Annotated in this window: 54 protein-coding genes, 4 pseudogenes and 2 riboswitches (1 of these 60 cut by a window edge); of the genes and pseudogenes, 32 read left to right on the plus strand and 26 right to left on the minus strand. The window is 70.5% G+C overall.

Translation table 11 applies throughout. The features are described from left to right. Together A5691_RS22060 and A5691_RS27595 are read left to right on the plus strand one after the other, a co-directional pair. The coding region (locus A5691_RS22060) for a transporter substrate-binding domain-containing protein (protein ID WP_156669951.1) at positions 1-200 on the plus strand (200 nt) is incomplete at its 5' end. Further along, positions 200-520: pseudogene (locus A5691_RS27595) on the plus strand (serine/threonine protein kinase); the annotation flags it as partial. The gene A5691_RS22060 and the pseudogene A5691_RS27595, both read left to right, overlap by 1 nt. Here the strand turns inward: A5691_RS27595 and A5691_RS22065 are convergent. After that, a pseudogene (locus A5691_RS22065) lies at positions 457-1,362 on the minus strand (glutamate ABC transporter substrate-binding protein); the annotation flags it as partial. The pseudogenes A5691_RS27595 and A5691_RS22065 sit on opposite strands and share 64 nt — an antisense overlap. Continuing rightward, positions 1,359-2,678 carry a protein kinase G-activating protein GlnX gene (gene glnX, locus A5691_RS22070; protein ID WP_067747854.1) on the minus strand — a complete coding sequence of 440 codons (1,320 nt, stop codon included), beginning with the start codon at positions 2,676-2,678 and terminating at the stop codon, positions 1,359-1,361. The gene glnX and the pseudogene A5691_RS22065, both read right to left, overlap by 4 nt. Positions 2,679-2,812: 134 nt before the next feature. Between glnX and A5691_RS22075 the strand changes: the two genes are divergently transcribed. Then, entirely contained in the window at positions 2,813-3,448 is a 636-nt protein-coding gene (locus tag A5691_RS22075; RefSeq protein WP_067747857.1) for an NUDIX hydrolase, read from the plus strand. Here A5691_RS22075 and thiE read toward each other — a convergent pair. Beyond that, a complete protein-coding gene (thiE, locus tag A5691_RS22080) occupies positions 3,420-4,091 on the minus strand; it encodes a thiamine phosphate synthase (RefSeq protein ID WP_068018919.1) in 672 nt (223 codons plus the stop codon). The genes A5691_RS22075 and thiE overlap by 29 nt on opposite strands. A gap of 36 nt (positions 4,092-4,127) precedes the next feature. After that, positions 4,128-4,237: riboswitch (TPP riboswitch) on the plus strand. A gap of 2 nt (positions 4,238-4,239) precedes the next feature. Here thiE and thiO point away from each other — a divergent pair. Genes thiO through A5691_RS22100 form a run of 4 tightly spaced genes read left to right on the plus strand, consistent with a single transcriptional unit; the run spans position 4,240 to position 6,953 of the window. Then, positions 4,240-5,253, plus strand: coding sequence for a glycine oxidase ThiO (gene thiO, locus A5691_RS22085; RefSeq protein WP_068018950.1), 1,014 nt, complete (start codon positions 4,240-4,242; stop codon positions 5,251-5,253). Continuing rightward, positions 5,250-5,447 (plus strand): sulfur carrier protein ThiS, encoded by a 198-nt coding sequence (gene thiS, locus A5691_RS22090; protein ID WP_067747861.1) that lies wholly within the window; start codon positions 5,250-5,252, stop codon positions 5,445-5,447. Before thiO ends, thiS begins: the two co-directional genes overlap by 4 nt. Further along, positions 5,440-6,198: a thiazole synthase gene (locus tag A5691_RS22095; protein WP_068018923.1), complete on the plus strand. Its 759-nt coding sequence runs from the start codon at positions 5,440-5,442 to the stop codon at positions 6,196-6,198. The genes thiS and A5691_RS22095 overlap by 8 nt, the downstream gene beginning before the upstream one ends. Next, positions 6,195-6,953 (plus strand): SGNH/GDSL hydrolase family protein, encoded by a 759-nt coding sequence (locus tag A5691_RS22100; RefSeq protein ID WP_068018926.1) that lies wholly within the window; start codon positions 6,195-6,197, stop codon positions 6,951-6,953. Before A5691_RS22095 ends, A5691_RS22100 begins: the two co-directional genes overlap by 4 nt. A 4-nt stretch (positions 6,954-6,957) precedes the next feature. On the opposite strand, the gene A5691_RS22105 is transcribed toward A5691_RS22100, so the two are convergent. Together A5691_RS22105 and A5691_RS22110 are read right to left on the minus strand one after the other, a co-directional pair. Next, entirely contained in the window at positions 6,958-7,479 is a 522-nt protein-coding gene (locus A5691_RS22105) for a serine/threonine protein kinase (protein ID WP_067747867.1), read from the minus strand. Between the two features lie 65 nt (positions 7,480-7,544). Continuing rightward, complete coding sequence (locus A5691_RS22110) at positions 7,545-8,069, minus strand: serine/threonine protein kinase (protein ID WP_067747869.1); 525 nt, start codon at positions 8,067-8,069, stop codon at positions 7,545-7,547. Positions 8,070-8,462: 393 nt separating this feature from the next. Here A5691_RS22110 and A5691_RS22115 point away from each other — a divergent pair, with 393 nt between their 5' ends. The 5 genes and pseudogenes from A5691_RS22115 to A5691_RS29210 all read left to right on the plus strand — a co-directional run bounded on the left by A5691_RS22115 (position 8,463) and on the right by A5691_RS29210 (position 13,772). Further along, complete coding sequence (locus tag A5691_RS22115) at positions 8,463-8,798, plus strand: CD225/dispanin family protein (RefSeq protein ID WP_046183018.1); 336 nt, start codon at positions 8,463-8,465, stop codon at positions 8,796-8,798. A gap of 15 nt (positions 8,799-8,813) precedes the next feature. Next, positions 8,814-9,239 carry a DUF2752 domain-containing protein gene (locus tag A5691_RS22120; protein WP_067891401.1) on the plus strand — a complete coding sequence of 142 codons (426 nt, stop codon included), beginning with the start codon at positions 8,814-8,816 and terminating at the stop codon, positions 9,237-9,239. A gap of 53 nt (positions 9,240-9,292) precedes the next feature. Further along, positions 9,293-10,795 (plus strand): M28 family metallopeptidase, encoded by a 1,503-nt coding sequence (locus A5691_RS22125; RefSeq protein ID WP_067747873.1) that lies wholly within the window; start codon positions 9,293-9,295, stop codon positions 10,793-10,795. Next, positions 10,792-12,264: a M28 family peptidase gene (locus A5691_RS22130; protein ID WP_068018929.1), complete on the plus strand. Its 1,473-nt coding sequence runs from the start codon at positions 10,792-10,794 to the stop codon at positions 12,262-12,264. The genes A5691_RS22125 and A5691_RS22130 overlap by 4 nt, the downstream gene beginning before the upstream one ends. Positions 12,265-12,309: 45 nt before the next feature. Then, positions 12,310-13,772: pseudogene (locus A5691_RS29210) on the plus strand (HNH endonuclease signature motif containing protein). 11 nt (positions 13,773-13,783) lie between these two features. Here A5691_RS29210 and A5691_RS22140 read toward each other — a convergent pair. Next, positions 13,784-14,356, minus strand: coding sequence for a hypothetical protein (locus A5691_RS22140; protein ID WP_068018953.1), 573 nt, complete (start codon positions 14,354-14,356; stop codon positions 13,784-13,786). A 123-nt stretch (positions 14,357-14,479) separates the two neighbouring features. Here A5691_RS22140 and A5691_RS22145 point away from each other — a divergent pair, with 123 nt between their 5' ends. Together A5691_RS22145 and A5691_RS22150 are read left to right on the plus strand one after the other, a co-directional pair. After that, positions 14,480-14,854, plus strand: a complete 375-nt coding sequence (locus tag A5691_RS22145; protein WP_156669865.1) for a hypothetical protein — start codon at positions 14,480-14,482, stop codon at positions 14,852-14,854. A 219-nt stretch (positions 14,855-15,073) separates the two neighbouring features. Beyond that, positions 15,074-16,573: a peptidase gene (locus tag A5691_RS22150; RefSeq protein WP_156675730.1), complete on the plus strand. Its 1,500-nt coding sequence runs from the start codon at positions 15,074-15,076 to the stop codon at positions 16,571-16,573. Between the two features lie 17 nt (positions 16,574-16,590). Here A5691_RS22150 and A5691_RS22155 read toward each other — a convergent pair whose 3' ends face one another. The 5 genes from A5691_RS22155 to thiC form a co-directional block, all read right to left on the minus strand. Next, positions 16,591-17,460 carry an LLM class F420-dependent oxidoreductase gene (locus tag A5691_RS22155; protein WP_068018932.1) on the minus strand — a complete coding sequence of 290 codons (870 nt, stop codon included), beginning with the start codon at positions 17,458-17,460 and terminating at the stop codon, positions 16,591-16,593. 19 nt (positions 17,461-17,479) lie between these two features. After that, positions 17,480-17,914, minus strand: coding sequence for a MarR family winged helix-turn-helix transcriptional regulator (locus tag A5691_RS22160; RefSeq protein WP_067747883.1), 435 nt, complete (start codon positions 17,912-17,914; stop codon positions 17,480-17,482). Between the two features lie 32 nt (positions 17,915-17,946). Further along, positions 17,947-18,570 (minus strand): alpha/beta family hydrolase, encoded by a 624-nt coding sequence (locus tag A5691_RS22165; RefSeq protein ID WP_067747886.1) that lies wholly within the window; start codon positions 18,568-18,570, stop codon positions 17,947-17,949. Further along, positions 18,567-19,403: a bifunctional hydroxymethylpyrimidine kinase/phosphomethylpyrimidine kinase gene (thiD, locus tag A5691_RS22170; protein ID WP_067891342.1), complete on the minus strand. Its 837-nt coding sequence runs from the start codon at positions 19,401-19,403 to the stop codon at positions 18,567-18,569. Before thiD ends, A5691_RS22165 begins: the two co-directional genes overlap by 4 nt. Then, complete coding sequence (thiC, locus tag A5691_RS22175; protein ID WP_068018935.1) at positions 19,403-21,046, minus strand: phosphomethylpyrimidine synthase ThiC; 1,644 nt, start codon at positions 21,044-21,046, stop codon at positions 19,403-19,405. Before thiC ends, thiD begins: the two co-directional genes overlap by 1 nt. Further along, positions 21,039-21,149, minus strand: a riboswitch (TPP riboswitch). (Overlaps the previous gene by 8 nt.) A 160-nt stretch (positions 21,150-21,309) precedes the next feature. On the opposite strand from thiC, the gene A5691_RS22180 reads away from it, so the two are divergent. The 3 genes from A5691_RS22180 (at position 21,310) to A5691_RS22190 (ending at position 26,262) form a co-directional block, all read left to right on the plus strand. Beyond that, on the plus strand, positions 21,310-21,960 hold the full coding sequence (locus A5691_RS22180; protein WP_067755429.1) for a PAS and ANTAR domain-containing protein: 651 nt from the start codon (positions 21,310-21,312) through the stop codon (positions 21,958-21,960). A 100-nt stretch (positions 21,961-22,060) separates the two neighbouring features. Continuing rightward, on the plus strand, positions 22,061-22,417 hold the full coding sequence (locus tag A5691_RS22185; protein ID WP_067755417.1) for an STAS domain-containing protein: 357 nt from the start codon (positions 22,061-22,063) through the stop codon (positions 22,415-22,417). Next, complete coding sequence (locus tag A5691_RS22190; protein ID WP_068018938.1) at positions 22,414-26,262, plus strand: SpoIIE family protein phosphatase; 3,849 nt, start codon at positions 22,414-22,416, stop codon at positions 26,260-26,262. The genes A5691_RS22185 and A5691_RS22190 overlap by 4 nt, the downstream gene beginning before the upstream one ends. 6 nt (positions 26,263-26,268) lie before the next feature. Here the strand turns inward: A5691_RS22190 and A5691_RS22195 are convergent, their stop codons facing one another. Continuing rightward, the gene (locus tag A5691_RS22195; RefSeq protein ID WP_139273001.1) at positions 26,269-26,544 is read right to left on the minus strand and encodes a hypothetical protein; all 276 of its coding nucleotides are present in this window, start codon (positions 26,542-26,544) and stop codon (positions 26,269-26,271) included. Between the two features lie 63 nt (positions 26,545-26,607). Between A5691_RS22195 and A5691_RS28960 the strand changes: the two are divergent. Continuing rightward, a pseudogene (locus tag A5691_RS28960) lies at positions 26,608-26,685 on the plus strand (hypothetical protein); the annotation flags it as partial. Here A5691_RS28960 and A5691_RS22200 read toward each other — a convergent pair. The 5 genes from A5691_RS22200 to A5691_RS22220 form a co-directional block, all read right to left on the minus strand. Next, positions 26,651-31,036, minus strand: coding sequence for a cation-translocating P-type ATPase (locus A5691_RS22200; protein WP_156675731.1), 4,386 nt, complete (start codon positions 31,034-31,036; stop codon positions 26,651-26,653). The pseudogene A5691_RS28960 and the gene A5691_RS22200 overlap by 35 nt on opposite strands. Before the next feature lie 50 nt (positions 31,037-31,086). Next, positions 31,087-31,548 carry a hypothetical protein gene (locus tag A5691_RS22205; RefSeq protein ID WP_067755425.1) on the minus strand — a complete coding sequence of 154 codons (462 nt, stop codon included), beginning with the start codon at positions 31,546-31,548 and terminating at the stop codon, positions 31,087-31,089. 214 nt (positions 31,549-31,762) lie between these two features. Beyond that, the gene (locus tag A5691_RS22210) at positions 31,763-32,569 is read right to left on the minus strand and encodes an exodeoxyribonuclease III (protein WP_067783627.1); all 807 of its coding nucleotides are present in this window, start codon (positions 32,567-32,569) and stop codon (positions 31,763-31,765) included. 164 nt (positions 32,570-32,733) lie between these two features. Then, entirely contained in the window at positions 32,734-33,444 is a 711-nt protein-coding gene (locus tag A5691_RS22215) for a GCN5 family acetyltransferase (RefSeq protein ID WP_067891320.1), read from the minus strand. Further along, on the minus strand, positions 33,444-34,037 hold the full coding sequence (locus A5691_RS22220; RefSeq protein WP_067755406.1) for a peptide deformylase: 594 nt from the start codon (positions 34,035-34,037) through the stop codon (positions 33,444-33,446). The genes A5691_RS22215 and A5691_RS22220 overlap by 1 nt, the downstream gene beginning before the upstream one ends. 201 nt (positions 34,038-34,238) lie before the next feature. On the opposite strand from A5691_RS22220, the gene A5691_RS22225 reads away from it, so the two are divergent. From A5691_RS22225 to A5691_RS22255, 7 genes are read left to right on the plus strand one after another with little or no spacing between them, the layout of a single operon-like run. Further along, positions 34,239-34,547, plus strand: a complete 309-nt coding sequence (locus A5691_RS22225; protein WP_007167558.1) for a DUF3263 domain-containing protein — start codon at positions 34,239-34,241, stop codon at positions 34,545-34,547. 18 nt (positions 34,548-34,565) lie between these two features. Continuing rightward, positions 34,566-35,042 carry a LytR C-terminal domain-containing protein gene (locus tag A5691_RS22230; protein ID WP_067755403.1) on the plus strand — a complete coding sequence of 159 codons (477 nt, stop codon included), beginning with the start codon at positions 34,566-34,568 and terminating at the stop codon, positions 35,040-35,042. Between the two features lie 24 nt (positions 35,043-35,066). Further along, entirely contained in the window at positions 35,067-35,786 is a 720-nt protein-coding gene (locus tag A5691_RS22235; protein WP_068018940.1) for a superoxide dismutase family protein, read from the plus strand. Continuing rightward, the gene (locus A5691_RS22240; RefSeq protein WP_067755396.1) at positions 35,776-36,906 is read left to right on the plus strand and encodes a glutamate--cysteine ligase; all 1,131 of its coding nucleotides are present in this window, start codon (positions 35,776-35,778) and stop codon (positions 36,904-36,906) included. Before A5691_RS22235 ends, A5691_RS22240 begins: the two co-directional genes overlap by 11 nt. Then, entirely contained in the window at positions 36,906-37,532 is a 627-nt protein-coding gene (locus tag A5691_RS22245) for an LON peptidase substrate-binding domain-containing protein (RefSeq protein ID WP_067783615.1), read from the plus strand. Before A5691_RS22240 ends, A5691_RS22245 begins: the two co-directional genes overlap by 1 nt. 16 nt (positions 37,533-37,548) lie before the next feature. Continuing rightward, positions 37,549-38,571: a TIGR03617 family F420-dependent LLM class oxidoreductase gene (locus A5691_RS22250; protein WP_067783612.1), complete on the plus strand. Its 1,023-nt coding sequence runs from the start codon at positions 37,549-37,551 to the stop codon at positions 38,569-38,571. Continuing rightward, positions 38,568-39,383, plus strand: a complete 816-nt coding sequence (locus A5691_RS22255) for an enoyl-CoA hydratase/isomerase family protein (protein ID WP_067783609.1) — start codon at positions 38,568-38,570, stop codon at positions 39,381-39,383. Before A5691_RS22250 ends, A5691_RS22255 begins: the two co-directional genes overlap by 4 nt. Positions 39,384-39,406: 23 nt before the next feature. Here A5691_RS22255 and A5691_RS22260 read toward each other — a convergent pair whose 3' ends face one another. The 3 genes from A5691_RS22260 to A5691_RS22270 all read right to left on the minus strand — a co-directional run bounded on the left by A5691_RS22260 (position 39,407) and on the right by A5691_RS22270 (position 42,765). After that, positions 39,407-40,336, minus strand: coding sequence for an SDR family NAD(P)-dependent oxidoreductase (locus tag A5691_RS22260; RefSeq protein ID WP_067755384.1), 930 nt, complete (start codon positions 40,334-40,336; stop codon positions 39,407-39,409). A 19-nt stretch (positions 40,337-40,355) separates the two neighbouring features. Next, positions 40,356-41,717 carry an MFS transporter gene (locus tag A5691_RS22265; RefSeq protein ID WP_067755381.1) on the minus strand — a complete coding sequence of 454 codons (1,362 nt, stop codon included), beginning with the start codon at positions 41,715-41,717 and terminating at the stop codon, positions 40,356-40,358. Positions 41,718-41,940: 223 nt separating this feature from the next. Continuing rightward, on the minus strand, positions 41,941-42,765 hold the full coding sequence (locus A5691_RS22270; protein ID WP_067891317.1) for a hypothetical protein: 825 nt from the start codon (positions 42,763-42,765) through the stop codon (positions 41,941-41,943). A 21-nt stretch (positions 42,766-42,786) separates the two neighbouring features. On the opposite strand from A5691_RS22270, the gene A5691_RS22275 reads away from it, so the two are divergent. Continuing rightward, on the plus strand, positions 42,787-43,383 hold the full coding sequence (locus A5691_RS22275) for a TetR/AcrR family transcriptional regulator (RefSeq protein WP_067891314.1): 597 nt from the start codon (positions 42,787-42,789) through the stop codon (positions 43,381-43,383). Here the strand turns inward: A5691_RS22275 and A5691_RS22280 are convergent. The 3 genes from A5691_RS22280 to A5691_RS22290 are packed head-to-tail and all read right to left on the minus strand — an operon-like array spanning position 43,357 to position 47,116. Then, entirely contained in the window at positions 43,357-45,537 is a 2,181-nt protein-coding gene (locus tag A5691_RS22280; protein ID WP_067891311.1) for an AAA family ATPase, read from the minus strand. The two genes, A5691_RS22275 and A5691_RS22280, sit on opposite strands and share 27 nt — an antisense overlap. Further along, positions 45,534-46,397: a CDP-diacylglycerol--serine O-phosphatidyltransferase gene (pssA, locus tag A5691_RS22285; RefSeq protein WP_067754961.1), complete on the minus strand. Its 864-nt coding sequence runs from the start codon at positions 46,395-46,397 to the stop codon at positions 45,534-45,536. The genes A5691_RS22280 and pssA overlap by 4 nt, the downstream gene beginning before the upstream one ends. After that, on the minus strand, positions 46,394-47,116 hold the full coding sequence (locus A5691_RS22290) for a phosphatidylserine decarboxylase (RefSeq protein ID WP_067754958.1): 723 nt from the start codon (positions 47,114-47,116) through the stop codon (positions 46,394-46,396). The genes pssA and A5691_RS22290 overlap by 4 nt, the downstream gene beginning before the upstream one ends. Before the next feature lie 65 nt (positions 47,117-47,181). Between A5691_RS22290 and A5691_RS22295 the strand changes: the two genes are divergently transcribed. Continuing rightward, complete coding sequence (locus A5691_RS22295) at positions 47,182-48,369, plus strand: MFS transporter (protein WP_067784177.1); 1,188 nt, start codon at positions 47,182-47,184, stop codon at positions 48,367-48,369. On the opposite strand, the gene glp is transcribed toward A5691_RS22295, so the two are convergent. Further along, positions 48,366-49,571, minus strand: coding sequence for a gephyrin-like molybdotransferase Glp (gene glp / locus A5691_RS22300; RefSeq protein ID WP_067784175.1), 1,206 nt, complete (start codon positions 49,569-49,571; stop codon positions 48,366-48,368). The genes A5691_RS22295 and glp overlap by 4 nt on opposite strands. A gap of 73 nt (positions 49,572-49,644) precedes the next feature. Here glp and A5691_RS22305 point away from each other — a divergent pair, with 73 nt between their 5' ends. Both A5691_RS22305 and A5691_RS22310 read left to right on the plus strand, forming a co-directional pair. Continuing rightward, positions 49,645-50,124, plus strand: coding sequence for a VOC family protein (locus A5691_RS22305; protein ID WP_067784173.1), 480 nt, complete (start codon positions 49,645-49,647; stop codon positions 50,122-50,124). Then, positions 50,115-51,557 carry an NAD(P)/FAD-dependent oxidoreductase gene (locus A5691_RS22310; protein ID WP_067756443.1) on the plus strand — a complete coding sequence of 481 codons (1,443 nt, stop codon included), beginning with the start codon at positions 50,115-50,117 and terminating at the stop codon, positions 51,555-51,557. The genes A5691_RS22305 and A5691_RS22310 overlap by 10 nt, the downstream gene beginning before the upstream one ends. A gap of 244 nt (positions 51,558-51,801) precedes the next feature. On the opposite strand, the gene A5691_RS22315 is transcribed toward A5691_RS22310, so the two are convergent. Next, positions 51,802-52,296, minus strand: a complete 495-nt coding sequence (locus tag A5691_RS22315; RefSeq protein ID WP_067756440.1) for a cupin domain-containing protein — start codon at positions 52,294-52,296, stop codon at positions 51,802-51,804. Positions 52,297-52,327: 31 nt separating this feature from the next. On the opposite strand from A5691_RS22315, the gene A5691_RS22320 reads away from it, so the two are divergent. Further along, complete coding sequence (locus A5691_RS22320; protein ID WP_068018944.1) at positions 52,328-53,017, plus strand: M24 family metallopeptidase; 690 nt, start codon at positions 52,328-52,330, stop codon at positions 53,015-53,017. A 112-nt stretch (positions 53,018-53,129) separates the two neighbouring features. Here A5691_RS22320 and A5691_RS22325 read toward each other — a convergent pair whose 3' ends face one another. Further along, entirely contained in the window at positions 53,130-54,044 is a 915-nt protein-coding gene (locus tag A5691_RS22325; RefSeq protein WP_067756433.1) for an SDR family NAD(P)-dependent oxidoreductase, read from the minus strand. Positions 54,045-54,131: 87 nt separating this feature from the next. Between A5691_RS22325 and A5691_RS22330 the strand changes: the two genes are divergently transcribed. Both A5691_RS22330 and groL read left to right on the plus strand, forming a co-directional pair. After that, positions 54,132-54,713 carry a TetR/AcrR family transcriptional regulator gene (locus A5691_RS22330; protein ID WP_067756430.1) on the plus strand — a complete coding sequence of 194 codons (582 nt, stop codon included), beginning with the start codon at positions 54,132-54,134 and terminating at the stop codon, positions 54,711-54,713. Between the two features lie 204 nt (positions 54,714-54,917). After that, positions 54,918-56,005 carry the 5' portion of a chaperonin GroEL gene (groL, locus tag A5691_RS22335; protein WP_055400660.1) on the plus strand. 538 nt of this gene lie beyond the right edge of the window, so only the first 1,088 of its 1,626 coding nucleotides appear in the window; it begins with the start codon at positions 54,918-54,920; its stop codon lies beyond the right edge, outside the window.

Genomic DNA, 56,005 nt, shown 5'->3' on the forward strand with positions numbered 1-56,005 from the left:
ACCTGCACATCGTCGGACCCAACATGGCCACCCAGCCCTACGGCATCGGGGTCAACCTGACCAACACCGGGCTGGTCCGGTTCGTCAACGGCACCCTGGAGCGGATCCGCCGCGACGGCACGTGGAACACGTTGTACCGCAAGTGGTTGACGGTGCTGGGGCCCGCGCCCGCGCCACCGACGCCGAGGTATCTGGACTGATGGCCGAGTCGGAGAAGATCGAGCAGCCGGAAACCGGCGCCGACGAAAGCCCGGGCACCCAACCGCCGGACACGCAGGGCGGCGGCCCGACCACGGGGCGCATCCAGGCCACCCAGGCGCTGTTCCGACCCGACTTCGACGATGACGACGACGACTTTCCGCACATCTCGCTGGGCACCCTGGACAGCGATCCGCAAGACCGGGTGACGGTGGGGACGCGGGTGCTGCCACCGGTCCGCCACCTCGGCGGCGGCCTGGTCGAGATTCCGCGGGTGCGCGACATCGACCCGCTCGAGGCCCTGATGACCAGCCCGGTGTTGGTCAGGTTGACCCCGATGCCGTAGGGCTGGGTGGCCATGTTGGGTCCGACGATGTGCAGGTAGGGGTCCTCCTCGACCAGCCCGGCCAGGATCGAGTCGTCGGTGCTGACGGCGTCGATCTCGCGCTGCTGCATCGCCACCAGGCAGTCGGCCCAGTTGACCACCGACACCACGATCGGCGGCGGGTCGATCTGGCGGATCCGGTGCAGCGACGTGGTGCCCTTGGCCACGCACACCCGCTTGCCCGACAGGTCGCTCACCTTGGCGATCGGGGAATCCCGCGGCGTCAGGATGCGCTGGTTGGCGTCGAGGTAGACGGTCGAGAAGTTGACCTGCTTGCGCCGGTCGCAGGTGATGGTCATGGTCTTGACCACCACGTCGACTTCGGAGTGCTGCAGGGCGGTGACGCGCTCGTCGGACGACAAGATGCGGTATTCGACGTGCGACGGGGCGCCGAAGATGTCGCGGGCGATCTCCCCGGCGATGTCGACGTCGAAACCGGTGATCTCGCCGGTGATCGGGTCGCGGAAGCTGAACAGGTTGCTGCCGATGTCGAGCCCGACGATCAGCCGGCCGCGGGCGCGGATGTCGGCGACCGCTGCGTCCGCCTCGGCCTTGGTGGGGAAGGGCCGCAGGCTCGCGGTCAGGTCGCAGCTCTGGCTGGCGTCGTCGGCCGGCAGTGGCGGCTCCGGCGGCAGCTGCTGCATGCCGACCGGGGTGGGCGGCGGCAACGTCGGCACGTTGGGAACCGACAGCGATTCCGTGTGCGAGCAGCCCGCGACCGCGGCCACCGCGGCGAGCGCGGCGCCCGCCCGCCGCAACCGGCCCGGCCGCGTCGTCATCGATACTCTCTCAGCCGGGGCCACAGGCCCAGGGCCACCGCGATGGCGGCGCCGAGGCTGAGCACCACGCCGCCCACCTGGGCGCCGGACAGCCCGCTGCGCGCGCTCAGGACGTCGTTGCGCAGGTGGTTGCGGCTCTGGTCGATGGCCTTCACCAACTGGTCCTCGAGCTTGTCGAATGCCGGGGTGGAGTCGTCCTCGCTGCTGCCGAGCGCCACCTGCGTGGCCGCGCGGTAGTTGCCCACCGAGATGTAGGAGTTGATTCTGTCGTTGGCCTGCCGCCAGCGCAGCAGCAGCTGGTCGGCGCCCTCCAGGTCGGGCTTGTCGACGGCGTCGCTGCGGACCATGTACTGGTCGAGCTGGGAGTGCATGGAGTCGATGCGCTGATAGAACGACTGCTTGCGCTTCTCCTCGTCTCCGCGGCGGATCAGCGACAGCGTCTCGTCGGCGCGGGCCTGCTGGGCGGTGATCGCGACGTTGGTCACGATCCGCAGCGAGTCCGCGGCGGTGTTCTTGGCGCTACGGCTGGCGGCCGTGGAGATCGTTAGCGCAGTTCCGACCCATACCACCATGACGAGAATAGCGAGGCCGCCCACGACCAGTCCCGGGTTGATCCGGCGCCTGGTGCGCCGGGCCAGCCACCGATGGGAGAAGGCGCCGAAGACCGCGGTCGCGGTGACCACCAGGATGACCGGCGCGGGAATCTGCGTGGACGCGGTGGTTTCGGCGTCCACCCGCTCCGACGTCGCCTGATACAGCTGCGCCGCGTCGGGCAGGATCGTCGACTGCATGAGCCCCGAGGCTTCCGACAGGTACGACGAACCGACCGGGTTGCCCTCCCGGTTGTTGGTGCGGGCGATTTCGATCAGGCCGGTGTAGACGGCCAGCTCGGCGTTGATCCGGCCCAGCAGCTGCACCAGCGGTTCGTCGGTCAGCCCGCTGGACGCCCGGGTCACCGCCACCGTCGCGTCGGTGATGGCCTGCTCGTAGCGCTGGCGGACGGGCGGCGGCTCGGCCTCGGCGATGAACGCCGTGGCCGCCGCGGCGTCGGCCACCGAGAGGGTCGTGTAGAGCCGTCCGGCGGCGAACGACAGCGGTTCGGTGTGGTTGAGCACCGTGGTCAGCACCTGCTGGCGGTGGTTGATGGTGGTCGACGTGGCGAAGGCGCAGATGCCGCCGAGCACGGCCAGCACGATTCCGATGCTGAGGATGCGGCCGGGTGTGGTGGAGATGAACCACCAACGCGGGTGGGCTGGTTCGGCCGGCGACCGCGACCCCTGCGGTTCCGTCGACGGGTGCGCCAGCTCAACCGTCACGTCGAATCAGCCCTCATCTTTCGCGGCCACTGGAACGCTGCACGAAACTCTATAAGCGAATTCTAAGAGAATGTCGCGGCAGATGGGTGGAGGCAGACCAATTGACCAGCCGATCACGTGCATATCCTGAACGCGTGCAGGGCGACGGTGACGGCTGGGTGGTTTCCGACAGCGGCGCCCACTATTGGGGCCGTTTCGGCGCGGCGGGTCTGCTGCTGCGCGCCCCGCGGCCGGACGGCACCCCCGCGGTGCTGTTGCAGCATCGCGCGGTGTGGAGCCACCAGGGCGGGACCTGGGGACTTCCGGGCGGGGCGCGGGACAGCCACGAGACCCCGGAGGAGACGGCCGTCCGCGAGGCGCACGAGGAGGCCGGCCTGCAGGGCGAGCTGCTGACCGTGCGGTCCGCGGTGGTCACCGCCGAGGTCGCCGGGCTCGGCGGCACGCGCTGGACCTACACCACGGTCGTCGCCGACGCGGCCGAGCCGCTGCCCACCGTGCCCAACCGGGAGAGCGCCGAGATGCGCTGGGTCGCCGAGGACGAGGTGGCCGAGTTGCCGCTGCACCCCGGCTTCGCGGCGAGCTGGCAACGGCTGCGCACCGCCACGGCGCTGGTGCCGCTGGGCCAGGGCGACGAACGACGGCGTCACCTGCCGCGCACGATCGAGATCGAGGCCGGCGTCTTCGTCTGGTGCATGCCGGGCCCCCCGCTGCAGGCCGACACGGCGCCGCTGCATCCCCGCATCAGCTCCGTGCTGCAAGCGCTGAGCTGAGCCGCTGCGCCGCCGCGCGCGGGTCGGAGGCCGCGGTGATCGCCCGCACCACCACGATGCGCCGGGCGCCGGCGGCGAGCACTTCCGGCAGCCGCTGCTCGTCGATGCCGCCGATGGCGAACCACGGCTTGTCGCCGCCGAAACCGGCCGCCGCCCGCACCAGCCCCAGGCCCGGGGCGTCCCTGCCCGGCTTGGTCGGGGTGGGCCAGCACGGGCCGACGCAGAAGTAGTCGGCCTCGCCCTCGGCGGCAGCGGCGGCCTGGTCGACGTCGTGGCTGGACAGGCCGAGCAGCACGTCCGGGCCGAGGAATTCGCGGGCCACGTCCAGCGGCAGGTCGCCCTGCCCCAGGTGCAGCACGTCGGCGCCGGCGGCGCGGGCGATGTCGGCCCGATCGTTCACCGCGAACAGCGCGTGGTGACGCCTGGCCGCGTCGGCCAGGACCTCGCACGCGGCCAGCTCGTCGCGCGCCTCCAGGGGCCCGAACCGCTGCTCACCGGGTGATCCCTTGTCGCGCAGCTGGATGATGTCGACCCCGCCGGCCAGGGCGGCGTCGGCGAACTGGGCCAAATCGCCGCGCTCGCGGCGCGCGTCGGTGCAGAGGTATAGCCGCGCGGCCGCCAGCCGGGTAACTCGCTGATGCACACCGCGACGCTAGCGCGCTAGCGTGGAGGCCGAAGAACGTGCAGACACGGGAGTCCCGGGAACGGGGTCTGAGAGTGGGCGCGCCTGCCCTTACCGTCACACCTGATCCGGGTCATGCCGGCGAAGGGAGGCCCCCGGAATGGACGGGATGCCATCGGAGCTCGGGTCGCTGGCCGTCATCGGTGGCGGCGTCATCGGCCTGGCGGTGGCGCGCCGGGCGGCGCAGGCCGGGTGGTCGGTGCGGGTGCACCGCACCGCCGAGAACGGCTCGTCGTGGGTCGCCGGCGGCATGCTGGCCCCGCACAGCGAAGGCTGGCCCGGCGAGGAGCGGTTGCTGCGGCTGGGCCTCGAGTCGCTGCGGCTGTGGCGCGAGGGCGGCTTCCTCGACGGGCTGCCGCCGCAAGTGGTCACCGCCCGCGAGTCCATGGTGGTGGCGGTCGACCGGGCCGACGTCGCGGACCTGCGCACCGTCGCCGACTGGCTCTCCGCGCAGGGGCACCCGGTGGTCTGGGAGTCGGCCGCCCGCGATCTGGAACCGCTGCTGGCGCAAGGCATCCGGCATGGCTTTCGGGCGCCCACCGAGCTGGCCGTGGACAACCGCGCGGTGCTGGACGGCCTGTCCGCGGCGTGCGAGCGCCTCGGCGTGCGCTGGGCGCCGCCGGCGCGCGACCTGTCGGTCGACGGCGACGCCGTGGTGATCGCCAACGGGATCGACGCCCCCGCGCTGTGGCCGGGCCTGCCGGTGCGGCCGGTGAAGGGCGAGGTGCTGCGGTTGCGGTGGCGGCGTGGGTGTATGCCGGTGCCGCAGCGCGTCATTCGCGCCCGCGTCCACGGGCGCCAGGTGTACCTGGTTCCCCGCGCCGACGGGGTGGTCGTCGGCGCCACCCAATACGAACACGGGCGCGACACCGCCCCGGTGGTGTCGGGGGTGCGGGACCTGCTCGACGACGCCTGCGCGGTGTTGCCGGCGCTCGGCGAATACGAGTTAGCCGAGTGCGCCGCCGGGCTGCGGCCGATGACGCCCGACAACCTTCCCCTGGTGCAACGCCTCGACGAACGGACGCTGGTGGCCGGCGGCCACGGCCGGTCCGGCTTCCTGCTGGCGCCGTGGACCGCCGAACAGATCGTGTCCGAACTGGCCCCGGTCGGAGCCCGGTCATGATCGTCGTGGTCAACGAGCGGAAGGTCGAGGTCGACGAGCGAACCACGGTGGCCGCGCTGCTGGAGTCGCTCGGCTACCCGGACCGCGGCGTCGCGGTGGCGATGGACGACGCCGTTCTGCCCCGATCCCGTTGGAGCGCAACGCTTTCCGACGGTTCTCGGCTCGAGGTGCTGACGGCGGTGCAGGGTGGCTGAAACCAAACTCACCATCGGGGATCGCAGCTTCGCTTCGCGGCTGATCATGGGCACCGGGGGAGCGACCAGCCTGGCCGCCCTGGAGGAGGCGCTGGTCGCATCGGGTACCGAGCTGACCACCGTCGCGATGCGGCGGGTCGACGCCGAGGGCGGTACCGGCCTGCTCGACCTGCTCAACCGGCTCGGCATCACACCGCTGCCCAACACCGCGGGCTGCCGCAGCGCGGCGGAGGCGGTGCTCACTGCGCAGCTGGCCCGCGAGGCGTTGAACACCAATTGGGTCAAGCTGGAGGTGATCGCCGACGAGCGCACGCTGTTGCCCGACGCGGTCGAATTGGTCCGGGCGGCGGAGCAATTGGTCGACGACGGGTTCGTCGTGCTGCCCTACACGAACGACGACCCGGTGCTTGCCCGTCGGCTCGAGGACGCCGGCTGCGCGGCGGTCATGCCGCTGGGGTCGCCCATCGGCACCGGCCTGGGCATCACCAACCCGCACAACATCGAGATGATAGTCGCGCGCGCCGGCGTCCCGGTGGTGCTCGACGCCGGCATCGGCACCGCGAGCGACGCCGCGCTTGCGATGGAGTTGGGTTGCGACGCCGTACTTTTGGCTACCGCGGTGACCCGGGCCGCCGATCCGGCGACGATGGCGGCCGCGATGGCCGCCGCCGTCACCGCGGGCTATCTGGCCCGCCGTGCGGGGCGTATTCCCAAGCGCTTCTGGGCGCAGGCGTCCAGCCCTCAGCGATGAAACGCTATGTGGCGCTGGGCAGTTCGATGGCAGCCGGTCCCGGCATCAGGCCCCGCGCTGCAGGCGCTCCCTGGGGCTCGGGCCGGTCGGCGCGCAACTACCCGCACCTGGTCGCGCGGCGCTGCGGCCTGGACCTGGTAGACGTCACGTTTTCCGGCGCGACCACCGCGCACGTGCTCGCCGATCACCAGCGCGGCGCGCCACCCCAGATCACCGCGCTGAACGGGTCGGAAAGCCTGGTGACCATCACGATCGGCGGCAACGACGTCGGCTACATTCCGCTGCTGATGGCCGCGTCGTTGCCGCGCCCCGTCCGCCGGCTGCCACTGCTCGGTGCGCGCATTGTCGAAATGCTGGACCGCGACGCGCGGATCGAGGCGCTCGACGCGGTGTTCGAATCGTTGTGCGGGGTCGGACACGCGGTGCGCGAGCGCGCACCGCGGGCCCGGGTCCTATTCGTCGACTACCTGACCGTCCTGCCGCCCGCGGGTGCGCCGGCCGCGCCGCTTTCGCAAGCGGATGCCGATCTGGGCCGCCACGTGGCCGCGACGCTGGAGCGGCTCACCGCCGACGCGGCGATCGCGACCGGCTGCGAGATCGTCGGGGCCGCCGCGGCCAGCCGCGAACATCACGCGTGGTCGGGTGACCCTTGGACCACGAGACCCGGTGTGCCGCTGCCGGGCCGAGCGGCGCCGTTGCACCCGAACGCGGCCGGGATGCGCGCCGTCGCCGAGCTGGTGTCGGCGCTGTTGTGACGGGTCAGCCGTTCGTGCGCCACCACTGGTAGAGGGCGTTGACGTCGGAGTTGGCCGCGGTGAGGTGGCCCAACACGTTCTTGGCGTCGGTGGTCCAGGTGAGCGTCGCGTAGTTCTTGTAGGTGCCGCAGGCGATCTGGCCGCCCGTCTGGCCGTTCTGCTTCCAGGTGCCCGGTGACTGCCCGGCGTCCCCGCACGCGGCCAGGGACACGTCCTTGATGGTGGAACTGAACGCGGCGCCCAGGTTGGTGCCGTTGGAGAACAGGGCGTAGACGCCGGAGCCGGGTCCGCTGGGGTCGGGGCTCTGCCCGCACAGGAGTTCGGCCAGTTCGCCGGATTCGGTCAGCTCCTGCGGCTTGCAGTTGTTGAGGCCGTAGCCCTTCGAGAGGTTGGCGGCCAGCGTGTTCATGTCGGCGGCGCTGCCCGTGTTGGGTTCCGCCACCGCGATGGCGCTACCGGCGAAAGCCAGACATCCGGTGAAAGCTGCGGCCGACGCGGCTCGCAGCGCGGTGGTGAGATGTGACATTTTCGTTGCCTCCCTGCGGTTGTTGGATGGGTGATGCAGAAAACTGTTGCCCCCCAACAGAAGTTTCAGCCGTTGGCCCGCCACCACTGGTACAGCGCCGCGGCGTCGGTGTTCGGCCCGCGGATATAGCTCAATGTGTTCTTGGCATCGGTGGTCCAGATGATCTCGGCGGCGTTCTGGTATGTCCCGCAGGCCACCTGACCGGCATTGCCGTTGCTCCCCTGGTGCCAGCTGGTGGGCGACTGGCCGCTGTCGCCGCACGTGCTCAGCGCGTCGTCCTTGATGCTGGCCTTGAACGAGCCGACCAGGTTTTCGCCGTTGTTGAACAGGATGTACTTGGCCTGGACCGGGCCGCTCGGGTCGGGGTTCTGCCCGCACGCCAACGACGCCAGTTCGCCGGTGGTGATGCTCTGGGCCGTGCAGTTGTTCAGGCCGTAGCCCTTTGACAGCGATGCCGCAAGCGTGTTGACGTCCGACGCGTTACCGGTGTTCGCGGGATCCGCGGTGGCGGTTGCCGTGCCGGCGAAGGCGGCGCCGCCAGCGAGCGCCGCGGCCGCGACGGCCCGCAACGCGTTGCTGAGATAGGACATCCCACGACTCCTCGGCGGTTGTCGAGCCGGCGTCGCTCACCGGAGAAACATGCTTCCGCTAAGTAGGGATCGTAGGGCTATGTCGTGACAAAGCAACACATTCCGCTGGCAATTGTCTGTCTGGGCATCCTTTTCGGTGACGCGGCACGGCGGGGCCGCATGCCGGCTAGTCCGAAAGCCGATGCCGCTCAGTCCCTTTCGTATGGTGCCTTGCCATCGGCGCTGGGCGGCGGAAGGGGCGGGCAGGAGAACGGCGGTTGAACGCCGCGCGACCGCAGCGACGTTCTGCGGCGGGTCGAAAGGGGATTTTCAAATTGCTGGTGCCGCCGCGACTGTGCTCGGGTATGGTTAGCACCGTTTCACGCCAGCTAACTTCTCGGGACTGGAGAATCCATGACACAGCCACCGGCACCGCCCCCTCCGCCGCCTGGTTACCCGCCGCAGCAGCCCGCCGGGCAAGCGCCGAATAACTATTTGGTGTGGTCCATCCTGGTGACGCTGTTCTGCTGTCTTCCGTTCGGGATCGTGGCCATCGTCAAATCCAGCCAGGTCAACGGGCTCTGGGCGCAGGGCCGTTACGCCGAGGCGCAGGCGTCCGCCGACAGCGCCAAGAAGTGGGTGATCTGGTCGGCGGTCATCGGCGTCGTCGTGGGCATCATCTACGGCATCCTGATGGCGGTCGGCGCGCTGAACACGAACACCAATGCGGCACTTGCCGCGATGTTCTAAGCCCGGTTCGCGACCATGGTGACCCGCCAAGGGTCGGCGCCGTCGAGCGTGGGCGCGCCACTGCTGGTGGCCGCGTCCGCGACGCTGATGTGCGCCGCCATCTGGGCGGGTGACCCGACCACTCCCAACGGTCCGCTGCCGGTGTGTCCCACCAAGGCGCTGTTGGGTATCGACTGTCCGGGATGCGGCAGCTTGCGCATGCTGTACTCCCTGATGCACGGCAACATCACGGCGGCCGCCAGGTTCAACGCCTTGGGCCTGGCGGCTGTCGTGCTCTTGGTGTGGGCGTACCTCGCCTGGACCTACGGGCGGCTCGCGGGCAGGCGGATACGCAGCTGGCAACACACTCGCTGGTCCGCCGTGGTGGCCATGGTGTTGGTCGGGGCGTGGTTTGTGGTGCGCAACATCCCCTTTGCACCGTTCAGCGCCCTGTACGTCTGATACCGCCGTGTCCTGATCCCGGCCGGTGGCACCGCGGTCTAACCTGGGGCGCGATGGTGAACAAATTCGCGACGGTACCTGCGGCGCTCGTCGTGGTCGCCCTGACCGCATTCTCGACCGGCTGCTTCCACAAGTCGGCAAACTCGCAACAGGCAACGGGCGACCCCGCCGCGGCGGCCCGGTTCGCCAGCGCCCTGCACGACAAAGTCACGAGCGACGCGATGATGGCGCACCTGGCAAAGCTCCAGGACATTGCCAACGCCAACAACGGTACCCGGGCGGTGGGTACCCCGGGTTACGAGGCCAGCGTCGACTACGTGGTGAACACGTTGCGCGGCAGCGGTTTCGACGTGCAGACCCCCGAGTTCTCGGCGCGGGTGTTCCACGGCGACAAGCCGGAGGTGACCGTCGGCGGTAAGCCGGTGGAGGCGCACGCGCTGGACTTCAGCCTCGGCACCCCGCCGGGAGGAGTGAGCGGTCCGCTGGTGGCCGTGCCCGCCAGCAACGGCCCCGGCTGCGCACCTCCGGATTACGGCAGTCTGCCGGTTCAGGGAGCCGTCGTCCTGGTGGACCGGGGCGGTTGCCCCTTCGCTCAGAAGGAAGACGCCGCGGCGCAGCGCGGAGCGGTCGCGATGATCGTCGCCGACAACGTCGACGAGCAACAGATGGGTGGCACGCTGGGCCCGGACACCAACGTCAAGATCCCGGTGGTAAGCGTCACCAAGTCGGTTGGCGTGCAATTGCGCACCCAGCCGGGGGGCGTCACCATCAAGCTGAACGCGAGCGTCCAGAGTTTCAAGGCGCGCAACGTGATCGCCCAGACCAAGACCGGCTCGACCACCAATGTCGTGATGGCCGGCGCCCATTTGGACAGCGTGCCGGAAGGCCCGGGCATCAACGACAACGGTTCAGGCGTGGCCGCGATATTGGAAACCGCTCTGCGGCTGGGCAATTCGCCACCGGTACGTAACGCGGTGCGGTTCGGCTTCTGGGGCGCGGAGGAACTCGGGCTGATCGGTTCGCGCAACTACGTCGAGTCGCTTGACTTGACCGGGCTCAAAAGCATTGCGCTGTATCTGAACTTCGACATGCTCGCGTCGCCGAACCCCGGCTACTTCACCTATGACGGTGACCAGTCGCTGCCCGCGGACGCTCGCGGCCAGCCGGTGGTGCCGGAGGGGTCGGCCGGCATCGAACGCACCCTGGTCGCCTACCTGAAGTCCGCCGGGAAGACCGCGCAGGACACCTCGTTCGACGGCCGTTCCGATTACGACGGATTCACCCTGGCGGGCATCCCCGCCGGCGGCCTGTTCTCCGGCGCCGAGGTGAAGATGTCCGCGGATCAGGCAAAGCTGTGGGGCGGGACCGCGGACCAGCCCTTCGACCCCAACTATCACCAGAAGACGGATACCCTCGAGCACATCGACCGGACCGCTCTGGGCATCAACGGCGGTGGCGTCGCCTACGCGGTGGGCCTGTACGCGCAGGACCTCGGCGGCCACAACGGGGTGCCCACGATGGAGGACCGCACGCGTCACGTGCTAACCAAGCCATGACCCGTCGGCTGCGCGCGGCAATGCTGCTGGTGACCTTGTTGCTGGCGTCGTGCACATCGGCGCGGCCGGGATCCCCGACTGCCGCACCGGATCTGGCGCACGGCCTGGCCGGCAAGGTGACCACCGAGGCGATGTTCACCCACCTGCGCGCGCTGCAGAACATCGCCAATGCGAACAAGGGCAACCGGGCCGACGGCACGCCGGGTTACGACGCCAGCGTCGACTACATCGCTAAAGCGTTGCGTGACAAAGGTTTCGAGGTACTGACGCCGCAGTTCGACCGGCTCTACACCGTCTCCCCGGGCAGGCCGTCGATGACGGTGGCCGGCCGCAGCTACACCGTTGACCAGGCCTCGCTGCTGGTCCAGACGCCGCCCGGCGGACTCACCGGGCAGCCGGTCCGGCCCACCCAGCCGTCGGGCTGCGCGGCGGGCGATTATCCGGCCGTGCTGCCCAAGGGGTCGATCGCCGTCGTAGACGACACACGTTGCTCGGTGGTCGACAAGCAGAACAGCGCGGTGTCCAAGGGTGCGGCGGCGCTCGTCGTGCTCAGTGCGCCCGCCGGCCAGGGCGCCCCGCCCACCCTGTTCGCTCCCGGCTACTTCAAGCAGCTGACCGTCCCCGTCGCGGTCGCCAACCCGGCCACCGCCACCGCGCTCTCCGGCGCGACCGCGCCAGTCCGCCTGGTGCTGGACGCCCAAAACGTCAAGATCACGTCACGGAACGTGCTGGCGCAGACCAAGACCGGCTCGCCGCACGACGTGATCGTGGTGGGCGCGCACCTCGACAGCCCCCGCGGCGGCCCTGGCATCAACGACGACGGAACCGGGGTGGCCGCGGTGCTGGAGACGGCGCTGCAGCTGGGCCCCCTGGCGCCCGTGAACAACGCGGTGCGGTTCGCGTTCTGGGGCGCCGACGAGGACGGGCTCAACGGCGTCATGGACTACGTGTTCGGCATGAACAGCGATCAGCTCAACGACATCGCGATGTACCTCAACTTCACCACGCTGGGTTCTCCCAACGCCGGCTTCTTCACCGAAGACGGCGATCAGTCCGGTCCGCCGTCGCCCGGGGTGACTTACGCGGACGTCCCCGACGGGTCGGCCGGCATCGAGCGCACCCTGGCCGGTTACCTGAACCTGGCCGGGAAGCGGCCCGCGGACATGCCGCTGAACACGCTCGCCGACTACCACCCCTTCATGGTCGCGGGCGTGCCGATCGGCGGCATGACGGCCGGGGCGTCGCAACCGAAGACCACCGTGCAGGCCCGGCTGTGGGGTGGGCAGGCCGGGGCCCCGTTCGACCCCAACTACCAAGGCCCCCGCGAAACCGTCGACACCGTCAACCGGGACGCCCTGGCCATCATGGGGTCTGGCGTCGGATACGCCGTAGGCAGCTATGCGGAATCCATCGGCGGCGTCAACGGCGTGCCACCGCACGACAAGCGGCATCGGACCCGGGTGCCATAACCGCTGCTCGGCGCCTTGTCGGGGGGCCGCGCTACACTCGAACACATGTTCGATAGACGCCTACACGAGTACTGGGAGCCTCCCCGGTGTGAGCGATCCCGCGCGCTGGTGGAACGGATGTGCTCCTCGTGGCGGCTGGAGGCGCGGATGGTCGCGGACCGGCTGGACGCCATCGGGGAGTTGTTCGAGCTGCGCCGCGCCCAGCGCGGTGAGGAGTCGGATTGGGCGGTGGACACCTGGGCGGCGGTGGGGGCCGAGGTGGCCGCGGCGTTTCGGGTGAGCCTGGCGATGGCCGGCAGCTTCATGCGGTATGCGCTCGCGATGCGTGAGCGGCTGCCGCAGGTGGCCGAGGTGTTCCGCGCGGGCGACATCAGCTATCGGTTGTTCCAGACGATCGTGTACCGCACCGATCTGATCACAGACGCCGCCGTGTTGGCCGCCGTGGATGCCGAGCTGGCGATGCGTGCGGCGAGGTGGCCCTCCATGACCCGGGGCCGGTTGGCCGGCCAGGTGGACAAGATCGTGGGGAAGGCCGACGTCGATGCGGTGCGCCGCCGCGACCAGTCGAGGCCGAGCGCTGGGTCGGGGTCGAGGATCTCGAGGGCGGCATGTCCGAAATCCACGGCAGCTTGTTCAGTCCCGACGCCCACGCGCTGGATCGGCGGCTGGATGCGTTGGCGGCCACGGTGTGTGAGCACGACCCGCGCAGCGCGGATCAGCGGCGCGCCGACGCGCTTGGGGTGCTTGCCGCCGGCGCGGATCGGCTGGGCTGCCGCTGCGGGCGCCCCGACTGCACGGCCGGAAAGCGACCTGGCGCAACGCCGGTCGTCATTCACGTGATCGCCGAGCAGGCCAGCGTCGAGGGCGCCGGGTCGGCTCCGGCGTCGGAGGTGGGCGCGGACGCGCTGATCACCGCCGAGGTCGTGGCCGAGCTGGCCGGCTCGGCCAAGCTGGTGCCCCTGGGCGCCCCGGCCGAGGCGGAGCCGCGCTACACCCCGTCGAGGAGGCTGGCCGATTTCGTGCGGTGCCGGGACCTGACGTGTCGGGCCCCGGGGTGTGACCGCCCGGCCGTCGACTGCGACATCGACCACACGATCCCGTACTCCGAGGGCGGTGCGACGCACCCGTCGAACCTCAAATGCCTTTGCCGCCAACATCATTTGCTGAAAACTTTTTGGGGCTGGCGCGACGAGCAACTGGAGGACGGCACCCTGATCTGGCGGCTGCCCGACGGACACACCTACGTCACCACCCCGGGCAGCGCGCTGCTGTTCCCCAGCCTGTGCGTGCCCACCGGTGACGCCCCGGCCCCCACACCCGTCGAGCGGTGTGGTGAGCGCACCGCGATGATGCCGCTGCGCACCCGCACCCGTGCCCAAAACCGGGCCCAGCGCATCGCCACCGAACGGCACCGCAACCGCCAAGCCCGGCTGGCCGCCCACCCCGTGGCGCCGGCCAGTTCGATACCCGCCGGCCCCGCGCCCCCAGAGGATCCACCGCCCTTCTAGGGCCTGCGCCGTCAAGGCATGTGCGGGTTCATCATTCGTCCGCAGCCCATCCCGCCCCGACCCATCATCTGCTGCATCATGGCCGGCATGCCCTGCTCCACGAAGCCGGTGACTTCGCGCGCGTGCGCTCGGATGACGTCGGTGAGGGCAGGGTCGTCGGCGGTCTCCTCGGCGATCACGCCCCCTGGGGTGAACGTCAGCTGCCGCCGGTAGCCGCCGGCGCGACGGAACAGCGTCGGCAGGGTTTGGCTCATGCAGCCGACTTCGGTTCCCTGATCCAGGTGGGCGTACATGCTCGAGACGTGCGCCTGGAGTTGGGCGGTCAGATCCGGGGACGTCGATTCGGTGGTGGTGCGCACGCCGCCGGGAATGTCCTCGACCACCCGGCTGATTTCGCTGTGCCGCATGAACATGTCCATGTAGCGGTTCATGTCCATGTGACCGGCGCCCATGAAGCCGCCGCAGTTGGTGAGGCGGACTCCTGCGGGCCAGATGCCGCGACGCGCGTAGCGCAGACCCAGCACGCCGCCCGCACCCAGCGCACCGAACGCGGCAAGCGCCGCGCGCCGTGTCAAATTGGCCATCGTCACGTTCCTTCGGGACAGACTCCTGCACGCAATTGAGGCAATCTGACCAGACCCGCGAATCCCGTACTAGGGCCAATGGTCCCTACCCCCGGTGGGTATATGTGTGACATCGTCCTGGGCATGACTGAAACTCCTGAATCCAGCGTTGGGCCCGTGACCGGCAACCACGGGGACGGGCCGTACGCGCGCAGTCGGCTGGGCCACGTGGCCGCATGGGTGGTCATCGTCGCCGGTGTGGTGTTCGTCGTCGCGGTCATCTTCTTCACGGGGCTGTTCTTGGGCTGGTCCTCGGGTGACCACTACGGCTGGCGCCACGGATATGGCGGCGGCCGTGCCGGCACCTGCCCGATGATGCAGCCCGGCGGCATGATGGGGCCCGGCATGATCGGACCCGGCGGCATGATGGGGCCCGGCGGGATGGGACCCGGCGGGATGGGGCCCGGGGGCCCGGTGGGGCCTCAGCAGACGCCGGCACCGACGGCGCCGCGCCCCTAGCGGGCAACGCCCCTCAAACGGCGCCGCCGAGTTCGCTATTGCCATCGGACAACCCACCCGGCGCTTCTCGTTCGACCACCGGTAAGCCGCCCGCAATCGCGCGCCCACGCGGCCGGCGCGGGCGTTCGACGGTGTTTTCATTCGGGCTGTCACGGTTAGCCAACCGCTCTAGAATGAGACGCTTTGGTCTGCCCTGTAGCCGGTCGGGATGAGGTTGGTATGAAGAGCCGTGCGCGCAATCGACGTCAGCAGGCCGGTGGCCGTCCGCGCAGGGCGGCCGCCTTGCTGAGGGCGGCGTTGAGCTGCGCGGCGGCGGCAATCGTGGTGGCGGGGTGTGCATCCTTCGTCGACGGGCGGGCGCTCTCGATGCTCAACGATCCGTTCCGGGTGGGCGGCTTGCCCGCGACCAACGGCCCCAGCGGCATCCGCTCGAACGCACCCGCCGCAACCGGCACCGTGGTCAACACGGACGACGGCGCGATCGATAAGTTGTCGTTGCTGTCGGTCAACGACATCGAGGACTACTGGAAGTCGGTGTACGGGCAGTCCCTGAAGGGAAGCTTCGTTCCCGTCGGAAAGATGGTGTCCTACAACTCGAAGGATCCGTCCAGCCCGATCGTTTGCCACAACGACACCTACAAGCTCGTCAACGCCTTCTACACGTCGCGCTGCAACCTGATCGCCTGGGACCGCGGGGTGTTCATGCCGGTCGCGCAACGGTACTTCGGCGACATGTCGGTCAACGGCGTACTGGCCCACGAATTCGGCCATGCCCTGCAGAACATGGCGCATCTGGTGACCAAACGCGACCCCACGATCGTGCACGAGCAGCAGGCCGACTGCTTCGCTGGCGTCTACCTGTTCTGGGTCGCCGACGGCAAGTCGCCGCGGTTCACGCTCAGCACCGCCGACGGGCTCGACCATGTGCTGGCCGGGATCATCACGACCCGCGACCCCGTGATCGACAGCGAGAGCGAGAACGACGACGAACACGGGTCCGCCCTGGACCGAATCAGCGCCTTCCAAATGGGTTTCATCAACGGGGCATCGGCCTGCGCGGGGATAGACAAGAAGGAGATCGAGCAGCGCCGCGGCGATCTGCCCAACGCTCTGCGCGTCGACAGCAGCACCGGAAACCCCGAGACCGGTGAGGTCCCGATCGACCAGGACACCCTGTCGACGTTGATGGAACTGCTGGGAAAGATCTTCTCCCCGAAGAGCCCGCCGGCGCTGTCCTACCAGGCTGCCGATTGCCCCGACGCCAAATCCAGCCCGCCGGCTTCCTATTGCCCGTCCACCAACACGATCGTGGTCGACCTGCCAAAGCTCGCGGCGATGGGCAAGGTCGCCGACGAGAACGAGCAGACCCTGCCGCAGGGCGACGACACCGCCCTATCGGTCGTGATGTCGCGGTACGCGCTCGCCGTGCAGCACGAACGCGGGCTGGCCATGCAGAGCCCGTGGACCGCGCTGCGCACGGCGTGCCTGACCGGCGTGGTGCACCGCAAGATGGCCGAACCCATCGAGCTGTCGTCGCAGAAGCAGTTGTTGCTGACGGCCGGTGATCTCGACGAGGCGGTGGCCGGGTTGCTCACCAACCATCTCGTCGCCAGCGACGCCGACGGCACCAGCGTGCCCGCCGGTTTCACCCGGATAGCGGCGTTCCGCGGCGGCGTGACCGGCAACATGGACGCCTGCTACTCCCGCTATCCGGGGTGACCGGAAGGCCGTCGGAGTCAACCGATCTCGTCGAGCCTGGGAATGACGTCGTCGCCGAGTCGCCGGATGAAGCCGACGGGATCGGGGTTGCCGGGGAATGGGCCGGCGTTGACCATCTCGACGCCCAGTTCGGCGAAGCGCTCGACGGTCCTGAAGTACCCGTCGAGGTCGTCGAACGGATTCACGAAGAGGCCCACCGTCTTTCGGATCTCGCCCGGGTCCCGTCCGACGGTTTCGCAGTGGCGGTTCAGCACCTCGATCTTGTGCTTGAGCTCGTCGGGATCGGTCACGGTGCTGTTCCAGATGTCGGCGTACTGCGCGACCAGCCGTAGCGTCTTCTTTTCGCCGTCGCCGCCAATCAGGATCGGCGGTCGCCGAATCGGTTGCGGCTCACAGATTGTCTCGGCCAACTGGTAGTGCTTGCCCCGGTAGGGCCCGTTGTCCTCGCTCCACATCTGACGGCAGATCTGCAGCGTCTCTTCGAGCATCTCGAAACGCCGGGTCACCGGCGGATAGGGGAAGCCGAGGGCGAGGTGCTCGCGGTCGTACCAGGCCGCGCCGAGCCCCAGCGCCGAGCGGCCCTGCGACAGCACGTCAAGCGTGGTGACCGCCTTGGCCAGCATTCCCGGGTATCGATACGTGACGCCGGTGACAAGCAGGCTCAGGTCGATCTTGGTCGTCTGTCCGGCCAGGAAGCCCAGTGACGTGTAGCCCTCGAGGAACGGGTCCTCCGCCCGTCCCATCGCCTCCATCTGAAAGAAATGATCCGCCAGCGTGAACAGCGTTGCGCCGCCCTGTTCGGCGGCCTTGGCCGCATCGGCCAGCGTCGGACCCAGCGCCGCTGGGTCGCCGGGCAGGAAATCGATGAAGTGCACACCTAATTGCATAGCAGCCCTTGCCCTTTCATTACTCGGTCAAGCGCTCGAGCAGCGTCAGCGCATCGAGGATGACGCGACGCTCGCGTTCGGAATACCGTTCGTGGATGGCGCGCGCCAGCCACTCCTCGCGGACCTGTCGGTTGCTCTCCGCGCGTCGCCGGCCCGTTGCGGTCAACGAAATCAGTTGCCGCCGACCGTCTTCCGGGTCGGGCGTGCGCTCGATGAGCCCCCGCTGCTCGAGTGCGGCCACTATCGTGGCCATGGATTGTGGACGCACCCGTTCGGCCGCAGCCAGGACACTCGCCGATGAGGCCCCCTCTTTCCAGAGCCGGTTCAGCACCGCGGTCTGCGAGGGAGTCAGGTCGTCGTCGGTGGCGAGTTCCCTCAACTGACGCCGCAGCCGGCTGAACACCACCCGCAGGTCGCGGGCCGCCGCGGCCGCGGACTCCGCGATGCCGTCCACAACGCCAGTCTAGACTGATCAGCCCAGACTGTCTAATTCCGCCCGAGCAACTGGAGGGCGGCCTCGACCGCCAGTGCCGCCACGTTCAGCGTCTTGGACCGCAGATCGTGCCGGGCGCCGGCGATCTCGACGACCGCCGTGGTGCCGGTGACCAGTGCGGCGGCGGCGCGCAGCTCCTCGGGCGTGCCGAAGGGGTCCGACGTCCCGTGCGTGAAGACGGTCGGCACCCTGATGTCGGGTAGGTGCTCGGTGCGCGCGCGCTCCGGCTTTCCCGGCGGATGCACCGGGTACGAGAATAGCGTCAACAGGTCCACGGAAGCCTCCCGGTCGGCCACCACCATGGACGTCTGCCGGCCGCCATAGGAATGTCCGCCTGCGATCAGCGGACCCTCGGCGAGGTCGCGGCACAGCGTGATCGCCTCGACGATTCCGGCGCGGTCGGCGGCCGCCGAGCCGGACGGCGGTCCGCTGGGGCGGCGTCGCCGGTAGGGCAGGTTGTACCGGACCGCGAGCCAGCCGCGCCGCGCCCACTCCTCGCAAACCTGTTGCAGCAGCGGCGAATCCCGGTTGCCACCCGCGCCGTGGGTCAGTACCACCACACCCGCGGCGGGCCGATCGGGTTCGTGCGCCACACCGGCGATCCGGTCCAGGTTCATGACAACCGAAACAGTGGTGAGACGGGCCCGTGTCCATGGCCCAACGGATAGGAGGCGCGCAGGCACTCGGTGACCCACCGCTTCCCGAACCCGACCGCGTCGGGCACGGAGTAGCCGTGCGCCAGCGCGCACGCGATCGCGGTGGCCAGCGTGTCGCCGCCGCCGTGGTCGTTGCCGCCGGGCAGCCGCTCGGCGTCGAACTCATACCAGGACGCACCGTCGTAGAGCAGGTCACAGCTGCGATCCGACGACCGCAGGTGGCCGCCCTTGACCAGTGCCCACCGCGGCCCCAGCGCGTGCAGGGCCTTGGCCGCCTCGCGCTGAGACCCCACATCCACGACGTCGACGCCCACCAGCAGCCGCACCTCGTCGAGGTTCGGCGTCACCAGCGTGGCCAGCGGAAACAATTGGTCGCGAAGCGAATCCAGCGCCGACGCAGCCAGCAACGCGTCGCCGTGCATGGACGCGCACACCGGATCGACGACGAGCGGGACCGTCAGACCCAGCCGGCGCCAGGCGGCGGCCACCGCGCCGATGATGGTTGACGACGCCAGCATCCCGGTCTTGGCGGCCTGCACGCCGATGTCGGTCACCACCGCCTCGATCTGGGCGGCCACGACATCGTCGGGCACCTCGTGAAAGCCCTTGACGCCTAACGTGTTCTGCACGGTGACCGCGGAGACCGCGACGCAGGCGTGCACGCCGAGTAGCGCCATGGTGCGCATGTCGGCCTGGATGCCGGCGCCGCCCCCCGAGTCGGACCCGGCGATGGACAGCACGCGCAGCGGCGTGGCGCCCGGGGGTGCCAGCGGCAGCACCGGGAGCGGTTGGATCACTGCTGGCTGATCGGCAGGTACACCCGGTTGCCGTGCTCGGCGAACTCGCGCGACTTCTCGGCCATGCCCTCGTTCATGACCGCCTCGATCGCCTCCTCGCTGTCGAGCCCGTGCTCGGCAGCGTAGGCCCGAACGTCGGCGGTGATCCGCATGGAGCAGAACTTGGGCCCGCACATCGAGCAGAAGTGCGCCGTCTTGGCGGGCTCGGCAGGCAGGGTCTCGTCGTGGAATTCCCGTGCGGTGTCGGGGTCCAACGACAACGCGAACTGGTCGTTCCAGCGGAACTCGAAGCGTGCGGTGCTCAACGCATCGTCGCGCTCCTGGGCCCGCGGATGGCCCTTGGCCAGGTCTGCGGAGTGGGCGGCGATCTTGTAGGCGATCACCCCGTCCTTGACGTCCTTGCGGTCCGGCAGCCCGAGGTGTTCCTTGGGTGTCACGTAGCACAGCATCGCGGTGCCGGCCTGGGCGATGATCGCCGCGCCGATCGCCGACGTGATGTGGTCGTAGGCCGGTGCGATGTCGGTGGCCAGCGGGCCCAGGGTGTAGAACGGGGCCTCCTCGCACAGCTCCTCTTCGAGCCGCACGTTCTCGACGATCTTGTGCATCGGGACGTGCCCGGGGCCCTCGATCATCACCTGTGCGCCATGGGCTTTCGCGATCTTGGTCAGTTCGCCCAGCGTGCGCAGCTCGGCGAACTGCGCGGCGTCGTTGGCGTCGGCGATGGAGCCCGGCCGCAACCCGTCACCGAGCGAGAAGGTGACGTCGTAGCGGGCGAAGATGTCGCAGAGCTCCTCGAAGTTGGTGTAGAGGAACGACTCCCGATGATGTGCCAGGCACCAGGCCGCCATGATCGAGCCGCCGCGCGACACGATCCCGGTGACCCGCTTGGCGGTCAGCGGCACATACCGCAGCAGCACGCCGGCGTGCACGGTCATGTAGTCCACGCCCTGCTCGCACTGCTCGATCACGGTGTCGCGGTAGATCTCCCACGTCAGTTCCGTCGGGTCGCCCTTGACCTTTTCCAGCGCCTGGTAGATCGGCACGGTGCCGACCGGGACGGGGGAGTTGCGCAGGATCCACTCGCGGGTTTCGTGGATGTTCTTGCCGGTGGACAGGTCCATGATGGTGTCCGCACCCCAGCGGGTGGCCCACACCATCTTGTCGACCTCCTCGGCGATCGACGACGTCACCGCGGAGTTGCCGATGTTGGCGTTGACCTTCACCGCGAAGGCCTTGCCGATGATCATCGGTTCGATCTCGGGGTGGTTGTGGTTGGCGGGGATCACCGCGCGGCCGCGCGCGACCTCGTCGCGCACCAGCTCGGCGGGCATGTCCTCGCGGGCGGCGATGTATGCCATCTCGGCGGTGATCTCGCCGGCCCGGGCCCGCTGCAACTGGGTGCCGCGGTCGCGGACCACCCCGGGCCGCGGCGGCAGCCCGGCCGTCACGTCTATCACCGCGTCCGGGTCGGTGTACGGGCCAGAGGTGTCGTACAGGTCGAAGTGGTCCCCGGTGGACAGGTGCACGCGCCGGAACGGCACGCGCGCACCGCCGTCCAGCTCGCGGTAGACCTTGCTGCTGCCCGCGATCGGTCCCGTGGTGACGGACGCCTCGACGGCTTTGGAAAGTACATCGGTCATTTCTTCATCTCCCTACGCCGGCATTACCCGGTCAGGTTCGTACGGTCGACGGCCGCAAGCCGTCCTCTCAGCGCATTCGACGTGCGCTCCCGCGTATTTGGATGTTCCGCCCGCGACGTTACCCCCACCCCAGGCCACTCGGCAGGTGGGCGGCCAATCCGCCGGGGCGGTAGCCGGGTTTATCCGCCGAATGGAAAAATGCAAACGTGCAAGAGCAAGGGGAGACGGACGGGTCGACACCCGCCGGTGCCCGCGGCCAACAGCTGGGCCCCGTCGAGGCGGTCGCCCGCTATCTCAACGTCGGCGCCTTCCGGTTCTGGTTCATCGGCGAGCGCTGGGAGTGGTCCGACGAGGTCGCCAGGATGCACGGATACGAACCGGGGACCGTCGAGCCGACGACGAAGCTGTTGTTGTCGCACAAGCACCCCGACGACCGTCGGCACGTCCAGGAGGTGCTCGACTACGCGCTCGAGTCCGCGGAGTCGTTCTCCAGCCGGCACCGGTTCCTCGACACGGCGGGCAGAGTCCACGACGCGATCGTGGTGGCCGACCGCATGCACGACGAGTCGGGCGCCGTGGTGGGCACCGCCGGCTACTACATCGACCTCACCAACACCTTGGACGAGACCCGGCAGGAGGTGCTCGACGAGGCACTGCCCGACCTGTTCGAAAGCCGCGCGGCGATCGAGCAGGCGAAGGGGGTGCTGATGTACGTGTATCGGGTCAGCGCCGAGCAGGCCTTCCGGGTGCTGCAGTGGCGGTCGCAGGAGACCAATGTGAAGCTGCGGTCGCTGGCCCGGCAACTGCTCGCCGAGGTCACCACGTTGGACGGCGCCACATCCGCGGTGCAGAGTCAGTTTGATCACGTCCTGCTGACGGTGCATGAACGGATATCCGACGAGTCCGTTGGGTAACCAGTGGAATACGCGAACGCGCCGGCCCGCAAACCGTTAGTGTTCCTAGGCACTGCGAGCGGCGCGCACCGCGTCGGAACGGTTGCGAAAGGCACAGAAGTTGTTGGCGGTGGAACACGAGTCTCTCGATGACGCGGTTGTGGTGCGCGTCAAGGGTGGTGTCGACTCCAGTACCGTCGATGAGGTCAACGCCCAGCTGAACGCCGCGCTCAAGCTGGCCGAGTCACACCCGGCCCGGCTGGTCGTCGTCGACTTGCAAGCGGTCGACTTCTTCGGCAGCGCCGCGCTGAACGCCATGCTCGAGTGCCACGACGCGGGCAAGGAAGCGGGCACGCCAGTCAGGCTGGTCGCGGACCACGACCCCGTGCTTCGCCCTATCCAGGTGACCGAGCTGGACCGCATCTTCGACATCTACCCCACGCTGTCCGAGGCGCTGCAACACAAGCGACCGCAATGACCCCGGCGCTGCCGGCCGATCTTGCGGCTGCGGTCGGTTTGGGCGGGGAGATGGGCCGCCGGTTCGCCGAATTCGACTGGGCCTCCCATCCGTTGGGGTCGCCCGCCGACTGGCGGGCCGAGGTACGGGTGGCCGTGGCGGTCGCGCTCACTTCGAGGTTTCCCATCGTGCTCTGGCTCTGCCCTGGCGACCTGTTCCTGATGTACAACGATGGCTACGCGCAAATCCTGGGGGACAAACACCCAGCCGCCCTGGGTTCGCGCGCCGAGCAGGTGTGGTCGGAGATCTGGCCGCAGATCTCGCCGATGCTCACCAGCGTGATGGAGACCGGCGTCGCCACGTGGTCCGACGACCTGATGTTGCCGCTGATGACGGCCGGTCAGTCGCAGGAGCGCTACTTCACGTTCACCTACAGCCCCATCATCGGCGGCGAGGGCCCGGTCACCGCGATTTTCTGCGCGGTGATCGAAACGACCGACCGGGTCTTGAGCGGGCGGCGGCTGCACCTGCTCAACGCGGTGGCGACCGCCGTCATGGACGCGCGCGCCATCGACGACGCGGTGAGTAGCGCCGTCGCGGTTTGTGGGGCACAACCGCTGGACCTGCCGTTCATCGCCGTCTATGTGGCAGGCGACGGGGAGGGCGCGCGCAACAGCACGCTGCGCGGGGCGACGCCCGCCGTCCGCCGCCTGCTGCCGGGCTCGCTGGCCGAGCTCACCGGTTGGGACAAGACGCCACGTGCGCGAGCGGCGCGCGTCATCGACCGGCTCGAGGATGTAGTCCCGGGTATCGCGGAGCTTTTCGGCGAGGAATGTCCCCGACAGGGCCTGGTGTTGCCGCTCGGCGAGGCGGCGGCCGCGGGGGCGCTGGTGGTCGGCCTCAGTCCCCGCCGCCCGCTGGACACGCAGTACCGCGGCTTCTGCCAGCTGCTCGCCGACCAGCTCACGTCGACGTTCGCGCAGATTGTCTCCTACGAGCAGCAACGGCAGCGGGCCGACGCGCTGGCCGAGCTGGACCGGGCGAAGACGGCGTTTCTGACCAACGTCAGCCACGAGTTCCGCACGCCGCTGACGCTGCTGCTCGGGCCGCTCGACGACGCGCTGTCCGACGCGGCGCTGGACAGCGTGCTGGCGGACCGGTTGAGCACGGCGGGCCGCAACGCGCGGCGGCTGCAGCGCCTGGTCGAATCGCTGCTCGACTTCTCCCGCATCGAGGCCGGCCGCGCGAACGCGAAGCTGGCATGCACCGATGTCGGTGCGCTGACCGCCCACATCGCGTCGTCGTTCACCGAGCTCTGCCGCCGGGCGGGGCTCGAGCTCGTCGTCGACTGTTCCCCGGTGCTGGCCGACGTCGACCCGGGCATGTGGGAGACGATCATCCTGAACCTGCTGTCCAACGCGGTGAAATACACGCTGCGGGGCTCGATTTCGGTCCAGGTGCGTGCCGAGCCCGGGTATTGCGTCGTCACCATGCGCGACACCGGCGTGGGGATCGCCGCCGAAGACCTCGACCGCCTGTTCGACCGCTTTTACCGCGCGGACAACCTGCGCGGCCGGAGCGTGGAGGGCACCGGCATCGGGCTCTCGCTGGTGCGCGGGCTCGTCGAGCTGCACAGCGGAACCGTGGAGATCGACAGCGAACTGGACCGGGGGACCACGGTGACCGTCCGGCTGCCGCGATCGATCGGTACCGAGGCGGATCAGGCGACGGCCAGCCAGCTGGACGAGAGCAACCCCTATGTGGCCGAGGCCCGGCAATGGCTCACGCCCGTCTCGGGGGGCGACGGGCCGGCTCCCGCGCCCGAGAGGTCGCGCCAGCTGGTGCTCATCGCCGACGACAACGCCGACATGCGGCACCATCTCGATCGGGTGCTGTCGGCCCATTGGGAGACCGTGCTCGCCGCCGACGGAGAGTCGGCGCTGGCGATGACACGGAAGCTGCGCCCGGACGCGGTCGTCACCGACGTCATGATGCCCGGCATCGACGGCTTCGGACTGGTGGCGGCCATCCGCGCGGATCCGCAACTGGCGGCCACGCCGGTCCTCATGCTGTCGGCCCGGGCGGGGGCGGAGGCGATCGACGAGGGCTACGCCGGTGGCGCCGACGATTACCTGCCCAAGCCGTTCCGCTCCCAGGAGCTGATCGACCGGGTGAAGTCGCGGCTGGCCGCGGTGGCGCGCGAGCGCGACCGCCAGCGTCGCGCGGCGGCGTCGGACCTGGTGCTGCTCGACTCCGCGCTGCAGGCCGCCGACACGGTCGCCGGGATCCTCGACGCCTTGCTGGAATCCTCGTTCGGCTCCGCCGACGCCGCCACCGTCACGATCGGCATCTTCGACGGCGAACGCCACATCCGGTTCGAATACGCCGGCCACCTGCCCGGCGAACTGCGCGACCGCTACCACGTGACCACGCTCGACTCCCCGGTGGTCGGCGCCGACGTCGTGCGCACCGGCGAGTCGATGGTGGTCCCGGACACGTTCGACCTGCCGCCGCGCTACCAGCACGCGGTGCAGGACACCGCCGGCAGCGTTCGCGCCTGCGTGGCCCACCCGTTGCGGGATCACGCGGATCGCGTCGTCGGGGTGCTTGCCCTGCTGTGGCCCACGCCGCGCCAATTCGACGCCGCCGAACTCGATGCGTTCGGCCGAATGGCCGAGCTGACGTCCTCGGCCGTGGACCGGGTCCGCGTCCTGGCGAGCGAGCACCGCATCGCGGTCGACTTCCAGGAGCAGCTGCTGGACCTGGACCGCGGCTCGACGGCCGCGGTGGTGGCCGCCGTGTATCAGCCCGCGGGCGAGGCGATGCGCGTAGGCGGGGACTGGTATTCGGTCACGCCGCTGGATCGCACCCACCGGGTCGCGATATCGGTGGGCGACGTCGTCGGCCACGGGTTGGCCGCCGCGATCGTGATGAGCAGGCTGCGCGCCGCGGTGGCGGCCTCGGCCCTGACGGCGGGAGAACCGGGCGCGGTGCTGGGTGCGCTGGACCGGTACGGGGCCAGCGTCGCGGGGGCGCGTTGCGCGACGGTGGCCTACGCCCTCGTCGAGACGGAGCCGGACACCGGTTGCGCCACCGTCAGCTACAGCTGCGCCGGCCACCCCTACCCGCTAGTGGTGTACCCCGACCGTCGCGCGCTGTTCCTGACCGCGGGCCGGCGCCTGCCGGTCGCCATCAAGGAACACGACGCCGAGAGCTACCCGGCCGACGCCACCGCGACGGCGAACCTGCCACCCGGGAGCCTGATCCTGCTGTACACCGATGGCCTGATCGAGCGGGTCGGCGAGACGCTGGACGACGGCTTGGCCCGGCTGCGGGCCGCGGCCGCGGACTGCGTCGACCTTCCCGTCGAGTCGGTCTGCGCCGAGGTGCTGTCCCGGATGGCCCCGCCCACCGCTTACCGCGACGACGTCGTCCTGCTCGCGCTGCGGGCGTGCCACGAGACCCCACGCAGCTTCGCCACCGTGGTCACGGCTGCGCCGGGGCAGATTCCCGTCGCGCGCGACCGGCTACGCAACTGGCTGGCCGGCATGGCCGTCGACCCCAAGCGCGAGCTGGACATCCTGCTGGCGACCGGCGAAGCCGTGACCAACGCGATTGAGCACGGCAGCGACGGCGAGCCGCGCCGGACGGTGTCCGTGGAGGCCTTCCTGCGCCAGCACACGTTGGCCGTCACGATCAGCGACACCGGCCGGTGGGTGGGCGATTCCTCGGCCAGCCTGCGCAGCCGGCGGCGCGGCCGCGGTCTGACCTTGATCGGCGGGCTGGCCGATCACGTCGACACGCTGCGCACCGCGGGGGGCACCAGGGTCACGTTGCGGTTCGACCGGGCCGTCCGGAGCGGTTAGGCCTGGTCAGGCCTCTTCCATCGCCTCGCCGAGCTCTTCGAGGAGCTTGTTGTGGTGGTTGGCGGCCAGGAAGTGTCCAGCGGCGATGACCACGGCGACCGGCCAGTCGATGAGTTCGAACGCCGCCAGGGCGGCCAGGCCCCCGAAGTAGGCCAGCTGCTCCGGCCGCGGAATCTCCATCTGGCCGACGACCGGAAGGTTGACGACGAACGTCTCGCCTTCGCGGATCTTTTCCACCGCCTCGCGCTGCGACGTTCCCCTGCGTGACTTCTTTTCCGCCATCATTTGCCTTTCAGTAACGAAGGGTTTGCCGCCTCGCCGGGTGCTGCGGCCACCGTCGGACTTATGTCGACGATGACCGACGCCGGGGGCGATCCGCTAGTTTCCTCTATTGCTCGGGTGCTGAAGGTGCCGTTACAGGAACTCTATGCGCTGCTGTGGCGGGCCGGGGTCGTAGAGGTTCACCCACCTCACCGGGGGCCGCGACGGATTTGTCCGGACCCGTCAGCGCACGATTCGCAATCCCGATCGCGACGGTCGCCGCAGCGGCGGATCCCAGCCCCTGCGCCCAGCCGACCGGACCCAGCGGTGTGCATCCCAGCAGTTGGCTGACCACGGGGATGCTGATCAGCGTTCCCATCGCGGCCAGCGATCCCACCGCGGTGAACACCACCAGCGGGGCGTGTGAATCCAGCAGCGTTTGACCCAGCTCGGCGCCCACCAGCGCGACCAGCGCCACGGTGGACGCGCGCTGCGGGCGGCCGGTGACGCTGCCCATCGCCCACGCCGCCGTCGTCGCGGCCGCCGTGGTGACGCCGCGGATGGCGACGGCGCGCCACAACGCGGGCTGATCCGGGCCCCGGATGCCCGGGTCGACCGGGCCGCTGGGCTTGCTCACCGCGAGGGCCGCGGCCGGCAGCGCGTCGGTCATCATGTTCACCAACAGCAGCTGCCGCGTGTTCAGCGGTGAGGTCCCGGTTATCGCGCTGCCGACGATGGCGAACAACACCTCGCCGGCATTGCCGCCGAGCAGCACGGACACCGCGGCCTGCACCCGTTGCCAGAGTTGGCGTCCCTCTTCGATGGCGTGCAGCAGGCCCTCGATGCGGGCGTCGACCAGTACCACGTCGGCGGCCATGTGCGCCGGGTCGCTGCCGCCGGCGACGACGCCGATGCCGACCGTGGCCGCCCGAATGGCGGCGGCGTCGTTGGCCCCGTCCCCGACCATCGCCGTGCGCACCCCCGCGCTCTCGAGGGTCTGAACGACCTGGACCTTGTTCTCCGGTGTCATCCGGGCGAAGATCACCCGCTCGGTCACGACGCGCTCTTGATCCTTGCGGGACAACGCATCCCACTCGGCGCCGCTGATCACCTGCTCGGCGGTCACGCTGAGCCCGAGCTCCTCGGCGATGGCCTGGGCGGTGATCGGGTGGTCGCCCGTGATCAGCTTGACGCCCACCGACAGCCGGCGCAGATCCGCGAGCAGGCCCGCCGCCTCGGCGCGCGGTGTGTCGGACAGGCCGAGGAACCCGGTCAGCGTCAGCCCGTCGCGGGCGAAGTCGGCGATCTCGTCGGGATCCTGCCGAATGGCTTGGGCCTGGGCGGAACTCAGCTGCCGCCGCGCCACCGCGATCACCCGCAGCCCCCGGCCGGCCATCGAGGCCACCGTCTCCTCCAGGGCGGGGCCCACGTCGCCGCAGGCGGCCAACACGACTTCGGGGGCGCCCTTGACGGCCAGTTCGGTGTCCGTCACGGAGGCCGAGAAGGACCGGCCGGAGCGGAACGGCAGGTGCGCGACGGGTGCGCTTGAGCTGTGGCCGTTGACGGACGCGGCGGCCTCGAGGATCGCGACATCGGTGGCGTGCGCGTGCGGGCCGCCGTTGGACGGCGGGGCGGCGTGCGCGGCGCAGCGCAACACCTCCTCGCGCGAAGCGCTCGGCGCCGCAACCACTTCGGCCACCCGCAACCGGTTCTGGCTGAGCGTTCCGGTCTTGTCGAAGCAGACCACGTCGATGCGGCCGAGCGCCTCCACCGAGCGCGGGACGCGCACCAGCGCGCCGAATTTGGTGAGCCGCCGCGCCGACGCCGCCTGCGCCAGCGTCGCCACCAACGGCATGCCCTCGGGCACCGCCGCCACGGCGATGGCGATGCCGCTGGCGACCGCCTGGCGCAGCACCGAGCCCCGCAGCAGCGCCAGCGCGCTGACCAGCGCGCCGCCGGTCATGCTGACCGGGAAGGCGCGGTTGGTGAGCTGGCTCAGTTGATGCTGCAGGCCGATGTCCGACGACAGGTCACCGGAGACCAGTTCTGCGGCGCGGCGTTCCTGGGTGTCGGCCCCGACCGCGGTCACCACCGCCACCGCGGTTCCCGCGACGACGGTCGTCCCCGCGTACAGCATGCAGCGGCGTTCGGCGAGCGCGGCGCCCGGTGTCGGCTCCACCTGCTTCTCCACCGACAGCGACTCACCGGTCAGCGTCGACTCGTCGACCTCGACGTCGACCTCCTCGATGATCCGGGCGTCGGCGGGCACCACCTCGTGGGTGCGCACCTCGATGACGTCGCCGGGCTGGAGCTGCGCCGCGATGACGTCGGCATACGTCCGCTCCCCGTCAGCGTCGGCGATTACCTTGCGGGCCGGTGGGATCTGTTGTGCAAGAAGGTGATTCAACCGGTTTTCGGCGCGCAGCCGCTGGCTTGCCGCCAGCATGGAGTTCCCGGCCAGCACCGAGAAGACCAGTACGGCGTCGACCGGCGAGCCGAGCACCGCGCTGGCCGCCGAGCCGAGCGCCAGCACGGGGGTCAGCGGGTCGGTCAGCTCGGCGCGGACCGCGGCCACGAACTGCAGGAAGGCATGCGCGCGCGTTTCCGGCTGTGGGGCCCCGAGGGTGGCCAGCGCCAGGCGCCTCGGGTCGCCGTCGGGCTCCGACTCGGGTGGCGGCAACGCCCGGCGGACCTGCTCGACGGCCATCGCATGCCATTCCTGAACGGGGGCCGGGCGGGGCGTGTCCGCCCGGATGATGCCGCGCGCCAGCAGGTATCCCGACAGCGCGCCGGCCGCGGCGCCACTGGTCACCGGCCCGCGTCCGATGCCACGGACACCGGGGATCATCAGCAGCGAGCCCATCGCCGTTGCGCCCGCCGAGATCCCGACGCCGCGCTGGGCGGCGGCCCGGGCGGCCGGGAGCGCGTGCAGCACCCGCCAGGCCGCCCCCAGGTCGGGCAGCAACAGGTCGGCGTACCACGGCGGGGGACCGTCGCCGGGCTCGGGCATCATGCCAAGCGCCACGTCGGCAGACCAAATGGCTTGCGCCCCCGGCGATGACAGCACGGCGACTGTGCGGCCCGCCTCGTGCAGGTCCGCCACGGCACCGGCCAGCGCGTCGTCGACGGAACCCCGCCCCAGCGGCCGGATCTCGTCGAACGCGGGCCGCAGCTCGCCCAGCGAATCGTCCTCGACCGAAACCAGTTCCGATCCCGTCCGGTGTGCCTCGCCGACGACGGCCGACGCCAACGGGTCGTGCGTGAAGCAGAACAGCGCCTCGACTTCCGCGTCCGGCGCGCTGGGCGATATCGCGGGCACCGGATGCCAGCCCGGGCGCAACCGGTTCTTCTCCAGCATCAGCTGGGCGCGCGACCACGCGGCGGGCAGCTCGGCTTCGGAAGCGCCGCGAATCAGCGACACCCGCAAGCTCGTGGTGCACAACACCCGGGGATCGATGACGATCGCGTCGACCCGGTCCAGGCGGCGCAGCGCCTCCGGGCGCAGCGCCAGGACCGCGTGCCGGTCGGCCAGCCCCCGGCCCAGCGCCGCGGCGAAGGCCTCCGGCGTCGTGCGGTTGGCCGCCGGGGTGGTCACGAGGACCGCCAGGGCCGCCTGGTTGAGGTTGCGGGTGGTGGCGCCGACGATCCCGGCGCTGACCGCCTGGACGAGCGCGAACCGGCCGGCGTGGTGGTCGTCCGGCCTGCCGCGCGGCGGCTTGGCCGCCGCCGACGGGTCGGTGCGCGGATGGTCGGCGTGGCCGGCCAGCTGAGGTTCGTGGTGTACCCAGGCGCGCGCCTCCGCGCGGCATTCGGCGGCCTTGAGCGACTGCATCAGCAGGCCCACGGACAACGAGGCGGGGGACTGGGTGACGGTTTCCGCGGCCGTCAGGGCCAGGGTCAGCGCCGTGTCGGTCGCGGGCCGGCCGATGCGGTCTTCGAGCAGGCGGCGCAGCCACGGTTGGTAGTCGACGGCGACCACGCCCGCCAGGACGCCGATCGGCATCCGCGGCCAGCGCAGCGCGCGGCCGGTCAGCGCCAGGCCCAGCCCGGCCGCGCTGGCGGCCGCGGTGGCAGCCCGGGTCGCCAGCACCACGCCGTCACCCGGCAGGCTCGTCGGGGGCGCCAGCGGTTCGGCTGCGCCGCAACGCTTCTCGGCGATGTCGACGATGCGGCACAGGTCGCGCAGCGAGGTGTCCGCGTCGCAGACGGTGACCACGACGCGCGACAGCGGATAGTTCAGGACGGCGGATGCGACGCCGGGGTGGGCCAGCAGCGCGTCGAGCACCGAGCGTCCGAGCTCGTCACCTGAAGCGCCGTCCAGCCCCCGCACCTCGATCCAGGCGCGTTCGGCGCCGCGCCAGCAGCGGCGGCTCAGTGTTGCCGGACTCTCCTGGGGCAGATCGCCCGCGATCGCCCTTGCGCCCTCGCGCAGCGGAATCGCGGCGATGGTGATGCCGGCCTCGACGAGCGAGGTGGTGGCCTGGATGCCCGTCGCGACGGCGCGCAACGGCATAGATCGTTGTATCGCTGTCGCAATGCTCAAAGCGGCTTCGAACGGTCCCGTTAGTTGGTGCTACGCAGCGCGGTGCCGCCCGCCCGGCGCCCGGCCGCCTTCTTGGCCGTCGACTTGCCGGCCGCCTTCTGTGGCGCCGCCTTCTGCGGCGCCGATTTCTGCTCCGCCGGTTCCGCGGGCACGGCCTTGAGGCTGGCCTTGGGCGCCGGGTTGCCCGATCCGTTCCGGTGGCTCAGCCGTTGCAGCAACAGGGCACCGCCGCCCACCGCCAACAGCACCGGCCACTCGACCAGCCCCGCGACGCCGAGCGCGCCGATGGCCACCGCCGCCGCGGGCGTCGAGTGGCTGCCGCTGCTCATTCCCTTTTTGATGCCCTCGGCGGCCCCCGTGACGCCGCCGATGACTCCGTTCACCGCCGCGCCACCCACGGCGCCGGCGGCCGCGGTCGTCGCGCTTGCCGCGCGATTCACCGCTTGACCCACCCCTCGGACTGCCCCGCCGATGACACTCATCATGACTCCTTGGCTTTCCTGCCCTTGCCGCGAACGCGCGTCACCGGTGAGCTATACCCGCTGAACGCGTCGTTAACGGCAAAAAAACACTGTTCGTCGGTTCTAACAAAATCAAAGCCTGCCACCTTGCAAACGCGCAGACAACGAGCAGTCGCATTTAATTTGCCTGAGCTTAACCTGGTTATGGGCGCGGCGCGAACGAGTTCAACGCGATTTAGCCTCGCCTTATGTCGATTTGCACCGGTGCGTGATCGCTGGCGGCCTTTCCCTTGCGCTCGTCGCGCACGATCTGGGCGTCCGTCACGCGGGTGGCCAATTCCGGTGAGGCCAGGATGAAGTCGATGCGCATGCCTTGCCGTTTCGGAAACCGGAGCTGGGTGTAGTCCCAGTACGTGTAGACCCCCGGACCGGGCGTGAAAGGCCTTACCACGTCGGTGAATTGGGCTTCGACGATGGCGCCGAACGCCCGGCGCTCCGGCTCGGAGACGTGGGTGGCGCCGACGTAGTATTCGGTGCTCCAGACGTCGTCGTCGGTCGGGGCGATGTTCCAGTCGCCGGCCAGTGCGATCTGCGCGGTGGGGTCGTCGCGCAACCACCCCGCCGCCGTATCACGCAGCGCGGCAAGCCATTCCAGCTTGTAGGTGTAGTGCGGGTCGCCCAGCGCGCGGCCGTTGGGCACATACAGGCTCCAGACCCGGACGCCATCGCAGGTGGCGCCCAGCGCGCGGGCTTCGGCCGTGGCTGCCACCTCCGGTTTGCTGCTCCAGGTGGGCTGACCGTCGAATCCGATCTGCACGTCGTCGAGGCCCACCCGCGAGGCGATCGCCACGCCGTTCCACTGATTGAAGCCGACATGCGCCACCTCGTAGCCGAGTTCGAAAAACGGCAGCGTGGGAAATTGGCTGTCGGAACATTTGGTCTCCTGCATGGCCAGCACGTCGACGTCGGCGCGCGCCAGCCAGTCGAGGACGCGGGGCAGGCGACTGCGAATCGAGTTCACGTTCCAGGTGGCCAGCCGCAGCGGCGATCGCAAGGGCGGCGAAGCCGGGCGCTGCGGGTCGCCGCCATCAATCTGCGGCGATCGCAAGGGCGGCGAAGCCGGGCGCTGCGGGTCGCCGCCATCAATCTGCGGCGATCGCAAGGGCGGCGGAGCCGGGTGCTGCGGGTCGCCGCCATCGTGCATCGCTAGACGGTATCCCAGGCGGGGGAGCGGGCCGGAAAGTAGCGGCGGCTGTGGTGCGCCCGGAAGCCCAGCGCGTCGGCCAGTCGCAGCATGCCGGTGTCATCGTCCGCAACGACCAGATAGGCCCGGGTCGCGCCGCGCGCCGCGGCCAGGGCCAACTGCGCTTCGTAGGTGGCCGGGTCGTCGCCGGCCGTCGGCAGGCCCACCCAGCGCGTGCCGTCCCGCGCCGGCGCCGAGACGTCACGCACCAAGACGCGTTCTGTGCGTTCGGCGCTCAGCCCCGGCGGCAGCGGCAACAAGCGATCGGGTATCGCCAGGCGCGCCGTCATGCCGCGGCGCTCATACCAGTCCGCGATCGCCGCAATGGCGCTTGCTCGGGCCGAAACATCCAGCGGCACAGCGAGATCCACGCCGGTCCCGGCGCGTAGCAGCCAGCCCTCGAGCCACGCGCGTTCCACGCCGGGCGACGCGTCGGCGGCCGCGCGCTCCAGCGCCCGGATTTCGGAGGTGCGCACCGGGGCGTCGGTCAGCACCCGCAGCGCGACCACGTCGTCGGGCAACACCTCGGTGACCGCGCCCGTCTTGGTCCGCACCCGCACCACCGGGTCGACCGCCAGCAGGTGGCCCACGGCGTCGGTCAGGGGCGGGACCGAGCCGGGGGGGCGCCGGTAGCGCAGCGTCACCCGCGTGCCCAACTCCGGCCACGAGAACATCAGTGACCGAAGGGGTCCGGCCCCTCGCCCGGCAGCCACGACAGCCCCGGCACGCCCCAGCCGTGCGACTTGACGGCGCGCTTCGCGCTGCGGGCGTGGCGACCGATCAGCCGGTCCAGGTACAGGAAGCCATCCAGATGCCCGGTCTCGTGCTGCAGCATGCGCGCGAACAGGCCGGTGCCCTCGAGCTCGACGGCCTTGCCGTCGGCGTCGAGGCCGGTGACGCGCGCCCAGCTGGCGCGGCCGGTGGGAAACGACTCGCCGGGGACCGAGAGGCAGCCCTCGTCGTCGTTGTCCGGATCGGGCATCGTCTCCGGGATCTCGGAGGTTTCCAGCACCGGGTTGACGACCACGCCGCGGCGCCGGTCGGTCCGGCCCCGGTCGTCGGCGCAGTCGTAGACGAAGACGCGCAACCCGACGCCGATCTGGTTGGCGGCCAGGCCGACTCCGTGTGCGGCATCCATGGTGTCGTACATGTTGGCGATCAGCTCCGCCAGGTCCGGCGGCAGCGATCCGTCGGCGCCGACCGGCACCGGCTGCGTCGGGGTGTGCAAGACCGGATCCCCGACGATCCGGATCGGTACGACTGCCATGGTCGGCTAAGCTACCGCACGCCCGCACGGGCGGAAGCCGGCCGTGTTCTCCGGGCAATCTGAGCCAATCGGCCGACTCGCGGGTCTGGATGACGGCTTGAGGGTTTGCGCCGTGATTCAATATTCGCCGAAACACGCCCTCAGGTAAGTCAAGTCATCTACAGCAGCCGAGAATCGCCGGAAGGGTCCAGGGGAAGCTATATGGACAGCGCCATGGCGCGGGCAAATCGATCGGGGGACGATGCCGAGATCGCAGATGGCCTCACCCGCCGCGAACACGACATCCTCGCCTTCGAACGTCAGTGGTGGAAATTCGCGGGCGTAAAAGAAGAAGCGATCAAAGAGCTGTTCTCGATGTCGGCGACGCGCTACTACCAGGTGCTCAACGCGCTCGTCGACCGGCCCGAGGCGCTGGCCGCGGACCCGATGCTGGTGAAGCGGCTGCGGCGGCTGCGGGCCAGCCGGCAGAAGGCGCGGGCGGCGCGGCGCCTCGGCTTCGAGGTGACCTGACTCGCTACAGTGGGCTCGATGAAAGAGCGAGTCCCCGACTCCACGGGGCTGCCCCTGCGGGCGATGGTGATGGTGCTGTTGTTCCTGGGGGTCGTATTCCTGCTGCTCGGCTGGCAGGCGCTGGGGTCGTCCGGCAGCTCCGAGGACGACTCGGCCTCGGCGGTGTCCACGTCGTCCGCCACCAGCACGTCGGCCACGCCGACCAGCACTAAGCCCGCGGCCAACCGGTCCGAGGTGCAGGTGTACAACATCTCGACAAAAGAGGGCGTCGCGTCGCGCACCAAGGATCAGCTCACGGCCGGCGGCTTCAACGTGACCAAAGTCGACAACCTGACCGTGCCCGACGTCTCGGCCACCACGGTGTATTACACCGACGCCGACGACGAGCACGCCACCGCGGACGCGGTCGGCAAAATCCTGGGCGCGCCCGTCGAACCGCGCATCCCGGCGCTGACCGGGCAACCGCCCGGGGTCATCGTCCTCGTTACGGGTTGACCCGTCAGCGGCTAGGCTTCCGCTATGCCTCAGCTCGCTGGTTACCGCACTGCCGCCGTCACCGTTTCCGCGCTCTCCGCAGCAACTTCGGTCGCGCTGCTCGGCGCGTGCTCGTCGCCCCAGCACGCCTCGACGTCCCCGGGCACCACGCCGGCGGTGTGGACCGGTTCGCCGGCGCCGTCGGGAACCGGCACGCCGGAGGGCGGGCCCGTCGCCGCGCGGTCGGGGCCGAGCATCGTCACCCACCTGAAGGCGCCCGACGGCACCCAGGTCGCGACCGCCTCGTTCCAGTTCAACAACGGCTACGCCACGGTCACCATCGAGACGACCGCCAACGGGGTGCTCTCGCCCGGCTTCCACGGGGTGCACATCCACAAGGTCGGCAAGTGCGAGCCCAACTCCGTCGCCCCGACCGGTGGCGCGCCGGGCGATTTCCTGTCCGCCGGCGGGCACTTCCAGACGCCCGGGCACGCCGCCGAGCCCGCCAGCGGTGACCTCACCTCGCTCCAGGTGCGCAAGGACGGGTCCGGGATGCTGATGACCACGACGGACGCCTTCGCCATGGACGACCTGCTCAGCGGCCAGAAGACGGCGATCATCATCCACGCCGGCGCCGACAACTTCGCCAACATCCCGCCGGAGCGGTACAACCAGGCCAACGGCACCCCGGGCCCCGACCAGATGACGATGAGCACCGGTGACGCCGGCAAGCGGGTCGCGTGCGGTGTGATCGGTGCCGGCTAACAGGGCCCACGCGCGCATCGATTTCGCCCGGTCACCGAGGCCGACCCTCGGCGTGGAGTGGGAGTTCGCGCTCGTCGACGCGCAGACCCGCGACCTGAGCAACGAGGCCACCGCGGTGATCGCCGAGATCGGCGAAAACCCGCGCGTACACAAGGAATTGCTGCGCAACACGGTCGAGGTCGTCAGCGGCGTCTGCAGGTCCACCGGCGAGGCCATGGAGGATCTGCGGGAAACCCTCGGGCCCGCGCAGCGGATCGTCCGCGACCGGGGCATCGAACTCTTCAGCGCCGGCGCCCACCCGTTCGCGCAGTGGTCCACCCAGAAGCTCACCGACGCGCCCCGCTACGCCGAACTGATCAAGCGCACGCAGTGGTGGGGCAGGCAGATGCTGATCTGGGGCGTGCACGTGCACGTCGGAATCTCCTCGGCGCACAAGGTGATGCCGATCATGACGTCCCTGCTGAAGTACTACCCGCACCTGCTGGCGCTGTCGGCGTCCTCACCGTGGTGGACCGGGGTGGACACCGGGTACGCCAGCAACCGCGCGATGATGTTCCAGCAGTTGCCCACCGCCGGCCTGCCGTTCCAGTTCCAGACCTGGCCGGAGTTCGAGGGGTTCGTCTACGACCAGAAGAAGACCGGCATCATCGATCACGTCGACGAAGTCCGTTGGGACATCAGGCCTTCGCCGCACCTGGGCACCCTCGAGGTACGGATCTGTGACGGCGTGTCCAACCTGCGGGAGCTGGGCGCGTTGGTGGCGCTGACGCACTGCCTGGTGGTGGACCTGGACCGCAGGCTGGAAGCCGACGAGACGTTGCCGACCATGCCGCCGTGGCACAACCAGGAGAACAAGTGGCGCGCGGCCCGCTACGGGCTGGACGCCATCATCATCCAGGACGCCGACAGCAACGAGCGGCTCGTCACCGAGGACCTCGACGACGTGCTGAATCGGCTTGAGCCCGTGGCGAAATCGTTGGACTGCGTCGACGAGCTGGCGGCGGTGGCCGAGATCCCCAGGGTGGGCGCCTCTTATCAACGGCAACGCCGGGTGGCCGAGGAACACGATGGCGACCTGCGGGCGGTGGTCGACGCGCTGGTGGCCGAGCTGGAGATCTGATGGAGTTGGCGATGTTCCCGCTGGAGTCGGCGCTGCTGCCCGACCAAAACCTGCCGTTGCGGATCTTCGAGCCGCGCTACGGCGCGCTGGTCCGGCACTGCCTGGACACCGGCGACCCGTTCGGTGTAGTGCTGATCTCGCGGGGACGCGAGGTCGGCGGCGGCGAGGTGCGTTACGACGTCGGGGTGTTGGCCGAGATCACCGAATGCGTCGACCACGGTGGCGGGCGGTACTCCATGCAGTGCCGGACCGGCGAACGGATCCGGGTCTCCGAGTGGTTGCCCGACGACCCCTACCCGCGGGCGACCGTGACCGCGTGGCCCGACGAGCCGGGCGATCCGGTCACGGCCGCCCAGCTGGTCGAGGTCGAGGACAGGGTGATGGCGCTGTTCGAGCGGATCGCCGACGCGCGCGGCGTGGCGCTGCCGGACCGCGCGGCGCTGCTGGGCGAGGACCCGGCCGGCGACCCCGGACAACGCTTGTACGCGTTGGCCTCTCGCATCCCCATCGGCACGGCCGACCTCTACACGGTGCTGTCGGCGCCGTCGGCCTCCGAGCGATTGGCGGCGCTGCGCGAGGCGGTCGACGCGCTCGCCGAGGTGGTGGAGTTCCAGCTTTCCGAATGACGCGACAGGGGAGTAGATGAAGGTACATCTGCAGGTCGACGGCTCACCGGTGGACGCGGCGGCGAGCGCCGCCGAGATCGCTGCGACCGGAGCCGACGGCCTGTTCACCTTCGAGGGCCAGCACGACGTGTTCTTCCCGCTGATCCTCGCCGCCGGCACCACCGGACTGGACCTGATGACGAACGTGGCGATCGCGCCGCCCCGCAGCCCGCTGCACCTGGCGCACGCCGCCTACGACCTGCAGCTCTACAGCGGCGGGCGGTTCCGGCTCGGCCTCGGCTCGCAGGTGAAGGCCCACATCGAAAAGCGTTACGGCAGTAGGTGGGAGCGGCCCGCGGCCCGGATGGCCGAAACCGTCTCGGCGATCAAGGCGATCTTCGCGGCCTGGGAAGGCCGCGCCCGCTTGGACTTTCGCGGCGAATTCTTCACCCACACCATCATGGCGCCCAACTTCAATCCCGGGCCCAACCCGTTCGGGCCGCCGCCGGTGCTGCTGGGGGCGCTGGGCCCGGTGATGACGCGCACCGCCGCCGAGGTGGCCGACGGGCTGCTGGTGATGCCGTTCAACAGCGCCCGCCACTTCGCCGAACGCACCCTCCCCGCCGTGGAAGAGGGCCTGCGGCGCTCCAAGCGATCCGCCGAGGACTTCGAGATCGTCGTGCAGGCCATGGTCGCCGTCGGCCGCGACGAGGCGGGCCTGGCCGCCGCGATCGGCGGTGTGGCGTCGCTAATCTCCTTCTACGGCTCGACGCCGGCCTACCTGCCCGTGCTGGAGGCCGAGGGCTGGGCCGACGTCCAGCCCGAGCTGAATGCCCTGTCCAAACAGGCCCGCTTCCCCGAAATGCGCCGGCTCGTCAGCGACGAGATGGTGGCCCGGATCGGGATCGTCGGCACGCCCGAGGAGTGCGCACGGCAGATCGCCGCCCGATTCGGAGAGCGCGCCGCCGAGGTGTGCTGCTATTTCCCGGGTTACTCGCCGGCCGCCGCGGACGTCGCGGACCTGATCGGCGCCCTGCACCGCACGCCGGCGCTGCGATGAGTTCCGACCTCACCGTCGACGTCGACGCGGGCGTGGCGGTGCTCACGTTGAATCGGCCCGAGCGCCTCAACGCCTACACCGCCGAGATGGGCGCGCTGCTGGGCCGGGCCTACTCCGACTGCGACGGTGACGACGACGTCCGGGCCATCGTTGTGACCGGGGCCGGGCGCGCATTCTGTGCCGGGGCGGATTTCTCCGGCGAGACAAGCCCTTTCGACGCCCCGGGCGAGGAATTCTCGGCGTCACCGATCACCCCGGCCGCGTTCGAGTTGCGCAAGCCGGTGATCGCCGCCGTCAACGGCCACGCGATCGGCATCGGGCTGACCATCGCCCTGCAGGCGGACCTGCGCATCGTCGCCGGCGACGCGAAATACGGTGTGGTGCAGGTCCGTCGGGGAGTGCTCCCCGACTGCATGGCGCACTGGACGCTTGCGCAGCTGACCACGTTGGGGGTGGCCGCGGACATCCTGCTGACGGGGCGGACCTTCGGCGGGGCCGAGGCGGTGACGCTCGGCATCGCAAACCGGGCGCTGCCCGCCGACCAAGTGCTCGACCACGCGGTGGCGGTGGCCCGCGACATCGCGGTCAACGTGGCGCCGATGTCGGCGGCGCTGTGCAAGCGGCTGCTGTGGGACACCGCGATCAACGGCTACACCCCGCGCCAGGTCGCGGCTCTGGAAACCCGGCTGCACCAACGGGTGATGGGCACCGCCGACGCGCGCGAAGGGGTCGCCGCTTTCCTCGAGCGCCGGCCGCCGTCCTTCACCGCGCGGCTCGCGAGCGAGTGGGAGCCGCTGCCGCCGAGCCGGTAATCCCGCATCGTCGGGCTGTGCTACTAGATCGCGCACAACCGCTCGGAGAGGGCCCACCAGTCAGCCGCGCGTTGGTCGTCGCGCGCGTGGGGGGCGAGCCCGTCGCTGATCCGGCAGTCTTCCAGGTACAGCCCGCCCCGGCCGGCGAGCTGCGGGCTGACCGCGGCCCAGACCTGCGTGGCCGCACCCCGATCCGGTGTGAGGAAGTCGAGACGGCCGTCGCTCGGTTCGCCGCGCGCCGCGCTGTTGGCGGCGACGAGCCTGCGGAGGTTGGAGAAATCCTCGTGGGACATGTAGCGCGCCAGCGAGGTGGCCACGGTGCCGGGATGGACGGCGAAGGCGCGAATGCCCGCGTCGCGCAGGCGGCGGTCGGCCTCCCTGGCGTACAGGATGTTGGCCGTCTTGGACGCGCCGTAGGCGACGAACTTGTCGTAGTCGCGGCGCTCCCAGTTGGGATCGTCGAAGTCGACGTCGCCCATGATGTGCCCGCCGGAGGACAGCACGACCAGCCGGGCGCCCTGTGCGGCGGCCAACGGACGCGTCAGTAGCCGGGTGAGCTCGAAATGGCCGAAATGGTTTGTCCCGATCTGGGTTTCGAACCCGTCCGCCGTCCGCCCGAACGGGGTGAACATGACCCCGGCGTTGTTCATCAAGACGTGGATCGCCGGCGCGATGTCGGTGATCGCCGCGGCCGCCGCGCGAACGCTCGACAGCGCGGTCAGGTCGAGATGCACGGTCGAGGTACGCGCGCCGGGTAGGTCCTGCGCTATCCATCCGACCGTTTCGGCCAGGGCGGCATGGTTGCGCGCCGCCAGGACGACGTGCGCGCCGGCGGCGGCCAACGCTCGGGCCGACTCGCGGCCCAGCCCGGTCGACGCACCGGTGATCACACATGTCTTGCCGGACAGGTCGATTCCCTTGACGACATCGACGGCGGTGCGGCGTTCGGTCATGCGGCCAGAGTGTATGCGGTCAGGCCACGCCGACGGCGACTTTGCGGGGGACCTCTTCGACGGGATGGATGCGGCCGGTGACCAAGAGACCGGCCACCAGCGCGCCGACGAAGTACAGGCCGGCGGCGACGTGCAGCAGCCGCGCGAAGCTGGCGTCCGTCAGCGTGCCGGCCGCGATCAGGCCCACGCAGGCAACGGAACCCAGCGCCGACGTCCTGCCCACGGCGTTTTGCAGCGCCGCCGCGACCCCGCTGCGGGCCGCGTCGACCGAGGACAGATTCACCGCGGCCAGCGGCGTCAGGGTGAGCACCGAACCGACGGCCACCACGATCGTCCCGGGCAGCAGGTGCGTGACGATGTTGAACCCGTGACCGGGACGGATGAGCAGCAGCCCCAACCCGGCCAGCAGCGGGCCCGTCGTCAAACAGATCCGAGGCCCGATGCGTGCGGCGAGCCTGCCGACGCGCTTAGCGAACAGGAACGAGATGATCGGCGTGGGTAGCGTGGCCAATCCCGCGACGGTCGCGCAATAACCGGCGACCTCCTGCGTGTACAGAGCGACCGCCAGCGCGCCCATCGTGATGGCGCCGTAGACGAAGCCGGTGGTCACATTGGCACCCGCGAAATTGCGAATCCGGAACAGCCCGAGCGGCACCAGGGGGTGCGGGGCGCGGCGCTGCCACGCCGCAAACGCGACCAGCGCGGCGACGCCCACACACAGCGAGGCGGCGACGCGGGGATCGGACCAGCCGTGCTCGCGCGATTCGATCAGGGCATACACCGTGGCGGCCAGCCCCACGGCCGACAGGACCGCACCGGTGACGTCGACGCGGACGCGCTGGGCCGGCCGCGGCATCGGGTGCAGCCAGAATGTCAACGCGAAACCGATGACCATCGGAACGGCCGACAGGACGTAGATCCATCGCCAACTCAGCAAGTCGACCGCAAGGCCGCCCAGCAGCGGGCCGAGCGCGAACGCCGTGCCCGTCCACGCGGTCCAGGTGCCGATGGCCGTCGCGCGCTCCCCGCGATCGAACGTCGAATTGATCAACGCAAGCGACCCGGGCACCAGAAACGCGGCGCCGAGACCCTGGACGATGCGCCCGGCGATCAGCATCACCGGCGTGGGGGCGCCGGCCGCGAGCACCGAACCCGTCCCGAAGGCCACCAGTCCCAGGCGGATCACCGGCACCCGCCCGAACAGGTCGGACAGGGAGCCGCCGGGCAGGATCGTGGCCGCCTGCGCCAGCAGATAACCGTCGACGATCCACTGCTGCAGGCAGAGCCCGCCGCCGAGGTCGCGCGCGGTGGCCGGCAGCGCCAGGTTCACCACCGTCGTGTCGAGGAAGGCGACCATCGAGACCATGGTTGCCACGACCATGACCCGGCTGGTTGGGGCGACGTTTCGCAATCGTTGCAGCCCACCCCGGGCCGTGGGCGCGGCGACAGCGACCGCGGGAGATGGCTGCAATGCAATCATGTCGGTCTCACGGTGCGGCCGCCGTCGTCGTTCATCTGATTCCTCCTCGACGGCCGCCGAATCCCGTGATCCGGCAACCGTCTTCGAGAAGATGTATACGACGGGGTTACAAGCCGACTGCGGATCAGCTGTGGTGTGCGAGTGCCCGTCGTCGTCCACCGTCGCGGACGGCCCGTTGCACCAGCTGCGGTGCGATGGCCCTATGCAGGGGACCAACGACGGCCCAGACCGTCCGGGCGGCGGTCTTGCGGTGGTAGTGCACGCGAGTGGTGAGTGTGGCCCGCAGGCCGTCCTGGCGTCGCAGCGCCAGTTCGCCCCGCATCAGCGGCCCGCTCGCCGTAAGGACGAACTCGTCGTGATCCGAGCGGGCGACCGACCAGCCGATGGGGTGATCGGGCGACGGATGCGTCGCGAGGTTGAATCTCAGGACGTGGCGGTGGAGCCACCGCACGGCGCCTCCGTTCGCTTCCCGGCCCAGCGCGTCGCGGAACATCTGCTCGGCCGAGCGCGTGTCGCCGGGCTGGATCGCGGCCTCGAAGACGTCGGTGTAGTCGGACGCGGTCGCGCTGGACCGCTCGTTAAGCACCGCAGCCGCAACGCGTTTCAGCGTCGCGCGGGTCACCGCCGCATGACCGCCGGTGCCGATGACGAGGCCGCGATACATCCGTCCGTGCAGGCCGGGGAAGGCCGCCCACGTGGTGGCGCGCAGCCGGGTGCGGTCGCCGGCCAGCGGCTCCAACTCGAACACCCACCGATACACCGCGAACGGGTGCCGGCCCTTCAGCGCGAACCGCTCCGGCGGCCGTGTCTCGTCGAGGACGAAACCGATTGGCACGGTTGACGGGTCGCCGGGATCCCGGCACATCACCCGCAGCAGCGCGGACCACGTGTCTGCGCGCCCCGCGTCCACGGTTATGGCATGCTCATCGATATAGGGTAATCGTTCCATATAGAAGGACCATACTAGATCGTGGCACCTCCGCGGAAGCATGAAACCGATGTGATCCTCGACGCCGCCCGGGCGCTGGTGCTCGACGGCGGGCCGCGGGCGGCCAGCGTCGCCGCGATCGCCAAGGCCAGCGGAGCGCCCGCGGGCACCCTGTATCACCGGTTCGGCAACCGCGACGGCATCCTGACCGCGGCGTGGCTGCGCGCGCTGGAACGCTTCCAGGCGCGCGCCCTGGCCGCGGACGGTGAGACGCCGGCGGACACCGCCGTCGCGATGGCCGTGTCCGCCGTCGGCTTCGCGCGCGAGCTGCCCGACGACGCCCGGCTGCTGCTGACGATCCGGCCCGGCGACCTGCTCGACGACGAGCCCGACGCGGCGTTCCAGCAGACGTTGGCCGCGATGAACGCGCCGCTGACCGAGCGGATCGCGGTGTTGGCCCGGCAGCTGTACGGGAACAACAGGCCCCGGTCCGTCGACGCCGTCGCGCGGGCGGTCGCGGACCTGCCCTATGCCGTGGTCCGCCGCCACGCCTACGACGATCCGATGCCGCGCTGGCTCGAGGACGATGTCGCGGTGTCGGCGTTGGCGGTGCTACGGAGCTTCGGCGAACGCCCGTAACGCCTGCACCTGCGCGGGATCCAGTGAGGGGCGCACGATTTGGCGCGCCGCCGCGATGTCGGCGGCCGTCACGTCGGTGGCGTCGATCGAGCGCCGCATCGCGGTCAGCGCCGCCTCGCGCAGCAGCGCCACGCAGTCGGCGGCGCTGTAACCGTCGAGCCCGCCGGCCACCTCGTCGAGGTCGACGTCGTCGCTCAGCGGGACGGATTTGCCCGCGGTGCGCAGGATTTCGCGGCGGGCGGCGGCGTCGGGCGGCTCGATGAAGACGTGCCGCTCCAGCCGGCCCGGGCGCAGCAGCGCCGGGTCGATCAGGTCCGGCCGGTTGGTGGCGCCCAGCACGACGACGTCGCGCAGCGGGTTGACGCCGTCGAGCTCGGTCAGCAGCGCGGCCACCACCCGGTCGGTCACGCCCGAGTCGAAGCTCTGCCCGCGCCGGGGCGCGAGCGCGTCGATCTCGTCGAGGAACACCAGCGACGGGGCGGAGTCGCGGGCGCGCCGAAACAGTTCGCGGACGGCCTTTTCCGAGCTGCCCACCCACTTGTCCATCAGTTCGGAGCCCTTGACGGAATGCACGGACAGCTGCCCGGTGCTGGCGAGCGCGCGCACGACGAAGGTCTTGCCGCAGCCGGGTGGCCCGTACAGCAGCACGCCGCGGGGCGGTTCGACGCCCAGGCGGGCGAAGGTGTCGGGGTGCTGCAGTGGCCACAGCACGGCCTCGGTCAGGGCCTGCCGGGCCTCGGTCATGTCGCCGACGTCGTTGAGGGTGATGTTGCCGACGGTCACTTCCTCGCTGGCCGACCGGGACAGCGGCCGGATGACGGTCAGCGCGCCGACCAGGTCCTCCTGGTTCAGCTCGGGCGGGCGCCCGTCGGTGCTGGCGCGTGCGGCCGCCCGCAGCGCCGCCTCCCGCAGCAGCGCGGCCAGGTCGGCGACCACGAAACCCGGCGTGCGCGCGGCGATCTCGTCGAGGTCGAGGGTGCCCGCGGGCACGGATTTCAGCAGCGACTCCAGCAGCGCCTTGCGGGTGCCGGCGTCGGGCAGCGGGAGGCTGAGCTCCCGGTCGCACAGGTCCGGCGCCCGCAGCCGCGCGTCGAGCTGGTCGGGCCGCGCGGAGGTGGCGATCAACGCGACACCCTCGGTCGCCACGGCGGTGCGCAGCTCGCCCAGGATCAGGGCGGCCACCGGCTCGGGGGTGGCCGGCAGCAGGGCGTCGACGTCGGTGATCAGCAGGACGCCGCCGCCGTCGCGGACGGCCTGCACCGCCGAGCTCACGGTCTTGAGCCGGTCCTCCGGCGTCAGCGCGCCCACCTCGGGGCCGTCCAGCTTGACCAGCCTGCGGCCGTCGCACACCGCGCGCACCAGCGTCACCTTGCCCACCCCGGCCGGGCCGGACACCAGCACGCCCAGGTTGGCGCCGGCGCCCAGGGTCTTGAGCAGGTGCGGCTCGTCGAGCGCGAGCTTGAGCCATTCGATGAGCTTGGCGGCCTGCGGCTGTGAGCCCTTGAGTTCCTCGAGGACCGTTTCGGGGCTGGCCACGTCGACCAGCTCGGTGGACACGGCCGGGCCGCCGGCCGGCACGCCCACGCCCCAGGTGACCAGCGAGTTGGGCTGCACGCTGACCGGGCCGAGCGGGTCCACGCCGGTGACGGTCAGCAGCTCCGAGGTCCAACTGATGCCCACCGAGGCCGCCAGCGCGCGGGTGGCGGCCGCCGTCGAGAAGCCCGGGCCCAGATCGCGGGGCAGCAGCGACACGGCGTCGCCGACGGTCAGCACCTTGCCGAGCAGGGCCTGCCGCAGGGTCACCGGCGAAATGGACTGGCTGGCCAGCGACGAGCCGGACAGCGTCACCGACCGGGCGCCGTAGACGGTGACCGCGCCGACGATCACGGCGGTGCCCTCACGCAGCCCGGCGTTGGACAGCGTCACGTCGTCGAGCAGCGCGGTGCCGACCGGGGTGTCCGGCCCGGCCAGGCCCGCCACCGCCGCCGTGGTCCGCGAGCCCGTCAGCGCCACCGCGTCCCATTCCCGAATGCCAAGCGCGGCAACCACGCTCGGGTGCAGCCGGACGACACCGCGGCGCGAGTCGACGGCGGAGGTGTTCAACCGCGCGGTGAGCGTGAGCTGACGGGCCGCATCCTCGCCCGGCCGGCTCATGGCAGGCGCCCACCCGGCTTGCGCAGCCCGAGCCGCGCCATCGACCGGCGATGCGGCTGCGCCCGGCGGATCGCGCGCCGCGCGGCGCGGCGCTGCTTGGGCTCGTCGGCCCACGCCTCGGGGTGCGCGGCCAGCCAACGCTGGTTGCGGATCGCGAACGGGACGTGGCAGAGGTAGGCGATGATGATGACCCAGATCAGCACGTAGGGGGCCAGCACCGCCGCGGCCGCGCAGATGGCCAGCAGCGCCAGCAGCGGCGCCGCCCAGCTGGGGGGCACCGCCGCGGCGTGCATCTTGCGCATCGGGATCTTGCTGATCATCAGCATCGACGTCCCGGTGATCCAGATGCACAGGAACGCCGTCGAGGTCCACCAGCCCTCGCCGAACTGCAGCTTGAGCCCGATCAGCCCTATCATCGACACCGCGCCCGCCGGCGCGGGCATGCCGACGAAGAACTCGTGGGTGTAGGCGGGCTGGCTCCCGTCGCTCTGCAGCGCGTTGTACCGCGCCAGCCGCAGCACGACGCACACGGCGTAGAGCAGGATCACCACCCAGCCGGCCGGCGACTTCGTCAGCATCGTCACGTAGAGCACGATCGCCGGCGTCACACCGAAGTTCACCGCGTCGGCCAGCGAGTCGATCTCCTCGCCCATGCGCGACTGGGCGTCCAGGATGCGGGCCACCCGGCCGTCGAGCCCGTCCAGGATGGCCGCCGCGGCGATCAGCGCCATCGCGGCCTTGGGCTGGTGCTCGAGGGCGAACCGGATCGAGGTCAGGCCCGCGCAGATCGACAGCACCGTCATCGCGCTGGGCAGGATCTGCAGGTTGACCGACGGCCTGCCGCGCGGCTTGCTGATCATGGCAGCTCGGCCAGCACGGTTTCGCCGGCGATCGCGCGCTGACCCTCGCGGACCAGTGGTTCGGCGCCCGCCGGCAGATAGGTGTCGAGCCGGGAGCCGAACCGGATCAGGCCGTAGGTGTCGCCGATCGTCAGCTTGTCGCCGACGCGCGCGTCGCAGATGATGCGCCGCGCCAGCAGCCCGGCGACCTGCACGGCCACCACCTCCGCGCCGGTCGGCGTCCGGATCCGCAGGCTGGTGCGCTCGTTCTCGGTGCTGGCCGCGGCCAGATCGGCCGACCCGAACCGGCCGGGCCGGTGCTGCATGGCGATCACCTCACCGCTCACCGGCGCCCGCTGCACGTGGGCGTCCAGCAGCGACAGGAAGATGCTGACCCGGGGCAGCGGCGCGTCGCCCATGCCGAGTTCGGCCGGCGGGGCGGCGGCGTCGATCACGCACACCAACCCATCGGCGGGTGCGACGATCGCACCCGGCCGGGTCGGCGGTACCCGGGGTGGGTGGCGGAAGAATCCGGCGCAGGCGCCCGCCGCCAGCAGGCCGGCCCGTCGGATCCACCGGTGCCTGCGGCCGGCCAGCGCCAGCGCCAGGCCGCCGGCGATGAACGGCCGGCCCGCCGGGTGGACCGGCGGAACGGTCGAGCGCACCAACTCCAACGCGTGCTGCGGGCTGAACGTTGGATCCTCGGCCGTAGGGCCGACAGGGCGGGGGCGTCGTGCCACGCGGCCATCTTACGAAAGCCGCGGCCGGTTGGTTCGGGCCCGCAGGGGGAACGCCCACCTTCGACATGCATCCGAATGACCCGCGGCTGCGCCGGGCGAAGATCGCCGTCACCGCCGTGTTCATCGCCCACGCCGTGGGGTTCTCGTCGTGGGCCGCCCACATCCCGGCGGTCAAGGCCGGGCTCGGCCTGTCCGACGCGGCGCTGGGGACGGCGCTGTTCGGTGCACCGCTGGGGTCCGTGCTGGCCACCGTGGCCAGCCACTGGGCGCTGCCGCGGTGGGGCAGCCACCGGCTGATCCCCGTGACCGCCGCCGGCTACGCCCTCGCGGGGACGACCGTCGGGCTGGCCCGCTCCGGGCCGGCGCTGTTTGCGGCGCTGGCGCTGTGGGGGATGTTCCAGGGCGGGCTGGACGTCGCGATGAACACCCAGGCCGGCACGGTCGAGCGCCTGGCGCGCGCACCGATCATGGCGCGCTTCCACGGCATGTGGAGCCTCGGCGCGCTGCTGGGCGCCCTGATCGGCGCGGCGTGCGTCGGCGCCGGCGTCGGGCTGACGCCCCAGCTGGCCGCCGTCGGGCTCGTCGCCCTGATCGTCGTCGGTGCGCTGGCGCGCGGGCTGATCCCGGACCCCGCGGCGGCGGCGTCGCGGGAGCGGTCCGGGCGGGGCTGGCTGACACCGACGGTGGCCATCCTGGCGGCGGTGGCCTTCGTGTCCTTCCTGTGCGAGGGCGCCGCCACCGACTGGTCGGCCAACTACCTGCGCAACGTCGTCGGCGCCGGGCCGGGGGTCGCCGCGCTGAGCTATGCGGCCTACACGCTGACGATGGTCCTGACCCGGCTCGGCGCGATACGCCTGCACTCGCGGCTCTCGGCCCGCCGGTTGCTGCCGGCGCTCGCGCTGTTCGGCGCTGCGGGCCTGGGCGTGGCGCTGGCGGCCGCCAATCCCGTTGTCGCCGTGGCCGGTTTCGCCGCCCTGGGCGTCGGGGTGGCGCTGCTGGTGCCGACCGCGTTCAGCGCCGCCTACGGCGCGGGCGGCGCGGGCTCGGCCATCGCGATCGTCGCCGCGACGGGCTGGCTGGGTTACCTGCTGGGGCCGCCGCTGATCGGTCACCTGGCCGACCGCGTCGGGCTGGCGGCGGCCCTGGTCACGATCCCGGCGCTGATGTCGGTCGTCGCGGTCGCCATCCGCTGCGTCGCCGCGTTCGACCGGGCCGACGATTTCCATCGGCAGGTCGCCACCCCGGCGGGTTAGGTCAGGTCCCAGACCTGCAGCTCGGTCCCCTCGGGCACCTCCGCCACGTCCTCGGGAATGTCCAGCAGCGCGTTCGCCGACGCCAGCCACCGCAGGTGATGCGAGGCCGGCGGGCCATAACTGGTGACGGTCGCGGTGTCGCGGTCCAGCACCGCGCGGCGGAACTGCCGCTTGCCGCGCGGCGAGGTCAGCGATTCGGTCAGCACGGCCGCCCGGTGCGGGCGCTCCGGGTCGGGTAGGCCCATGGCCCTGCGCAGCGCGGGCCGGATGAAGACCTCGAAGGACACCAGTGCGCTCACCGGGTTGCCGGGCAGGGTGACGATCGTCGCGCCGGCCACCCGGCCGATGCCCTGTGGCATGCCGGGCTGCATCGCCACCTTGACGAACTCCACGCCCTGGTCGCCCTCGCGGCCGAACGCGTCCTTGACGACCTCGTAGGCGCCGGCGCTGACCCCGCCGCTGGTGATGATCAGGTCGCAGTCGGCCGCGTAGCGATCGAGGATCGAACTGAACTGCGCGACATCGTCTTCCGCCGTAGCCACCGCGATCACGTCGGCGCCGGCGTCGCGGACGGCCCCGGCCAGCATGATCGAATTCGACTCGTAGATCTGCCCCGGCCGCAGCGGATTGCCGGGCGCCACCAGCTCCGACCCGGTCGACAGCACCAGCACCCGCTGGCGCGGCAGCACCGGCAACTCGGCCATGCCCAGCGCCGCGGCCAGGCCGAGCACGGCCGGCGTCACCACCTGGCCGCGCCGCAACACCGTCGTGCCGGGGGCCACGTCCTCGCCCGCGCGCCGGATGTGCTTGCCGGCCTCACGGGGCGCGCGGATCGACACGACGTCCACGCCGCCGTCGGTGTCTTCGACCGGCACGACGGCCGTCGCGCCGGCGGGCAGCGGCGCGCCGGTCATGATGCGGTGCGCGGTGTGGGGTTGCAGCGTCAACTCGTCGGTGCGCCCGGCGGGAATGTCCTCGACGACCTCGAGGGCCACCGGGTGCTCGGGGGTGGCGCCGGACGTGTCCTCGGCTCGCACCGCGTATCCGTCCATCGCGGAGTTGTCGAAGACCGGCAGCGCCAGGCGCGCGACCACGTCCTCGGCCAGCACCAGCCCTTGCGCCTCGGCCAGTGCGGCGGTGGCAGCCGGGCGGGGACGGATCAGTTCGGCTACGACGCGCTGATGTTCTTGGACCGACCGCACCCCGCCATTATCGGCCGGTCAGATTTCCCAACCGCTCCCGGTGAGGCCGTGGGACCGACGTAGAGTCGAGAACGTGATTACCGGGATGGCCCACACCGGGGTGTGTGTTCCGGATTGCGAGGCGGCCGTCGCCTTCTACCGCGACGTGTTGGGCCTGCGTGTGCTCTCGCCGCCGTATGTCATGACCGGTAACGCCATTCGCGACGACATGGGCGAGCTGGTGGCGGACCCCAGCATGAAGGCGGCCATCGTCGGGTTCGACGGCGACGGCGATCGCGTGCTCGAGGTGATCGAATACCTCGGCGCGGCGGGCTCGGATCGGCCCGGTCGCGCCGGCCTCACCGACCCGGGGCTGTCCCACGTCGGGCTGATCTGCGAGGACCTCGACGCCACCCGGGCGGAGCTGGAAAGCAGGGGCGTGCGCTTTCTGGTCAGCGGGATCGCGGAGGTCGCGCGGGTCCGCACCACCTGGTTCGTCGACCCGTGGGGTGTGGTGTTCATCCTGGTGGAGAAGACCCGGCCGCAGCGACCCTACTTCGCGCAATGGGACTGAAGCCGCGAGTCGCGATCATCGGCGCCGGTGCCGGCGGCATCGCCATGGGCATCCAGCTGGCCGAGGGCGGCTACGACTTCACCATCTACGACCGGGCGGACGGATTCGGCGGGACCTGGCGCCACAACACCTTCCCGGGCGCGGCGTGCGACGTCCCGTCGCACCTGTACTCGTATTCCTTTGCGCCAAACCCGCGTTGGAGCAAGACGTACGCCAACCAGCCCGAGATCCTGGCGTACCTGGAAAGGGTCGCCGACGGTCACGGGCTGGGCGCGCGCCTGCGGGCGAACACCGCGGTGGCCGCCGCGCGCTGGTCGGACACCCGGGGCCGCTGGACCCTGACCGACGACGCCGGTCGCGAGCACGAGTTCGACGCGGTCGTCAGCGCCGTCGGGATGCTCGACGTGCCCCACGTCCCGGACATCCCCGGCGCGCGGCGGTTCCGCGGCCGCCAATTCCATTCGTCGCGTTGGGATCACAGCAAGTCGACGGCCGGCGAGCGGGTGGCGTCCATCGGCACTGGCGCCAGCGCCATCCAGTACGTGCCCGCGATCGCGCGAGAAACCGCGCACCTGACCGTGTTTCAGCGGACCCCGATCTGGATCGCGCCCCGCTTCGACTTCCCGTTCACGCCCGAACAGCACGAGCTGTTCGAACGCCACCCCGAGATGGCGCTCAAGCTGCGCGACGAGGCCTTCGACGCCTACGAGTCGTCCAGCTTCGACGTCGACGCCGCGCAGACGCGGGAAGCGACCGAGCTGGCCCGCAGCTACCTGATGCGCAAGGTGGCCGACCCCGAGCTGCGCGCGAAGCTGACGCCGGACTATCCCGCCGGCTGCAAACGGCCGCTGATGTCGCGCGAGTGGTATCCGACGTTCGCGTTGCCCAACGTCACACTGGAAACGGCCGCCATCACCGAGCTGACCGAGCGGGGCGTGCGCACCGTCGACGGCGTCGAGCACCGCGTCGACACCGTCATCTATGGCACCGGGTTCAAGGCCGCCGACTACCTGGCCAGCATCGACGTCCACGGGTCGGGCGGGCGCCGCCTCGCGGACGACTGGCGCGACGGCGCCGAGGCGTACCTGGGCACCCTGGTGGCCGGCTATCCGAATTTCTTCACGCTTTACGGGCCCAACACCAACGGCGTCAATTCGATCATCTACATCCACGAGGCGCAGACCACGTTCGTCCGCCACATCCTCGACGTGATGAACGCCCGGGGGGCGCGCACCGTCCAAGTGACACCCGACGCGCAGCGCCGCTACAACGACGAGATCCAGGCGGCCATGGTGGGCAAGGTCTGGCTCGCATGCGACAACTACTTCCGGCATCCGAGCGGGAAGGTGGTCACCCAATTGCCTTACAGCGGACGCACTTTCTTCGAGCGCACCCGCGAGCTGGTCGACGCCGACTACCGCTTCGGCCGGTGACCGGTCGGACGCCTGAACCGGCGCCCGCGGACCCGGGCGGACGCGGTCGGCACGCGCCGCAGGCCCGGGCGCCTGGGCCGTTTGACCCGCTCGGCGGTCCGCACCGGGGCGCTGTACGCCGTCTCGACCTTCATCCGCAACCACGCCGCGGCGCGCTTCGTCCTCACCTGCACGGCCAAACCCTACGTCGCGCGCGCGCCGCGTATCAGTGCGCGGCACCTAGAGTTCGCTCACCGTTAACCGGTTACTGCACCCAATAGTTGTCGTGCAGAACGAACCACTCCCGGCGTTCGTCGTCGGTCATGTCGGCCAGCGCCGCGAAGCCCTCGAAGTACGTCTCGCGCGGGGCACCCGGCGCGAACAGCATCAGGATCGACGCCGGCTCGTCGGCCCCGTTGCGGAAGCCGTGCACGCCGCCCGGCGGCACGTAGAGGAAGTCGCCCTGCCGACCGTCGGCCCACTGCGTGCCGTCGTAGAGCTTCATCGTGCCGGAAAGCACGAAGAAGGCCTCGGACATCGCCCGGTGGAAGTGGGGTCCGGGGCCGCCGCCGCCCGCGGGGATGTCGACCCGGTACAGCCCGTAGTCGCCGCCGGTGGCCTGGTCGTTGGCCAGGTAGTGGTACTTGACGCCACCGGTCTCGTAGTCGGGCGGCTCGTCGGCACGCTTGAGCCAGGCGCTGATCCCCGGCTCGTCCTTGGTGTACCGGGGCGGCGGATAGGGCGGCACGACGAGCGACATGGTTTCCAGCCTGCCAGTTAGCATCGCGAGAGTGGAGGCCCCGGAGGACGTGCGCGCGCAGCGGCTGCTCGAAGCCCAGGAGAAGGCGTCGCAGTTGTTCGACGAGGTCGAGCGGCGCGGCATCATCCGGCCGGGCGTTTCCGAGCGGCAGCTGTCCGATGAGATCAACCGCCTCGCCGCGGACCTGTTCGGCGTGACCCGGCACTGGCATCGGCGCATCGTGCGGGCCGGCGAGAACACGCTGCAACCCTTCAGCGAGCGCCCGCCGGACCGGCTGGTCGCCGACGGCGACATCGTCTTCCTCGATTTCGGGCCGATCTTCGCGGAGTGGGAGGCCGACTTCGGCCGCACCTTCGTGCTCGGCGACGACCCGGCCAAGGCGGCCCTCCGGGACGCGCTACCCCGGGTGTGGCGGGCAGGCCGCGAGTACTTCGACCGGCGCCCGGACGTCACCGGGGCCGAGCTCTTCGACTTCGTCGTCGGCCTGGCCCACGCCGAGGGTTTCGAGTTCGCCAGTTCGATCGCCGGTCACCTGGTCGGAGAGTTCCCGCACAAGAAGATCGCCGGCCCCGGCGTCCAGTGGTACATCGCGCCCGGATCGAACAAGCCGATGCGGCGCACCGACCCGGCCGGCCGCCTGTGCCATTGGATCCTGGAGATCCATCTGGCCGACCGGGCCCGCGGCTTCGGCGGTTTCTACGAGCAGCTGCTCGATGTCTAGCGCCGATCGCGAGCGCGGCGCATGCGCCGGGCGCTGCGGGTCGGCGCCGTCGGGTTAGCGCCGATCGCGAGCGCGGCGCATGCGCCGGGCGCTGCGGGTCGGCGCCGTCGGGTCAATCCAGGGGATACGTGACGCCGGTCAGCTCCTCCGACACCGCCCACAACCGCCGCTGCCGCTCGGCGTCGTGGGATTTCGCGCTCGACGACACCAACTTCGGATAGCCGCGGGTCTCGGCGAACCCGTCGGGGCCGTAGTACTGGCCGCCGAGAACGGCCGGGTCGGTGGCGGCGCGCAGCGTCGGGAGCGCGCCCATGGCGGCGTCCTGCGCGATCACCGAGAAGAACACGTTGACGAGCGGCCGGAACGCCGTGGGCGTGTAGCGGCCCAGTTCGGTGTTCGAGCCGCCGGGGTGGGCGGCGGTGGCGATCGTCGTCCCGCGGGGGGCCAGCCGCCGCTGCAGCTCGTAAGTGAACAGCAGGTTGGCCAGCTTGGCTTGCCCGTAGGCCGCGACCCGGTTGTAGGAGCGTTCCCACTGCAGGTCGTCGAAATGGATGTCGGCCAGGATGCGGTGGCCCACGCTGCTCACCGTCACGACCCGCGATCCGGGCACCGGCAGCAGCCGCTCCAGCAGCAGGCCGGTGAGGGCGAAGTGGCCCAGGTGGTTGGTGCCGAACTGCATCTCGAAGCCGTCTTTGGTGGTTTCCTTCGGTGTGTACATGACGCCGGCGTTGTTGATCAGCAGGTCGATCTGCTCGTAGTCGGACTTGAGTTGTTCGGCCGCCGCGCGGATGGAGTCCAGCGACGTCAGGTCGAGCTCCTGCAGCGCCACGTCGGCGTGCGGGCTCGCGGCGGCGATGCGCGCGGCGGCGTCCTTGCCCTTATCGAGGTTGCGCACCGCGAGCACGACGCGTGCGCCGTGGTCGGCCAGCGCGGCGGCGGTCTCGTAGCCGAGGCCGGTGTTGGCCCCGGTGATGACGGCGACCCGTCCGGCCTGGTCGGGAATGTCTCGCGCGGTCCACTTGGCCATCGGAAGCTCCTCAAAGTAGTAAGGTAAACGGGGCGAGCGCTCCGGTTGACTCGACTATACGGAACGCACGCCCCGCTTTGTCAACCGATGGGTGGTGAATTGTTGGCCGAACCCGCACGGCCGTTGCGCGCCGACGCGGCGCGCAACCGCGCGCGCGTGCTGGACGTCGCCTACGAGACCTTCGCCGCCGAAGGCCTGTCGGTGCCCATCGACGACGTCGCCCGCCGCGCCGGGGTGGGGGCCGGCACCGTCTACCGGCACTTCCCGACGAAGGAAGCGCTGTTCACCGCCGTGATCGAGGACCGGATGCGCCGCCTCGTCGACGACGGGCACGCCCTGCTGAAGTCGGAGGGCCCGGGGGAGGCGCTGTTCGCCTTCCTGCGCTCGATGGTCCTGCAGTGGGGTGCCGCGGACCGCGGCCTGGTCGACGCGCTGGCGGGGTACGGAATCGACATCGCCTGCGCCGCCCCCGAGGCCGAGGAAGCGTTCAGGGCCATGCTGGGCGAGCTGCTTCGTGCCGCCCAGGAGGCCGGCACCGCGCGGCGCGACGTCGACATGCGGGATCTGAAGGCGATCCTGGTCGGCTGCCAGGCGATGCAGGCCTACGACTCGGCGCTGGCCGAGCGGGCGACCGACGTCGTCATCGACGGTTTACGCGTGCAGCGATAAGGCCTGACCCGTTCTTGCACTCGGCATAGGCGAGTGCTAAGAATGACCTTGGCACTCGCGACAGGTGAGTGCTAGGTCGGGACGGTGAGACCAGCAGACACCTGGGGTCGTCCGTCGCGGGCACTGCACCCGGCCAGCGTAAGTAATGGGGTGGCCACCCGTGGCCACCCGGTGTCATTCCCGATCCGGAGGAATCACTTCGCAATGGCCAAGACAATTGCGTACGACGAAGAGGCCCGTCGCGGCCTCGAGCGGGGGCTGAACGCCCTCGCCGACGCGGTAAAGGTGACGTTGGGTCCCAAGGGCCGCAACGTCGTCCTGGAGAAGAAGTGGGGCGCCCCCACGATCACCAACGATGGTGTGTCCATCGCCAAGGAGATCGAGCTGGAGGACCCGTACGAGAAGATCGGCGCCGAGCTGGTCAAGGAAGTCGCCAAGAAGACCGACGACGTCGCCGGTGACGGCACGACGACGGCCACGGTGCTGGCCCAGGCGCTCGTCAAGGAGGGCCTGCGCAACGTCGCCGCGGGTGCCAACCCGCTGGGCCTCAAGCGCGGCATCGAGAAGGCCGTCGAGAAGGTCACCGAGGTCCTGCTCAAGTCCGCCAAGGACGTCGAGACCAAGGAGCAGATCGCGGCCACCGCGGCGATTTCCGCGGGCGACCAGTCCATCGGCGACCTGATCGCCGAGGCGATGGACAAGGTCGGCAACGAGGGCGTCATCACCGTCGAGGAGTCCAACACCTTCGGCCTGCAGCTCGAGCTCACCGAGGGCATGCGGTTCGACAAGGGCTACATCTCGGGCTACTTCGTCACCGACGCCGAGCGTCAGGAAGCCGTCCTCGAGGACCCGTTCATCCTGCTGGTCAGCTCCAAGGTGTCCACCGTCAAGGACCTGCTGCCGCTGCTGGAGAAGGTCATCCAGGCCGGCAAGCCGCTGCTGATCATCGCCGAGGACGTCGAGGGCGAGGCCCTGAGCACCCTGGTGGTCAACAAGATCCGCGGCACCTTCAAGTCGGTGGCCGTCAAGGCCCCCGGCTTCGGCGACCGCCGCAAGGCGATGCTGCAGGACATGGCGATCCTCACCGGTGGTCAGGTGATCAGCGAAGAGGTCGGCCTGTCGCTGGAGAGCGCCGACGTCGCCCTGCTCGGTAAGGCCCGCAAGGTCGTCGTCACCAAGGACGAGACCACCATCGTCGAGGGTGCCGGTGACACCGACGCCATCGCCGGGCGCGTGGCCCAGATCCGCCAGGAGATCGAGAACAGCGACTCCGACTACGACCGCGAGAAGCT

The sequence above is a fragment of the Mycobacterium sp. E183 genome, from assembly GCF_001667735.1.
Taxonomy (GTDB): Bacteria; Actinomycetota; Actinomycetes; order Mycobacteriales; family Mycobacteriaceae; genus Mycobacterium.

Bases quoted from the DNA above. Each gene is read 5' to 3' on its own strand.
- thiO (WP_068018950.1), top strand. From the start codon at position 4,240: ATGCCATCGGAGCTCGGGTCGCTGGCCGTCATCGGTGGCGGCGTCATC.
- A5691_RS22250 (WP_067783612.1), top strand. From the start codon at position 37,549: ATGAAGGTACATCTGCAGGTCGACGGCTCACCGGTGGACGCGGCGGCG.
- A5691_RS22225 (WP_007167558.1), top strand. From the start codon at position 34,239: ATGGACAGCGCCATGGCGCGGGCAAATCGATCGGGGGACGATGCCGAG.
- A5691_RS22315 (WP_067756440.1), bottom strand. From the start codon at position 52,296: ATGTCGCTCGTCGTGCCGCCCTATCCGCCGCCCCGGTACACCAAGGAC.
- pssA (WP_067754961.1), bottom strand. From the start codon at position 46,397: ATGATCAGCAAGCCGCGCGGCAGGCCGTCGGTCAACCTGCAGATCCTG.
- A5691_RS22230 (WP_067755403.1), top strand. From the start codon at position 34,566: ATGAAAGAGCGAGTCCCCGACTCCACGGGGCTGCCCCTGCGGGCGATG.
- A5691_RS22235 (WP_068018940.1), top strand. From the start codon at position 35,067: ATGCCTCAGCTCGCTGGTTACCGCACTGCCGCCGTCACCGTTTCCGCG.
- A5691_RS22310 (WP_067756443.1), top strand. From the start codon at position 50,115: ATGGGACTGAAGCCGCGAGTCGCGATCATCGGCGCCGGTGCCGGCGGC.
- A5691_RS22280 (WP_067891311.1), bottom strand. From the start codon at position 45,537: ATGAGCCGGCCGGGCGAGGATGCGGCCCGTCAGCTCACGCTCACCGCG.
- A5691_RS22330 (WP_067756430.1), top strand. From the start codon at position 54,132: ATGGGTGGTGAATTGTTGGCCGAACCCGCACGGCCGTTGCGCGCCGAC.
- A5691_RS22215 (WP_067891320.1), bottom strand. From the start codon at position 33,444: ATGTTCTCGTGGCCGGAGTTGGGCACGCGGGTGACGCTGCGCTACCGG.
- A5691_RS22270 (WP_067891317.1), bottom strand. From the start codon at position 42,765: ATGGAACGATTACCCTATATCGATGAGCATGCCATAACCGTGGACGCG.
- A5691_RS22255 (WP_067783609.1), top strand. From the start codon at position 38,568: ATGAGTTCCGACCTCACCGTCGACGTCGACGCGGGCGTGGCGGTGCTC.
- A5691_RS22145 (WP_156669865.1), top strand. From the start codon at position 14,480: ATGACTGAAACTCCTGAATCCAGCGTTGGGCCCGTGACCGGCAACCAC.
- A5691_RS22105 (WP_067747867.1), bottom strand. From the start codon at position 7,479: ATGTCACATCTCACCACCGCGCTGCGAGCCGCGTCGGCCGCAGCTTTC.
- A5691_RS22125 (WP_067747873.1), top strand. From the start codon at position 9,293: ATGGTGAACAAATTCGCGACGGTACCTGCGGCGCTCGTCGTGGTCGCC.
- A5691_RS22155 (WP_068018932.1), bottom strand. From the start codon at position 17,460: ATGCAATTAGGTGTGCACTTCATCGATTTCCTGCCCGGCGACCCAGCG.
- A5691_RS22325 (WP_067756433.1), bottom strand. From the start codon at position 54,044: ATGGCCAAGTGGACCGCGCGAGACATTCCCGACCAGGCCGGACGGGTC.
- A5691_RS22190 (WP_068018938.1), top strand. From the start codon at position 22,414: ATGACCCCGGCGCTGCCGGCCGATCTTGCGGCTGCGGTCGGTTTGGGC.
- thiC (WP_068018935.1), bottom strand. From the start codon at position 21,046: ATGACCGATGTACTTTCCAAAGCCGTCGAGGCGTCCGTCACCACGGGA.
- A5691_RS22265 (WP_067755381.1), bottom strand. From the start codon at position 41,717: ATGGTCGTGGCAACCATGGTCTCGATGGTCGCCTTCCTCGACACGACG.
- A5691_RS22130 (WP_068018929.1), top strand. From the start codon at position 10,792: ATGACCCGTCGGCTGCGCGCGGCAATGCTGCTGGTGACCTTGTTGCTG.
- A5691_RS22110 (WP_067747869.1), bottom strand. From the start codon at position 8,069: ATGTCCTATCTCAGCAACGCGTTGCGGGCCGTCGCGGCCGCGGCGCTC.
- A5691_RS22245 (WP_067783615.1), top strand. From the start codon at position 36,906: ATGGAGTTGGCGATGTTCCCGCTGGAGTCGGCGCTGCTGCCCGACCAA.
- A5691_RS22220 (WP_067755406.1), bottom strand. From the start codon at position 34,037: ATGGCAGTCGTACCGATCCGGATCGTCGGGGATCCGGTCTTGCACACC.
- A5691_RS22115 (WP_046183018.1), top strand. From the start codon at position 8,463: ATGACACAGCCACCGGCACCGCCCCCTCCGCCGCCTGGTTACCCGCCG.
- A5691_RS22120 (WP_067891401.1), top strand. From the start codon at position 8,814: ATGGTGACCCGCCAAGGGTCGGCGCCGTCGAGCGTGGGCGCGCCACTG.
- A5691_RS22295 (WP_067784177.1), top strand. From the start codon at position 47,182: ATGCATCCGAATGACCCGCGGCTGCGCCGGGCGAAGATCGCCGTCACC.
- A5691_RS22140 (WP_068018953.1), bottom strand. From the start codon at position 14,356: ATGGCCAATTTGACACGGCGCGCGGCGCTTGCCGCGTTCGGTGCGCTG.
- A5691_RS22200 (WP_156675731.1), bottom strand. From the start codon at position 31,036: ATGCCGTTGCGCGCCGTCGCGACGGGCATCCAGGCCACCACCTCGCTC.
- A5691_RS22205 (WP_067755425.1), bottom strand. From the start codon at position 31,548: ATGAGTGTCATCGGCGGGGCAGTCCGAGGGGTGGGTCAAGCGGTGAAT.
- A5691_RS22150 (WP_156675730.1), top strand. From the start codon at position 15,074: ATGAAGAGCCGTGCGCGCAATCGACGTCAGCAGGCCGGTGGCCGTCCG.
- A5691_RS22260 (WP_067755384.1), bottom strand. From the start codon at position 40,336: ATGACCGAACGCCGCACCGCCGTCGATGTCGTCAAGGGAATCGACCTG.
- A5691_RS22165 (WP_067747886.1), bottom strand. From the start codon at position 18,570: ATGAACCTGGACCGGATCGCCGGTGTGGCGCACGAACCCGATCGGCCC.
- A5691_RS22195 (WP_139273001.1), bottom strand. From the start codon at position 26,544: ATGGCGGAAAAGAAGTCACGCAGGGGAACGTCGCAGCGCGAGGCGGTG.
- thiS (WP_067747861.1), top strand. From the start codon at position 5,250: ATGATCGTCGTGGTCAACGAGCGGAAGGTCGAGGTCGACGAGCGAACC.
- A5691_RS22100 (WP_068018926.1), top strand. From the start codon at position 6,195: ATGAAACGCTATGTGGCGCTGGGCAGTTCGATGGCAGCCGGTCCCGGC.